Below are 54,215 nucleotides of genomic sequence, written 5' to 3'. Positions count from 1 at the left end.
TCTACGCGCACGTGCCGGCCGGGCGCTACCGCACGATCGGCAAGTGGGTGGCGTGCGCGCTGCTGGTGGTCACCGGGCTCTCCCGGGTCTACCTCGCCCAGGACCACCCCACCGACGTCGTCGCCGGCGTCATCCTCGGCGTCGCCGTCCCCCTGGCCGCCTTCCGGCTGCTCACGCCCAACGACGTGTACCCCGTGCGCTACCGGCGCGGCCGCGCCGCGCACCTGGACGTGACCGGCGTCCGCGGCCAGGCGATCGTGCGCGCCCTGCAGGACCAGCTCGGCCTGCTCGTCACCTCGGTCAAGCCGTTCGGGCTGTCCGGGTCGGGCGGGTCGACGCCCCTGAAGATCGGCGTGAAGTCCGGCGACGGGGACGGCGAGAGCTGGGTCTTCGGCAAGCTCTACGCGGCCACCCACGTGCGCTCCGACCGCTGGTACAAGCTCGGCCGCACCCTCCTCTACGGCCGGCTGGAGGACGAGCAGCCGTACCACAGCGTCCGCCGGCTGGTGCAGTACGAGGACTACGTCCTGCGCCTGCTCGACGACGCCGGGCTGCCGGTCGGCCGCCCGCTGGGCATCGTCGAGATCACCCCGGAACGCGAGTACCTGCTGGTCAACGAGTTCATCCCCGGGGCGGAGATCGGCGAGTCGGAGGTCGACGAGGCGGTCATCGACGAGGGGCTGGCGATCGTCCGCCGCATGTGGGAGGTCGGGGTCGCGCACCGCGACATCAAGCCGGCCAACCTGCTCGTGCGCGACGGGCACCTGGTGGTGATCGACACCGCTTTCGCCGAGGTCCGGCCGAGCCCGTGGCGGCAGGCGGTCGACCTGGCCAACATGATGCTGGTCCTGGCCCTGCGCACCGACGCCGAGACGGTGTACCGGCGGGCCACCCTGCAGTTCAGCACCGAGGAGATCGCCGAGGCGTTCGCCGCCACCCGCGGGCTGACCATGCCGACCCAGCTGCGGCGGATGATCCGTCAGCAGGGGAAGGACCTGCACGCGCAGTTCCTCGAGCTGCTGCCCTACCGGCTGCCGCCGGTGCGCATCCAGCGGTGGAGCTGGCGCCGCGTGGCCCTGACCGTCGCCACGCTGGCCACCCTGCTGCTCGCCTGCGCGATCGCCGCGCCCATCATCTTCGGGGCGCCGCTGTGAGCCGCCGCGTCGCCGGCCTGGTGCTCGCCGCGCTGACGACGACCGCCGCGGTCGCCTGCGCCAGCGAGACCACCGCCGTCACCGACCCGCCGCTGTGCTCCAGCGACGACGACGGCGCCGGCAACGGCGTGGTCCTGATGGCGCAGTCGGTGCCGACGGCGGAGTGGGTCCCCTGCGTGCGCGCCGCGCTCCCGCTCGGCTGGGGCTTCCACCACCTCCAGGCCCGCAACGGGGTGGCGCGGTTCTGGCTGAACTCCGACCGCGACGGGCAGAAGGCCGTGGAGGTCCGGCTGGAGCCGTCCTGCGACACGATCGGCGCCACCCCGGTGCCCAGCGACCGGGAGGGCATGCAGCGGCTGGAGCGGGTCGCCCAGATGGCGCCGACCTACGCCGGCGAGCGCTTCTACCTGTTCGACGGCGGCTGCCTCACGTTCGCCTTCTCGTTGGACGGGGGCAGCCCCGGTGAGGGGCTGGCGCTGGTCTCGCAGGTGGTCGGCGTGATCGCCCGCGAGGACCTGCAGGAGCAGGTGCGCGAGGAGAGCGGCGGGCGGCTCGATCTCGACCCGACGGGCGCGCCGTGACCGCCGTCGCCAGCCCGCCGCGCCCGGCCAAGCCGCTGTGGCGGCGGTTGATCGGGCCGGTGTTCTCGCTGGTCCTCGTGGTCGCCGTCTTCGTCTGGTTCCTGCCGCAGTTCACCAGCCTCTCCGACGTCTGGGCGTCGGTGGCCGCGATGAGCGGGTGGCAGCTGGTCGTGCTGGGGATCGCGGCGGTCTGGAACCTCGCGACCTACCAGTTCGTGATGGTCACGAGCATGCCCGGGCTGACCCTGCGGCAGGCCCTCGTCTCCACCCAGACGACGACGGCGGTGTCGAACGTCCTGGTCGGCGGCGCGGCCATCTCGCTCGGCCTGACCTACGCGATGAACTCCTCGTGGGGCTTCTCCCGCTCGCGGACGTCGGTCTCGCTGCTCACGTCGGGGCTGTGGAACAACTTCGCCAAGCTCGGCATGCCGGTGTTCGCGCTGGCCGCGCTCGCGTTCTCCGGGTCGCCCACCGCGGGCCGGCTGCTCGGGGGCGTCCTCGGCCTGGCCGGCCTGGCCGGCGCCGCCGTCGTCCTGTGGCTGGCGCTGCGCAGCCGGGAGAGCGCCGCCGGTCTGGGCCGGTGGCTGGCCCGGGTCGTCTCCGCCGTCCTCCGCCCCCTGCGCAAGGGGCCGGTCGGCGGGTGGGACGACGCGCTGACCAAGTTCCGCGACCGCACGGTGCTGCTGCTGCGGGCCCGCTGGCACTGGCTGACCCTGACCACGGTTGTGAGCCACCTGTCGCTGTTCCTGGTGCTGCTGCTCGCCCTGCGGTTCTGCGGGGTCTCCGCCGACCAGGTCGGCTGGGCCGAGGCGCTGGCGGTCTTCGCCTTCGCCCGGCTGCTCACCGCCGTCCCGTTCACGCCCGGCGGGCTCGGGGTGATCGAGCTGGCGCTGATCACCGGCCTGTCCGCCGCCGGCGGCGCGCGGTCGGCGGTGGCCGCCGCCGTGCTGGTCTTCCGCGCCCTGACCTACGTGCTGCCGATCCCGCTCGGCGTCGTCACGTACGTGTTCTGGCAGCGCAACCGGTCCTGGCGGCGGGCACCGAACACGGCGCCGCGCACCGCGCTCGTGCCGGAATCGGTCTGACCTGCCGGACCCGCAGCGCTGTGGTTCAGTGGCTGGGGTCACACGAGCAGCAGGGGGACCGCCATGACGCAGGTCGCGCCACGGGAGCGCGCCGGCCGGGGCGCCGGGGGTCGGGCCGACGGCCGGGCCCGCGCCGGCACCACCGACGCGACGACGACGGAGGGCCGCGAGGCCGCGGCGACCGCGCCGGAGAGGTCGGAGAAGTCCGCGCAGAAGCCCGTCGCGCCGCCCGACGCCCCCACCGAGGCCACCGAGGCCGTCACCGGCCTCGACATGGTGCTGGTCGACGGCGCCCGCGGGCCGCTGCGCCGCTTCGTCCCCCCGGCGCGGACGACGCTGTCCTTCGCCCGGGCGCTGGCCGGCAAGCCCGACGTCGTCGGCAAGCGGGCCCGCTACCTCGTCCGCGAGCTCGGCCGCATCGGCGTCGGGCGGTCGGAGGTCGCGCCGCACCCCAAGGACAAGCGCTTCGCCGACCCGGCGTGGAGCGGCAACCCGCTGCTGCAGCGGGTCATGCAGGCGCACATCGCCACCGCCCAGACCGCCGCCAAGCTGGTCGACGACGCCGACCTCGGCTGGCAGGACGAGGAGCGGATCCGCTTCACCCTGACCAACGTCGTCGACGCCCTGGCGCCCAGCAACACCCCCCTCAACCCGCTGCTGTGGAAGGCGGTCATCGACACCGGCGGCAAGAACGCCGTGCGCGGGGCCCGCCGCATGCTGCGCGACCTGGTCGCCCCGCCGAGGGTGCCCTCGATGGTGGAGCCGGACGCGTTCACCGTCGGCGAGGACCTCGCCGTCACCCCCGGCGCCGTGGTGTTCCGCAGCGACGTCTTCGAGCTGATCCAGTACCGGCCGGTCACCGAGCAGGTCCGCGAGGTGCCGCTGGTGATGGTGCCGCCGACGATCAACAAGTACTACATCGCCGACCTCGCCCCCGGCCGCAGCATCGTCGAGCACTACGTCGGCGCCGGCCAGCAGGTCTTCATGATCTCGTGGCGCAACCCCGACGAGCGGCACGCCGACTGGGGGCTGGACACCTACGGGCAGGCGATCCTCGACGCGATGGACGCCGTCGAGCGGGTCACGGGCAGCCGGCGGGTGGCCCTGCAGGCGTTCTGCTCCGGCGGCATCATCACCGCGATGCTGCTGGCCCACCTGGCCGCCACCGGCCGCCAGGACCGGATCGCGGCCGCCAGCTTCGCCGTCACCGTCCTCGACTGGGCGCGGGCGGGTACCGTCGGCGCGCTCATGGACCCCGAGGCCGTCCGCGAGGCCGTCGAGAAGTCGCGGAAGAAGGGCTACCTCGACGGCGCCGCGCTGGCCGAGGTGTTCGCCTGGCTGCGCCCGAACGACCTGGTGTGGAACTACTGGGTCAACAACTACCTGCAGGGCAAGCCGCCGGCCGCCTTCGACATCCTCTACTGGAACGCCGACACCACCCGGATGAGCGCGGCGCTGCACAAGGACTTCATCGAACTGGCCATCGCCAACGCGCTGACCGAGCCCGGCGCCACCACGATGCTCGGCACCCCGGTCGACCTCTCCGCCGTCGACGTCGACACCTACGTCACCGCGGGCGTCGCCGACCACCTCTGCCCCTGGCAGGCCTGCTACCGGACGACGCAGCTGCTCGGCGGCGAGAGCCGGTTCGTCCTCTCCACCAACGGCCACATCGCCTCGCTGGTCAACCCGCCCACCAACCCGAAGTCCACCTTCCAGGTCGCCGGTTCGACCCCGCCGGACCCCGACGAGTGGCTGCAGCGGGCCGAGACGGTCAAGGGCTCGTGGTGGCCGGACTTCGCGAGCTGGCTGGGCGAGCGCTCCGGGGAGCAGATCCCCGCACCGGACCGCCTCGGGGGCGACCTCGAGGTCCTCGCCGACGCCCCGGGGACCTATGTCTTCGACAAGTAGCCGGCCGGCCGGCCACCCACCCGAGCGGGTACGCACCCTCACCGCGGGCGGCCGCACGCTGCGGGTGGCCGTGCGCCCCGGCACCGCCGCCGACGTGCCGCCCCTGCTGCTCATGAACGGCATCGGCGCCAGCCTCGAGGTGCTGCAGCCCTTCGTCGACGCCGTCGACCGGCGGCGGACCGTGATCCGCTTCGACGTCCCCGGTGTCGGCGGATCGCCGCGGCCGGTCGTGCCGTACGTGCTGGCCACGTTCACGCCGGTGGTCGCCGCGATGCTGTCCGAGCTCGGCCACGACGACGAGGTCGACGTCCTCGGCCTGTCCTGGGGCGGCGGCCTGGCGCAGCACTTCGCCATCCAGCACCGCCGCCGGGTGCGCCGGCTGGTGCTGGCGGCGACCGGCACCGGCACGCTCATGGTGCCGGGCCACCCCCGGGTCCTGGCGCGGATGCTCACCCCGCGGCGGCACCGCGACCCGGACTACGCGCGGTCGATCGCCGGTGAGCTCTACGGCGGCAGCGTGCGCACCGACCCCGAGCGGGCCGCGCGGGCGCTGCACGCGGCGACCCGGCTGGGCCCCAAGCGGGGCTACTACTACCAGCTGGCCGCGGGCGCCGGCTGGAGCAGCCTGCCGTTCCTGGGGCTGATCAAGCAGCCCACGCTGGTGGTGGCCGGCGACGACGACCCGATCATCCCGTCGATCAACGCCCGCCTGATGGCCCGGCTCATCCCCGACGGCCGGCTGCACCTCTACCGCGGTGGCCACCTGGCGCTGATCACCGAGGCGCGCACCCTGGCGCCGGTGATCGACGACTTCCTCGACTCCTGACCTAGAGCCCGCAGGCGGCGCCGCCCTGGACGAAGCCCTGGCGGAAGTAGTCGACGAGCTCGAAGCCGGACAGCCCCGCGTCGGGCAGCACGCTGCGCATCGTGGCGTACTGCAGCAGGACGACGGCGGCCTCGTCGACGTCCCCCGGCGAGATGGTCACCGGTGCGCCGTCGACGGTGCCCAGCGACAGCTCGCGGGCGTACCAGCCGGCGGCGCAGACGACGCTGGTGACGGCGTCGGGGTCGTCGGTGGACAGCCCCCGCTGCGCGCGCACGGCCAGGCCGTAGGGCAGCGCCAGGAGGGTGTCGACGGCGAAGTCGCCCACCTCGTCGTGCGCCGGCTCGAGGAGGTCGGTCGTGTCGTAGCGCACCGAGCCGTCCTCGGCGCAGTACTGCAGGTCGAGCTCCTCCCCCTGGCCGCTGCAGACCATCCCGTCGCCGTCGGCGGCGCGCAGCTCGGGGGGCGCGAACTCCCCGCCGAGGGCGGGGGTGCTCTCGAAGCCCACGGCGAAGGCCTGCTGCCAGAAGAGGGTGAGGGTCTCGTCGACGGAGTCGAGGCTCTCGTCGAAGGGGAGGTTGCCCATGTTCGCCTCCTCCGTGCCCTCGTCGAACTCGTCCTGGGTGTAGAAGCGCGTCGAGTCGAACGCCGCGCAGGCGGCCGCCCCGTCGGCGTAGCCCTCCTGGAACGCCGAGAGCTGGTCGAACAGCGAGCCGTGCGCCCCGTCCTCCTCCTCCGAGGTGCCCGCGGGGTCACCGAAGTACAGGTAGCCGAGCAGGTAGGGGTCCAGCGCCGGGGCGCGCACCGTGAAGTGCCGCGAGTTGCCGTCGACGACCCAGCGCGTCCAGGCGCCGGCGAAGCACTCGGCCTGGGTCTCGATGACGATCGACTCCTCGTCGATGCCGGCGTGACCCTGCACCGCGTGCCCCATCTCGTGGGCCATGATCTCGGCGATCACGAACGGCCCGTACTCCTCGGCGAGGTCGGCCATCCAGGCCCGGTCGTAGAAGATCGCGTCGTCCGGCGGGCAGTAGAAGGCGTTGCCGGCGAGCTCCCCGACGTCCCGGTCGAAGCAGCCGCTGTCGGGCAGCTCGTCGTCGCCGGTCTCGGCGGGGTCGATCGACCAGAAACCACCCTCGACCGTGCCGAACTCCTCGCCGAACACCTGGGGGAAGACCTCGTCCCAGAAGGCGAGGACGTCGGCCAGGGAGTTGCGGGCGATCCGGTCGGTCTCGCCGTCGCCGGCCAGGCCGACGGTCAGCTCCGCGTCGCTGACGTCGGTCCGCAGTCCGTTCTCGGGTGCCGCGGCGCCGACCACGGTGGAGGTGCAGCCGGTGAGCAGGACGGCGCCGAGCAGGGCCGTGCAGAGCCGGGACAGCGGGGCGGGCATCGGTTCCCTCTGATCGGGCGGACCCGGAGGGCGGTCCGTCTCGACGCTGGAAGCTGCCTGCTCGCGCCGCCGTCGTCAATGACCTGGGCCCCGGTACGGTCCGCCGGGTGTCGGGAGCCCCGCTGGTCCGCCGGTCCGCCCTGCTCGTGGTCGCCGTCCTGGCCGTGCTGCTCGGCGGCGCGACGTCGGCACGGGCGCACACCGAGCTGGCCGCCTCGACCCCGGCCGACGGCAGCACGGTGACCGGGCCGCTGCCCGCCGTGGAGCTGACGTTCAGCGGGGCGGTGCTGACCCGGCAGGTCACCGTGCGCGGCCCGGACGGCGCCGACGTCACGACCGGCCCGGCGAGCGTGGCGGGCGCGGTGGTCACCCAGCCCGTGGCGCTGGGCGGAGCCGGCAGCTACACGGTCGACTACGGGGTGGCCTCCTCCGACGGGCACGACGTCGACGGGTCGCTGACCTTCACCTACGCGCCGCCCGCCACGTCCGTCGCACCGTCGCCGACGCCGGAACCGATGCCGGAACCCGCGGCGCCTTCGCCGGCCGCGCCGAGCGAGGCGGCCGCCGAGAGCGAGGCCGGCGGGCTGCCGGTCTGGCTGCTGGTCGGCGGCACGGCGGTCCTGGTCGGCGTCGTCTTCCTCATCCCGTGGCGGCGCCGGTCGCGGCGCCGAGCGGGCGGGTCCCGATGACGACGGTGGCCTCGTCGTCCTCGTCGGCGACGACCCGGGCGGTCAGCCCGCCGGCGGCGAGCACCGCCACCGCCGCGGGCGCCTGGTCCGCGCCGGTCTCGGTGAGCAGCGACCCGCCCGGCGCCAGCCAGCCCGCCGCGTCGGCAGCGACCCGCCGCAGGACGTCGAGCCCGTCGCCGCCGCCGTCGAGCGCGACCGGTGCCTCGTGCAGCCGCGCCTCGGCCGGCATCAGGGGCAGCGCGGCGGTGGGCACGTAGGGGACGTTGGCCAGCAGCACGTCGACCCGGCCGCGCAGCTCGGCGGGGAGCGGGGCGAACAGGTCCCCCTCGAACACCCGCCCCCCGGTGGGCTCGACGTTGCGGCGGGCGCAGGCGACCGCGGCCGGGTCGACGTCGGCGGCCACCAGCTCGACGCCGGGCCGGGCGGCGGATACGGCGAGCCCGAGCGCCCCGGAGCCGCAGCACAGGTCGAGGACGACGGCGGACGGCGGGGTGAGCGCCACCGCCCGGTCGACGAGGAACTCGGTGCGCCGGCGCGGGACGAAGACCCCGGGCGCCACCGCGATGCGCAGGCCGCGGAACTCCGCCCAGCCGAGCACGTGCTCCAGGGGCTCGCCCGCGACCCGGCGGGCGACGAGGGCCGCGAGCCGGGCGTCGGTGGCCGCCTCGGCCCGGAGCAGCGCGGCCTCCTCCTCGGCGAACACGCAGCCGGCCGCGCGCAGCTGCTCGACGACCGTCACGGGGCCAACCTAGGTCGCGGGACGCCACCGGGTGACGGACCGGAGCGGTGTCCGGCCGGCGCGACACCGCTCCGATCCGACACCGGGCGCCCTCCGCGGCGGCCTAGGAGGCGGCGCCCGCCGCCTGCCGCAGCAGCGCCCCGGCGTCCGACGCCGGCATCGGCCGGTGCAGCAGGTAGCCCTGGGCGTGGTCGCAGTCCTGCGCGCGCAGCGCCGCCAGCTGCGCCGGCTCCTCCACGCCCTCGGCGACGACGGTCAGCCCGAACGTGTGCGCCGCCCGGATGATCAGCGCGACGAGGTCGTGGTGCCCCGGCTCCGTCGAGGAGATGAAGCTGCGATCGATCTTCAGCGTGTCGACCGGCATGTGCCGCAGCTGGCCGATCGAGGTGTAGCCGGTGCCGAAGTCGTCGAGCGCGATCGCCACGCCCATCCCCCGCAGCGCGGCGAGGTGCGCGAGGGCCACGGGGTCGTCGACGAGCACCGTCTCGGTCACCTCAAGGACGAGCAGCTCGGCGGGCAGGCCCGAGGCGTCCAGCGCGTCGCGCACGTCGGCGACCACACGGCGGTCGGCGAGGTGCCGGCCGGAGACGTTCACGGCGATCGTGGGCTCGGGGCCGCCGTCCGCCGTCCCGGCCGCCCGCCACTCGGCGAGCTGGCGGGTGGCCTCGTGCAGCACCCAGCGGTCGAGTTCGCAGATCAGCTGCGAGCTCTCGGCCACGGGGATGAACTCGTCCGGTGGCACCATGCCGGTGCCGGGCCGCTCCCAGCGGATGAGCGCCTCGTAGCCCATGAGCCGGTCCGACGCCAGGTCGACGACGGGCTGGTAGTGCAGGCGCATCTGCCCGTTGGTGAGCGCCGCGGCGATGGCCGCCTCGAGCTCGGCGCGGTCCGACAGCTGCCGGCGCAGGGTCTCGTCGAAGATCTCGGCGCGCCCGCGGCCGTGGTCCTTGGCGCGGTAGGCGGCGGTGTCGGCCTCGGCGAAGAGCAGGTCGGCGTCCACCTCGCCGTCCCGGCTGACCGCCACGCCGACGCTGGCGCCGATGCGCACCGAGGTGGCCGCGACGGCGTAGGGCTCGCTGACGGCGGCGATCAGCCGGTCGGCGAGCTCGAGCAGGTCGCGCTCGGCCGGTACGTCCTCGACGAGGACGACGAACTCGTCGCCGCCGAGCCGGCAGACCACGTCGCCGGGGCGGACGGACCCGCGCAGCCGGACGGCGACCTCCTGCAGCACCTCGTCGCCGCAGGCGTGCCCGTGGCCGTCGTTGACCGCCTTGAACCCGTCGAGGTCGACGAAGAGCAGACCGGTCATCGCCCCGGACCGCCGTGCCCGGTGCAGCGCGGAGGTGACCAGGGTCAGCGCCTGGGCCCGGTTGGGCAGCTGGGTGAGCGGGTCGTGCGTGGCCTGGTGGGCCAGGGCGAACTGCAGCTCCTCGCGCTGGCGCACCGAGGCGACGATCTCCCGGACCGATGCGTGCACGACCTCACCGAGCGGCCCGGGGAGCGGCTCGTGCAGCAGGGCGTCGTCGAGATCGCCGCGAGCGACCGCCTGGGCCTGGTCCTGGATCCGCCGCAAGCCCGCGACGGCGGCGTCCAGGGCCGCGGAGACCGTGCGGACCTCGCGTGGGCCGGCCACCTCGACGTCGACGAGCGAGCCCTGGCTGATCTGCCTGGCCTGACCGGCCAGGAGGCCCAGCGAGCGCGCCACGCGGCGGCCGAGCAGCGCGGCGCCGAGAAGGGCCGCGAGCAGCAGCCCGGCACCGAGCTGAAGCGTGCTCCACAGCCTGTCGTTCGCCCGCTCACGATCAGCGGCGGCGAGCGACTGGGCGCTGCGGGTGGCCGTGGAGACGAGATCCGTGAACGAGGTGCTGCGCTCGTCGGCCTGGTAGAGCAGGCCGATCAGCTCCATGAACGACACCGCACCGCGCGAACCGTTGAGGACCTCGTCCACCTGGGTGACCGCCGCGGAGGACATGACCTCCTCCCACTCCCTGCGCAGCGCCGGCTGGGACAGGTCCTCCATCTGCCGCCGCGCGTCGCTGTAGGCAAGCCAGGCGGTCTGCCAGCCCATCCGTGAACCGATCACGCTGTCGGTGGGGGCGAACAGCGAGCCCAGGTAGAGGGGCAGGTGCCGGCTGGCGCTCTGCGCCAGCTGGGCACTGGCCTGCACGTCGCGGATGGCGTCGAGCGTGTGCTCGGGCACGCCCTCGGAGCCGGCAGCGGCGGCGGCCGCCCGCTCGGCGTTCATCAGGTCGTTGGACACGGCCAGGTAGCCGAGGTAGAGCTGCTCGAGACCGATCGTCCGGTCGGCCGCCGTCTCCCGCAGCGCGGCCACGTCGGCCCGGGCGCGGTCCGCGGCGGCCGCCCCGACGGAGTCGGTCGGCACCGCGTCGAGCGCCTCGTCGGTCGCTGCCTGGAACGTGACCAGCTCCGACTGGGCGGTGTGCCGCTGGGCCTCCAGGAGCAGCGGAGGCAGGCCCAGCGCGCTCGCGGCGGCCGGGTCGTCGATCACGGCCACCGACAGCACGGGGATGACCTCGCGTTCGACGTGGCTGCGCGCGACGTCGAGCCGGGCGAGGGTGCGCACGGCTTCCTCCGCACGTGCGGCGCCGTCCGCCTCCGCCAGGCGGGCATGGGCCACCACCGCGGTGAGCACGCCCACACCGGCGAGAGGGATGAGGACCAGAGCGGTCAGGTACACCCACAGCGGTGCGCCGCGTCGGCGGCCGCGCGTCGTCGAGCGTCCGGGAAGGTGCATGCGGTCCCATCGGCAGGAATAGGACGATCCTGAGCCGGATCGCTCGCGTGGGTGAGGCGGGCCGCCGGTCCCGGGTGCCCGGCGGCCCTCGTGGTCGCGCTGGGTCAGCAGCCGCAGTCGCAGCTGGCGTCGGTGCAGTCGGGGTCGCAGCAGTACGTCGGCACGGTCGTCACCTCCCTCCTCCGCTCGGGGGTCGCAGCAGGGCGTGCGCGGAGGCGGGGCAGGCGCCGCGCAGCTCCGCGGAGGCGCCCAGCGCAGGGGGCAGCTCCTCCCGGGGCACGGGGACGAAGCCGAACCGCGGGAACCAGTCCGCGGCCGACTCGGTCAGCAGCGCGACCGGCGCGCCGGCGGCATCGACCGGGGCCAGTGCGGCGGTGACGAGGGCTGCGCCGAGGCCGGTGCCGCGCCGCCGTCCGGCGACCGCGGCCGAGCGGAGGAGGAAGGCGGTGGCCGGCCCGTCGCCGTGCCGCTCGAGCGCGACCGTGCCGACGACGTCGCCGTCCTCCTCCGCGACGAGGACCTGGGTCGCGCCGTCCAGCCCCTCGAGCGGCAGGCCGCAGGCGGCGACCAGGGCGTGCACCGCGGGCAGGTCCGCCGGGACGGCGGGGCGGACGACGGCGTCGCGCGTCATGCCGGGGCGCAGCAGGGCGTGCCGGCGGACCGGGCCGTGCGCAGCCGGTCGACCGCGGCCGCGGCGCGGCGGGCTGCGCGCGCCCACGTGCTCGGGCGGCAGCAGCGGGCGAGCGCGGCCAGCCGGGCGGTGTCAGCGCGGCGCTGCAGCTCGGCGCCGCGCTCGTCGGCGATGAGCTGGGCGACGTAGAGGGTGCTCATGGTGGGTCTCCTTCAGCAGCAGGCGGGTTCGGCCGTGTCGGCGGAGAAGGTCGCGCTGTCGGCCAGGACGGTGTAGACCTCCCAGCGCTCCCCGCCGGGGGTGCCCTCCACCCAGAACTTGTCCTGCCTCGCGTAGCAGCAGGTGGTGCCGCGCTCGTCGGTGGAGGCCAGGCCGAGCGCGGCCAGGCGGGTCTGCTCGGCGTCGACGGCGTCGGGCGAGGCGACCTCGATGCCCAGGTGGTCGAGCGTGCCGCCCTGCCCCGGGTTCTCCAGCAGCACCAGCTTCAGCGGCGGGTCGGCGATCGCGAAGTTGGCGTAGCCGGGCCGGGTCTTGGCCGGCTCGGTGCCGAAGAGCTTGGCGTAGAAGGCGGTGGCCGCCTCGACGTCGTCGACGTTGAGCGCGAGCTGGACGCGGGACACGGGGACCTCCGGAGGGCTCGGGGCGGACACATCGACCGCCGTCGATACGAGAGGTTGCCCGGAACATCGACAGCTGTCAATATGTTCGTGGGGGCGAGTTCCGACGGTGAGGGAGAGCCATGACGGTGCGGGAGCTGCCGGTGCTGGAGCAGCCGGACGTCCAGGCGTGCTGCGCGCCGCTGGCGGCCGTCCTGCTCACGGAGCCGGACGCGCAGACGCTCGCCCGCCAGTTCGCCGCGCTGGCCGACCCGGTCCGGCTCCGGATCGTCTCGCTGCTCGCCACGGCAGAGGACGGCGCGGTGTGCGCGTGCGACCTGGTCGACCCGGTCGGGCGGAGCCAGCCGACGGTCTCCCACCACCTCAAGGTCCTGGTCGAGGCCGGGCTGCTCACCAGCGAGCGGCGGGGGCGCAACATCTGGTACGCCGTCGTGCCGGCCGCGCTCGAGGCGCTGCGGGGAGCGCTGGCGACCCGCTGACCGCCGTTCACCGGCTGTTCGCTCGACGGCCGGCGCGCGGCCTGGTTGCATCAGCGTGTGCTGACATCATCCGCGACTGATGAGTTGCTGCGGGCCCTGGCCGACCCGCTGCGGGCGCGGATCGTGGAGCTGCTCGCCGAGGAGCAGCTGTGCACCTGCCACCTCGTCGAGCTGACCGGCGCGCGCCAGACCAACGTGAGCAACCACCTGCGGGTGCTGCGCCGGGCGGGGGTCGTCCAGACCGAACCGGTGGGGCGCTACACCTACTACCGGCTGCGCCCCGAGGCCCTCGAGGGCGTTGCCGCGCACTACCGCGACCTCGCTACCCGCGCGGGCCGCGCCGACGTCGGCCGCCGGCCGTGCGGCTGAGCCTGCTCGGCCGGCAGGCGCTGGCAGAGTTCCTCGGCTCGGCCGGCCTGGTCACCGTCGTCATCGGGTCGGGCATCGCCGCCCAGCGGCTCTCCGCCGACCCCGGCCTGCAGCTGCTGGAGAACGCACTGGTGACCGGCGCCGGGCTGGTGGCGCTCATCCTGGCGTTCGGACCGGTCTCCGGCGGGCACTTCAACCCGGTCGTGACGCTCGCGGCCCGGGCCTTCGGCGGCGTCTCGACCCGCCAGGTGGCCGCCTACCTGCCGGCGCAGCTGGCCGGGGGTGTCGCCGGGGCGGTCACCGCCAACCTCATGTTCGACCTGCCGGCGATCAGCATCTCCACGCACGAGCGCGCCTCGGGCGGCCTCTGGTTCTCCGAGGTGCTGGCCACCTTCGGGCTGGTGGTGCTGATCTTCGGGTTGACCCGTACCGGCCGCGGCACCGTGGCGCCGTTCGCGGTGGGCGCCTACATCGCCGCGGCCTACTGGTGGTCGTCGTCGACCAGCTTCGCCAACCCGATGATCGACGTCGCCCGCACGCTGTCGGACACCTTCGCCGGCATCGCGCCGGCATCGGTCGCCGTCTTCGTCCTCATGCAGCTGCTCGGGGCCGCCGCCGGCGTCGGCGCCGTGGCGCTGCTGCACCCCACCGCCACCGAGGAGTCCCGATGAGCACCCCCGCCGTCCTGTTCGCCTGCATCCACAACTCCGGCCGGTCGGTCGCCGCGCAGGTGCTGACCCGCCACCACGCGGCCGGCCGCGTGGCCGTGCGCTCGGCCGGCTCCGAACCCGGCAGCGGGGTCAACCCCGTCGTCGCCCAGGTGCTCGTCGAGCGCGGCCTGCCGGTGGGCGAGCACCTCCCCACCCTGCTCGACGCCGATCTGGTGCAGGCCAGCGACGTGGTGATCACGATGGGCTGCGGCGAGACCTGCCCCGTCCTCCCCGGCCGGCGCTACGAGGACTGGCCGGTCGAGGACCCGGCCGGCCAGGACCTGGAGACCGTGCGCCGGATCGTCGACGACATCGACGCACGGGTCCGGCGCCTGGTGGGCGAGCTGACCGGTCAGGCCATCCCGGAGGCGGCCAGCGGGTCGTAGCCGGGGCTGCGCAGCAGCTCGTGCAGCTGGCGGCGCCGGACCCCGACGTTGCTGCCCTCGATGATCGGGTAGGCCAGCGCGTCGGCCAGGGCCGACATGATCGGGAAGCTGCGGTCGTACGCCTGGACGCCGACCACCTTGACCAGGTCGTTGACCACGTCGACGCCGGTCTCGGAGCCGAACACCTTGGCGTGCAGCGCCATCTCCAGCGCCGACGGGTGACCGGACAGGACGGCGTCGAGCGCCCGCCAGCCGAGCAGCCGGACGGCCTCGATCCGCCCCTTCGCGTCGGCGAGCACGTCGGCCACGGCCTGGTGGTCGAGGATCGGCACCGCACCGCCGCGCTTCTCCGTGCGCGCGAACCGGTAGGCGATGTCGAACGCCCGCCGCATGGCCGCGACGGCGAAGACGGCGATCGAGGCGCCGCTGCCGAGGAAGGCCGCCCGGGTCAGCGCGATCCCCTGCCCCTCCTCGCCGATCAGGTTCTCGCGCGGCACGCGGACGTCCACCAGCCGGATGCGGGAGGTCAGGCAGCCGCGCAGGCCGAGCAGGTCGTAGTGCTCCTCGACCTCGACGTGCCCGGCCAGGTGCTCGCGCTCGGCCACCAGCAGCGACACCCCGCCCGGCGTCCGGCAGACGATGGTCATCACGTCGGGGCCGTCGCCGTCCCACCCGGACAGGTGCGACGCCCACGCCTTGCGCCCGTTGACCACCCAGGAGCCGCCGTCGGGGACGGCGGTGGTGCGGGTGCCCTCCGCCGGCGGCGGGGCGTCGAAGTTGGCGCTGCCGCCCGGCTCGCTGTACGCCATGGCGGCCAGCGGCGCGCCCGTGTCGGCCAGGAACGGCGAGACGAACCGCTCGATCTGCGCGGGGGTGCCCGCCTGGTACACCGGCACCAGGGCGATGAGCGGGCCGGCCATCGAGATGACGAAGTCGGGGCTGTGCACGGCCCACTCCTCGATGAAGATGCCGGCGTCCACGCCGCTCGACGCCGTCCCGCCGAACGGGGCCGGGATGAAGCCCTTGAGGAATCCGGCGGCGACGGCCTCCTCGAAGACCGGGCGGGCGAGCAACGCACGCGCGAGCGGGTCGGGTTCGGCCCGGACGGCGGCGGCGAGACCGGCCAGGCGCTCCTCGGCGAACTGGCGGGCGACGGACTTCAGCTTCTCCTGTTCGGGGCTGAGCAGGAACGAGACGGTCATCGCGGGTGCCCTCCTCGGTGTCGGCGGACCGCCTCCCAGCGTCGGCCGGCGGCGGGTGCGCGTCTCGGCCGTGCGCGCAGGCTCCCCGTGCCGTTCGTGCACCTACCGGCCGCGCACCTCCCGCGGGCTGGCGCCGAACCGCCGGCGGAAGGCGCGGCTGAACGCCGTCGGGTCGTCGAAGCCGTGGGCCGCCGCGATCTCGGTGACCGTCGCGGGGACGCGGGCGTCGGCGAGCAGGGCGGCGCACGCGTCCAGCCGCATCGCGCGGACCGTGGCCGCGAAGGAGTCGCCGCCGTCGGCGAAGGCGTTGTGCAGCGTCCGCGGGGAGACGGCGAAGCGGCGGCAGACGCTCGTCACCGACAGCCCGCGGTCGGTCAGGTGGTCGCGCACGTGCTGCAGGACGGCGGCGCGCAGCACGGCCCGCCCGGGGACGGCCGGCTCCCACGGCGCGGTCGCTGCCGCGACCGCCGAGGCGAAGGACTGCTCCAGGTCGCGCAGCGCGGCCGGCGGCGTCGCCTCGTCGACCTCCCAGAGCGCGCGCATGAGGGCGGGCACGACCGCTCCCACGCCCGTCCCGTCGATGCCGGTGCCGGTACGGGGTGAGCGCCCGGCCAGGCGCGACCGCAGCTGCTCGTGCGGCACGCGGAAGGAGAGCATCCGCCACTCGCGGTCGAAGTCGAAGTGGTACGGCGCCGTGGTGTCGACAACGACGAACTGCCCGGGCCCCACCACCGACTCGGCACTCCCCTGGCGCGTGCGGCACCGCCCCGCGAGCTGCAGGTTCACGAAGTAGAACGCACCGTCGGTGGCCGCCACCTCGCTCGGACCGTGGTCGGTGGTCTGCGGCTGGGACCAGATGCGCGCCCGGTTCACCTCCCCGAGCGGGCGGGTCTCCACCGTCGCGGCGAAGCCGGGCCGCCGCTCCAGCCGGCGCGGGGTGAGAGGCACGAAGGCGCGGCAGATGACCTCGTGCCAGTAGTCGAACTGCTCCGTCTCGGGCAGCTGCGTCCCGTCCCAGATCGGCATCGCCACCTCCGCCGGCCGTCCCGCCGAGGATCGCGGACCCGGCGGGAACACGGAAGGCCGCCAGGCCCTTGCATATACCCCCTAGGGGTATTACCTTCCCCCACGTCGACGAAGGAGGAAGACATGAGTCGCACGACTGCGGTGCTCGAGGTCTCCGGGGTCCAGTGGGCCTCGTCGAAGGCCGTGGCCGAGCAGGTGCTGGGCCGGCGTCCCGGGGTGCTGGACGTCGAGGCGAACCCGGTCGCACAGACCGCCACCGTCACCTACGACGACGACCGCACGTCGGTGGCCGAGCTCTCGGGCTGGGTCCGCGACTGCGGTTTCCACTGCGCGGGGCAGTCGGTCCCGGCGCACGTCTGCGACCCCGCGGCCGAGCCGCACGCCTCCCGCGCTCCGGAGCACGAGGCGATGGGCCACGGCGGGCACCACGGCTCGATGTCGATGGACGACATGGTCCGCGACATGCGCAACCGGTTCCTCGTGGCCGCCGTCCTGTCGATCCCGATCCTGCTGTGGTCGCCGATCGGGCGGGAGGTGCTGGGCTGGGAGGTCCCGGCGCCGTTCGGGCTGCGGGACGACGTCTTCTCGCTGCTGCTGTCGCTGCCGGTGGTCTTCTACTCGGCCTGGATCTTCTTCGACGGCGCCTACCGGGCGCTGCGGGCCAGGACGCTGGACATGATGGTGCTGGTCGCCGTCGCCGTGGGCGCCGGCTGGCTCTACAGCGTCGCCGTCACGCTGAGCGGCGGCGGCGAGGTCTTCTACGAGGCCGCCTCGGTGCTCACCGCGTTCGTGCTCCTCGGCCACTGGTTCGAGATGCGGGCGCGCGGCGGGGCCAACGACGCCATCCGGGCACTGCTCGAACTGGCTCCCCCGCGGGCGGTCGTGCTGCGCGACGGCGTCCCGGTGGAGGTGCCGACCGCCGAGGTGGTCGCCGGCGACCTGCTGCTGGTCCGGCCGGGGGCGAAGGTCCCGGTCGACGGCACGGTGGAGGACGGCGACTCGGAGGTCGACGAGTCCATGGTCACCGGCGAGAGCCTGCCGGTGCCCAAGACCGCGGGCTCGGCGGTGATCGGCGCCTCGGTGAACACGACCGGCACGCTGCGGGTCCGCGCGACCCGGGTCGGCGCCGACACCGCCCTGGCGCAGATCGTGGCGCTGGTCCAGGAGGCGCAGAACTCCAAGGCACCGGGGCAGCGGCTGGCCGACCGGGCGGCGTTCTGGCTGGTGTTCGTGGCGCTGCTGGGCGGTGGGGCGACCCTGGTGGCCTGGCTGCTGTCGGGCGCCTCGTTCGCCACGGCGATCCTGTTCGCCATCACGGTCGTGGTCGTGACCTGCCCCGACGCGCTGGGGCTGGCCACGCCGACGGCGATCATGGTGGGCACCGGCCTCGGCGCGCGCCGCGGGGTGCTGGTCAAGAACGCCGCGGCGCTGGAGGCCTCCGCCCGCATCGACACCGTCGTCATGGACAAGACCGGCACCCTCACCCGGGGCGAGCCCGAGGTCACCGACGTCGTCGCCGACGGCCTGGACGAGGACGACCTGCTGGCGCTGACCGCGGCGGTGGAGCGGGAGTCGGAACACCCGCTGGCCACGGCCGTCGTCCGGTACGCCGAGACCCGCGGTGTCGCGGCGCCGGCCGCCCGGGAGTTCCGCAGCGTCCCCGGGCACGGCGCGAGCGCGGTGGTCGGCGGCCGGCGGGTGCTCGTGGGCAACGAGGCGCTGATGGCCGGCGAAGGGGTCGACGTCGGCGCCCTGGGGGCGCGGCGCGACGAGCTGGCGGGCGCCGGGCGGACCGCCGTGCTGGTGGCCGTCGACGGGCGCGCCGTCGGGGTCGTCGCCCTCGCCGACGCGGCCCGCGAGACCTCGGCCGCCGCGGTGCGGGAGCTGCGGGACCTCGGGGTGGAGGTCGTGATGCTCAGCGGCGACGACGAGGCCACCGCCCGCCGCATCGCCGACCAGCTCGGCATCGGCACCGTCGTCGCCGAGGTGCTCCCCGGAGACAAGGCGGAGCAGATCGCGCAGCTGCAGCGGGCCGGCAAACGGGTCGCCATGGTGGGCGACGGCGTGAACGACGCGCCGGCGCTCGCCCAGGCCGACCTCGGCATCGCGATCGGCGCCGGCACCGACGTCGCCATCGAGACCGCCGACGTCGTCCTCGTGCGGTCGGACCCGCTCGACGTCCCGATCGCGCTGCGGATCGGCCGGGCGACGGTGCGCAAGATGCGGCAGAACCTCGCGTGGGCCGTCGGCTACAACGCCGTCGCACTGCCCATCGCGGCCGGGGTCTTCGAGCCGGCGTTCGGCCTGGTGCTGCGGCCGGAGATCGCGGCGCTGACCATGTCGGGGTCGAGCTTCCTGGTCGCGGTGAACGCGCTGCTGCTCAAGCGGCTGCGACTCCCGGAGGCGCCGGCGACCGCGGCGGACACCAGCCCGCGCCCCACCCCCGTCGCCCGCTGACCGGTTCCCGGCCGGGGCCTCGCGCTCCGGCCGGGAGCTGGCGGGGCGCGCCCTGCGCGCCGGGAGTCAGGCCGACCGCACCACGTGACCGCTCGAGCCGTCCAGCGCCTCGACGGCGAACCCGCGCAGCGCGAGGAGATCGGCCAGAGCGCGGTTCAGCACCTGCTGGGCCAGGGCGTCGGCCGCGGCGCCGTGCACCTGGTCGACGCTCATCCGGTCGTGCTGGCGCCAGGCCACGACGATGCCGCCGAGCGCCGGCTCGGGCGTCAGGCAGGCCCCGCCGAGCGGAGCGGCCGCACCGGTGGCGTCGTGCAGCGGCAGGCCGGCCTCCGCGACCGCCGCGGCGACCTCGACCACCAGGGTCGTCAGCGGGTCCTCGTCGGCGATCTGCGCGTCCCGGTCCTCGGGCAGCCGGTCGAGCTGCTCGCCGAGGTGGGCCAGCCACGCCCAGTCCTCCGGCGAGGGCCGGCGGTTCAGCCCGCCGTCGGCCCGGCGGTAGCCGTAGGTCGGGACGGCGCCGTCCACGCCGGAGGTCGCCGCCGCCCACCGCGCCTCGGCCCGGTCCGGGAAGGGGCCGGCGACCAGCCGGCCGGGACCGTCCTCCTCGTCCACGACCAGCCACCAGCCCTGGCAGGCGACACCGCCGAGGACGACCTCACCGCTGGACAGACCACCCGCGTAGCTCACCGTTCACCGCTCCATCCCCACCGCCGCGTCCGTGCGGCAGTGGCAGAAACGTAGGGCCGCGCGCGTGTGCCGCACGCCACTCGCGGCCGGCCGCGGCGGCCGCGTTCCCGAATCGTTGCGGGACCGCCGATGGCGGACGACGACCCGTCCCCTGCGTCGGCCACTTGTCGACAGGAACGGCGTTCCCGCAGCGTGGAGCGCCGGTCGTGGCGGTCGACGACCTCCGACGACGCCGTTCCCCGGCGTGTCAGGGCGGTCCGCAGCCCAGCACCGCCGCCACGGCGGCCGACAGCTGCGCGCGGGTCAGCTCGCGCACGCGCCCGGCGCGGATGTCGGGGAACAGCAGGGCTCCGGGCAGCCGGACGACACAGGTGGTGACGACGTCGACGGCGCCCGGGTCGGCGCGGTCCCAGAGGCCGCGGGCCAGCTGCCGGAGCAGGTCGACCAGGCGCCCGTCGAGCGCGCGGAGGTCCTCGGCCAGATCGGCGGGCAGGGCGTCGGTGAGCAGGTCGTCGCGGCGGACCGAGACCAGCAGCCGGGCCGCGGCGAGCTCGCGCTCGGCGAAGCGAGCCGGGGCGTCGGCGGCGGCCTGGACGGCCCGGACGGCGTCGGGCTCGGGTGCGGCCGCTGCGGACTGCACGGCGAGGAACTCCACCGCCCGGCGGTGCCAGGCCCGGGCCACGACCACGTCGACCGACCCGAAGGCGTGGTAGATGCTGCCGTTCGACGCACCGGACCGGCCGGCCAGCGCCCGCACGGTCAGGCCGGTGCGGCCGGTCTCGAGGAGCAGCTCCTCGGCGGCGTCGAGGACGGCCTCAGGCGCGTGCAGCCTCCGCCGGGGCACCGACCGCCGCCTCCTCGCGCCGCTTCGGGGAGACCCACATGGTGATGTCGGCGTGCACGACCACCCGGCCACCGGTGTCGACGACGTCGACGGGGACGACCACCTCCCGCGACCCGCCCTCGCCCAGGTCGGCGAGGTCGGGCACGGTGGCGACGGCGCGCAGGTCGGTCTCGGCCTTGGCCAGGTAGGCGACCGTCATGCCCTTCGGGATCCAGCGGTGGCTCGCCGGGAGCGTGGCCTCCATGGTGGTGCCGGCCGCCAGCTCGGCGAGGGTGCAGCAGGCGATGGCGTGGAACGTGCCGATGTGGTTGCGCACCGCGCGGCGGTTGCGCGCCCGCACCTCCCCCCTGCCCGGCGCCAGGCTGACGAACCGGGGCCGGACGCTGCGGAAGTACGGCGCCCTCCACGCGATCGCCAGGGAGAACAGGTACCTCCCGAGCGGCTTCGGCTCCAGCCGCTCGTACAGGTCCAGCACGGGGGCGCGGTGCTCAGCCATGCACGTTATTAGAGCACGCGCTCCAGTTGCCCGCTGCGGGCCGGTGCCGGGGCCGTCGTCCGCACGGCGCGCAGCTGGAGGACGGCGACGGACGACAGGACCAGCAGACCCCCGAGCAGCTGGACCGGGGTGAGGAACTCCCCGAGCACGACCGCGGCCAGCGCCGCCGTGACCACCGGTTCGAACGTCGAGAGGATCGCCGCCGTGGCGGCACCGGTCCGCCGCAGGCCCGCGAAGAAGGCCAGCATCGCAACAACGGTGGACACGACCGCGATGCAGGCCAGCCAGAACCACCCCGCGGCCGCGAACCCGAGGTCGACGCCGCCGGTCAGCAGCGCCTTGCCGGCGAGCGCCAGCGAGGCGCCGGTCATCACCAGCGCGGACAGCACCACCGGCGGCATCCGGTGCACAACGGTGTCGGCGACGAGGATGTAGACGGTGTAGGTGACGGCGGTCCCGACGGCCATCGCCACCCCGACCGGGTCGAACCGCAGCCCGCCGGCCCCGAGGAGCACGAGCAGCGTCCCGCCCGTGGCGGCGGCGAGCGCGGCCGCCCGCCCGGGCGTCAGCCGGTCGCGGCCGAGGAGGACGGCGCCCAGCGTGACGAGCAGCGGATAGCTGTAGAAGAGCAGCGCCAGCAGCGAGGCGTCGATCCGCTCGAGGGCGGAGAAGTAGAGGCTCGCCTGGGTGGCGTACCCGATCGCCCCCAGGCCGAGGGCGATGAGCACCAGGCCCCGGGCGCCCGGGCCGGCACCTGCGGACGGGGCGGGACGGCCGGCGCGCAGGCCCGGCCGGAGCAGCAGCAGCGCCCCGAGCAGGACGGCCGCCAGGGTGAAGCGGACCAGGACCAGCGCGGTCGGCGAGACGCCGGCGTCGTAGGCGAGCTTGCCGAAGATCGCCATCGCGCCGAAGCACGCGGCGGACAGCAGGCAGAGGACCGGTCCCACGCCTCCAGGGTGCAGCGGGCGACCGATCACGTCCAGTGACGATTTCTCGACTTGATTCGTAAGATCTGCTGCATGATTGCCGGGGACCTGCGCCGGTTGCGGATACTGCGCGAGCTCGAGGAGCGCGGGACCCTCGGCGCCGTCGCCGCCGCGCTCGGCTACACGCCGTCCGCGATCTCGCAGCAGTTCGCCGTCCTCGAGAAGGAGGTCGGTGCGCGGCTGCTGGAGCGGGCCGGCCGCGGGGTGCGGCTGACCGACGCCGGTCGCCTGCTGGCGCAGCACGCCGGCGTGCTGCTGGCGGCGGCCGAGGCGGCACAGGCCGACCTGGCCGCGCTCACCGGCGAGGTCCGCGGCACGGTGCGCGCCGGGGGGCTGCAGTCGGCGACCCGCCACCTGCTCATCCCGGCCGTCGCGCGGCTGATGTCCGGGCACCCGCAGGTGCGCCTGGAGATCACCGAGCTCGAGCTCGAGCAGGCCCTGCCGGAGCTGCGGCTCGGCGCGCTGGACCTGGTGATCAGCGACGAGTACGACGGCCACCCCCGCCCCCGGCCCGCCGGGCTCCGCTTCGCGCTGCTGCACGAGGAACCGCTGCGGCTGGCGCTCCCGGCGGCGCACCCCTCGGCGGCGAGCGGCCGCCCTGTCCCGATCGGCGACCTGCGCGACGACGTGTGGACCTCGTCGGCGGTCGGGACCGGTCACCACGCGATGGTCGTGGGCACCTGCCGCTCCCTGGGCGGCTTCGAACCCGACCTGCGGCACCGCTCGAACGACGCCGACGTGCAGCTCGAGCTCGTGCGCCGGACCGGCGCGGTGGCGCTGATGCCGGCGCTCACGCTCCCGCCGGAGGACCCGGTGCTGGCGGTCCGGGACGTCGCCGACGCCGCCGTGGGTCGCCGGCTCGTCGTCGTCACGCGGGAGGGCCCGACGGCGCCGGCGCTGCGGACCGTGCTGGCCGCGGTGTCCGAGCAGGCGCGCGAGCTGCCCCGCCCGCCGGGTCAGGACCGGTCGTCGGCCCGCAGGTCGTGACGCCGGCCGGCCTCCGGCGCGGTCAGCTGCACGAGGCACTCGGTGAGCCGGGCGACCAGGCCCGCGATCTCGGCCGGGGCGAGCTGCACCGTGCCGGCGCAGGTGTCGTCCTTCCAGACGCTCAGGGTGAGGAAACCCTCGTCGGGGTGCGCGGTCGCCCGCACCGCCCGACCGTCCTCGCGGACGTCGCCGGCCCAGCGACTGGTGGTGGGCAGGGGGACGACGGTCACGCCGTCCACCCTGCCCCCGGGTGCGGAACCGGACCGCCACGCGGCACGGCGAGCCTGCGAGAACCGGCGCGCCGGAACTGGCAGATGTCGACAACCACCGCGTCCCGCACACTGGGGAGGCAGCGGCCGAGCGGCAGGAAGGCAGCAGTGGGGGTACGGGCCAGGATCGCGGGACTCGTGGGCGTGGCCGCCGTGGCCGGCGTGGTCGTCTTCGCGGCCAACTACGTGCCGCCGAACGAGCGCGGCAGCGCGGCCGCTGACGGCCCCCGGCTGACCGGCACCCTCGTCGGGGCCGGGTCCAGCGCGCAGCAGGCGGCGATGCAGGGCTGGACCGCGGGGTTCAGCGCCGTGCAGCCCGACGTCGACGTCAGCTACGACCCGGTCGGCTCGGGCGGGGGCCGTGAGCAGTTCCTGGCCGGCGGCCTCGACTTCGCGGGGTCGGACGCCGCCCTGGACGACGAGGAGCTGGCGCAGGCCGCGCAGCGCTGCGGTCCGGACGGTGTCTTCGAGCTGCCCAACTACATCTCCCCCATCGCGATCGTGCACAACCTCGAGGGCGTCGAGCAGCTCAACCTCTCGCCGGCGACGGTGGCCGGGATCTTCACCGGCCGGATCACCACGTGGCGCGACCCCGCCGTCGCCGCGGACAACCCCGAGGCGACCCTGCCGGACCTGCGCATCACCCCGGTGCACCGCAGCGACGAGTCCGGGACGACGCAGAACTTCACCGACTACCTCGCCGGTGCCGCGCCCGAGGCGTGGCCGTACGAGCCGGACGGGAGCTGGCCGCTGGAGCAGGGCGAGTCCGCCCAGGGCAACTCCGGTGTGGTGGCCGCCGTGGGCGGCGGGGAGGGCACGATCGGCTACGCCGACCTCAGCCAGGTCGGGGACCTCGGCGTCGTCGCCGTCGGGGTGGGCGGCGAGTTCGTGCGCCCGTCGGCCGAGGCCGCTGCCGCCGTCGTGGCGAACTCACCGCGGGCCGAGGGCCGCGGGGAGCACGACCACGTGATCGAGATCGAGCGGGACACCGAGGGATCCGGCGAGTACCCGATCGTGCTGGTCAGCTACCACATCGGGTGCCTGCGCTACGACGACCCGGCGCTGGTCGAGCGGCTGCAGGCGTTCCTCACCCACGTCGTCAGCGAGGAGGGCCAGGGCGCGGCGGCCGAGGTCGCGGGATCGGCGCCCATCCCCGAGGAGCTGCGCGACCAGGCGATGGCCGCCATCGAGGCCGTCTCGGCGACCTGACCGCGCCTCGTTCTCAACCCGAGGCGGGCGGGCGTGCGAACGGACCGTCCGGTCCCTGCACGGCGCGGACCTGCGCGGCGATCACCGCGACCAGGCCGCCACCGCCGTCGCGCACCGCCCGCCACTCCCGCTCGGCCCCCGGGTCGTTCGACCGCGACGGCGCCCAGCCCAGAAGCCGGGGGTGCTCGTCGACCGGGAGCGCGACGGACGATCCGTCGGCCGTCGCGATGCGGAGCTCCCACTCGACCCCGGCCTCGTGGTCGGCCTCGCGGTGCAGGACGACGGAGACGACGTCGGCCAGCTCGACGGTGCGCCAGCCGCGCAACCGGCCCGGGTGGACCAGCTGGGACGACGTGAGCACCGTCCGGTGGGTGAGCTCGCGGGCGTGGCGGACGGCGATCACCGCGAACAGGACGACCAGGGGGCCCACGATCACCAGCCCCCACGGCGACTCCGGGGCCAGCAGCGCGACGATCACGGCCATCCCCGCGGCGCACCCGGCGTAGACCCCGGCGAGCAGCCGGGCCCTGGCACGCGGGGCGATGGTGGTGATCAGCTCGTCACCTGCGCGGACCGGGGCCATCGGCACGGTGCGCCATGCTGCCGGAACGCAGGCCCTCGCGGGGGCCGGGCGGGCCGCAGCCCGGGCCGTGCGGGTGGACGAGGTCGTAGGCGCGGGAGACCTTCGCCGGGACGACCATCCGCCAGGCGTCGACGACGAGCTCGCGGGCCTCGCTCGGATCGAGTGCGGTGAGGGCGGCGTGCACCCAGTGGAACCGCAGGTCCGACGCCGCCGGCAGGGAGAACTTGTGCGGCTCACCCCCCACCAGCGCCTCCCGCTCCTCCTTGGGGAACGCGAAGCCCATGACGCTCTCGTCCGGGGAGAACGCCACGTAGACGAGCTGCCCGACGCGGAACTTCAGCCGGCCGCGCACGTACACCTCGTACGAGCGCTCCAACCCGGCACCCAGCGGCCGGACGTCCTCGATCACCGCCATGTCGCTCCTCCTGCGTCGCGCACACGAGGGTGACCGCGACGGCGGGCCGGAGTCATCGGTCACGCGCCGGCGGCGCTGACTTCTGCGGTCTCGGGGCTTGCCCGCTTCTGGGAAGCCCCGAGACCGCAGGAGTCGCCGGTCGGTGGGCCCCGTGGGGATCGAACCCACAACCCGCGGATTAAAAGTCCGCTGCTCTGCCAGTTGAGCTAGAGGCCCGTGCACGGCCGAGTCTCCCAGACCGGGGAAACCGCGCGGGCACCCTCGCGTGAACACGTCCCGTCACCTGCCCGGGATCTTCCACCCGTTCAGGGGATCCCGCAGCACCGCCCCGGTTACGTAGCGTCATCGACGTCGCGCTGACCCAGCCGACGCACAGACCCCGGCCCGGCCCCCGTTCCCCCCGGGAGGCCGGGCCGGCCTTGTTCCGCCCTACTGGTGCCGGGACGGCAGCCGCGCCAGCACGTGCCCGGCCTGCATGCGCACCTCGAGCTTCTCCTGCGGGTTGGCGGCCGGGCCCCGCCGCGGCTCGCCGTCGTCCAGGTCGAACGCCGAGCCGTGCCACGGGCAGACCAGGCAGCTCCTCCCCCGAACCTCCTCGACCGCCCCCTCGTACAGCGGGCCGGCCAGGTGCGAGCACGCGCCGATGAAGACGTCGACGCGCCCACCCCGGCGCACCACCGCCAGGGGCACCTCCGCGCTGCCGCCGGTCCCGAGGCGCAGCGCCGGACGCCCCTCGGGCAGGTCGTCCATCGGCCCCAGGTCGATCCAGTCCGACCCGAGCGCCCGCGCCGACGTCGCCGCGTGCGACGCCCCGGACGACTGCGCGTACGACATGTGCCCGCCGATCGACGCCGACGCCGTCGCGAGCCCCAGCCCGCTGTACGACAGCACCCGCCCCAGCCCCCCGCGGCCGCGCGCCCGGGCGACCAGCGAGCCGACGTAGAGCCCGAGCGCCACCGAGTTCAGCGCGGCGTGCAGCGCGCCGAGGCGGCGCACACCGGGGTCCTGCTCCGACCAGTCCGCCGCGCCGGCCAGGGCCGCCGGCACGGCGGCCACGACCCCCGTCCCGATCAGCGCGGTCGCGGCCGGGCGCAGCGCCGGGACGGCGTCCAGCAGCCCGGCGGAGGTCCAGCTGCCCACGGGGACCTGGACGAGCACCGGGTGCAGCGGGTGCCCCAGCCAGGTGCCGTGCAGGAAGTCCTTGAGCGCCGGCGGCCTCAGCGCGGAGCGGACCACCCGGCGCGCGGGCTCGATCGCCTTGTCGAAGGTCGGGACGTCGGCGATCCGGTCCAGGAAACCCATCAGGCTCATGGCCGCCCTCTACCCGCGCTGACGTGCGGCGAAGCCGACCGCTCAGTCCGGGGCCGCAGAACCGTCATAGGTGCGAGTGACGATTCGCACAGCGGCGCCGGGCATGTTCGGCCGGTGCCGGTGGCTACAGGGATTGCTGTTGCCGGCGACTGCCCGGAAGGACCCGAGATGACCTGCGCGCTGCTCCACCGCTCTGCGGGGGAGGCGCCGACGCGTCATCTGGCGACCTCGTGGCAGCGCCTGGTCGACCGCCTGTCCCGGGACGACGGCACCGCGCAGTTCGCCCGCTTCGTGACGGTCGGCGGCATCTCCAGCGCCCTGTACGGGGTGCTGTTCGTGCTGCTCCAGGGCCTGGGCCACCAGCCCGCCAACCTCGTCGGCGCGGTCGCCTCGTCGATGCTGGCCAACGAGCTGCACCGGCGTCTCACCTTCCACGCCGGCGAGCGGGTCAGCTGGTTCACCGCCCAGTGGGAGGGCGGCGGGCTCGCCGTCGCGGGCATGGTCGCCACCGCCCTCGCGCTCGCCTGGTTCGACGCCGTCACCGACGACGCCGGCACGCTCGCGCGGCTCGCCGTCGTCGCCGCGGTCACCGGCGCGATCGGTCTGCTGCGCTTCGTGGCCCTGCGCTGGGTGTTCGGCGCGCGCACGCCCGACCGCGCCTGACGCCGGGCGCGACGTCCCCGCTCGCCGGCGGCGTCCGCCCTAGGCTCGCCGCATGACTGGCAGCACGACGACGACCACCCGAACCGCGCGCCTGGCCGCCACGGCCCTGGCCGGCGGGCTGCTGCTCGCACCGCTGGCCGGCTGCACCTTCACCTCGAACAACGTGTCCTGCTCGACGAGCTCGTGCGCGGTGACCCTGAACGGCGACGGCGCGACGGCCGACATCCTCGGCACCGAGCTGCGCTTCGGCGGGGTGGAGAACGGCCGCGCCAGCCTCGGCGTCGGCGACGTCAGCGTCACCTGCGCCCAGGGCGAGAGCGTCGCCGCCGGCCCGCTGCAGCTCGAGTGCACCGAGGTGACGGAGGACTCCGTGGAGCTCACCGCCACCGTCAACTGATCACGCGTCGCGCAGGTCGACCACGATCCGGGTCGGGCCCGACAGCGCGAAGACGCGGAACGGCACCTGGCCATCGGTGCCGATGAAGGCCACCGACGTGCCCTCGAACGTGGCGTCCCAGGCGACCTCGGTCACCGTCCCGGTCCCGTCGCCCGGCAGCGGGTCGGGACCGGCGTACTCCTCCTCGCCGGTGGCGTAGGGGTAGCCGACGCCGGTGATCGTGACCTGCAGGACGGCGTCGCCGGCCACCTCGACCGGGTCGCCGCTGCCCTGCGAGGCGGCCTGGTCGACGTAGCGGACGTCCCAGCCGGGCGTGCCGGTCCCGGCCACCTCGAACACGACGCGGTCGAAGCCGTCCTGCCGGCCGGTGCGGATGCCGGTGACGGTCACCAGGGAATCGGCGGAGGCCTCGGCGGTGTCCGGCTCGGTGTCCGCCGGGAAGGACGGCTCGCTGCCGCCGGCGGTCCCGACCGGCTCGCTCGTGGCGGTGGCCTGCGTCTCGGAGGCCGACGGCGTCCCGCTGCCGGCCGCGGTGTCGGTCCCCGTGGTCTCCTTGCCCTGGCCGCCGCAGCCGGCCAGCAGGGCACCGGCGACGAGGAGGGCGACCGGTAGGGGAAGGGCACGTCGGTGGGTCACGGCGCCTAGCGTGACGGGGCGGACACGCCCGGTCGGGGACCGACGCGCCGGGGCGCCGCGACCCGCGGGACCCGTGTCCCCCGGGGTGGTGTCAGCACCCCGCCGGAGGCCATGTATCGTTCTCCCTGCCCCCGGCGAACGAGCCCCCATCGTCTAGCGGTCCAGGACGCCGCCCTTTCAAGGCGGTAGCACGGGTTCGAACCCCGTTGGGGGCACGCACCACAGCAGCACGAGCAAGGCCCTGTAGCGCAGTTGGTTAGCGCGCCGCCCTGTCACGGCGGAGGTCGCGGGTTCGAGTCCCGTCAGGGTCGCTCTCCGGTGTTCCGGCGCCGGTCGGGGCAGGTAGCTCAGTCGGTACGAGCGCTCGCCTGAAAAGCGAGAGGTCGGCGGTTCGACCCCGCCCCTGCCCACACCTCCGTCAGCAGAGCTCGAGGCGGGCCATGTGCCGCCAGAGCTCCTTGTCGCCCTCGGACAACCGGTCCCAGTCGTCGTAGCTGTTGGCCTCCTGCAGCTGCCGGGCCCGCCGGTCCACCCGCTCCTCGTCGAGCATCCGCGCCCTGGTCTTGTAGACCGACACGTGGTGGACGACGGGGTTGTGGCGATCGTCCCGCTGCTGTGGATCGGTCATGCGTCCTCCTCCGTCTTCCGGAACAGGATCGGCGGAGTTCCGCCCGCGGCGGAGCGGACCGGCGCCCGCCTCACCCCGGGGAGGGAACGCGGCGAACGCCCAGCCAACCTGCTGCCGGTTCTCAGACGATCCACAGGAACGGGGCCCACAGTGGTCGCCATGACGCAAACCGCTGCCTCGGGCGCCCCCCTGACCCGGCCGGACGGCACCCCGCTGCGGGTGCTCGCGGTCGACGACGAGGCCTCCATCACCGAGCTGCTGTCGATGGCGCTGCGGTACGAGGGCTGGGACGTCCGGACGGCGGCCAACGGCGCCGACGCCGTGCGGGCCGCGCGGGAGTTCCGCCCGGACGCGGTCATCCTCGACGTCATGCTGCCCGACATGGAGGGCCTGGAGGTCCTGCGCCGGCTGCGCGCCGACGCCCCGCTGCTGCCGGTCATCTTCCTGACCGCGCGCGACGGCGTCGCCGACCGGATCGCCGGGCTCACCGCCGGCGGCGACGACTACGTCACCAAGCCGTTCAGCCTCGAGGAGGTCGCCGCCCGGCTGCGCGGGCTGCTGCGCCGGACCAACCGGGCCGTGGCCGACGACGGCCTGCTGGTGGTCGGTGACCTCACCCTCGACGAGGCCAGCCACGAGGTGACCCGCGCCGGCGAGGAGATCCGGCTCACCGCCACCGAGTTCGAGCTGCTGCGGTACCTGATGCGCAACCCGCGCCGGGTGCTGTCGAAGGCGCAGATACTCGACCGCGTGTGGCAGTACGACTTCGGCGGCCAGGGCAACGTCGTCGAGCTGTACATCTCCTACCTGCGCCGCAAGATCGACCGCGGCCGCGAGCCGATGATTCACACGCTCCGCGGCGCCGGGTACATGATCAAGCCGGCCACCAGTTGACCCGTCGAGCAGCTCTCCGGCCGCGGCGCCCGCAACGTCTGTCGTTGCGGGCGCGGCTGCTGTGGACGTTCCTCGTCCCGCTCGGCGTCGTGCTGGTGCTCGTGGGTGTGGTCTCCACGATGGCGCTGCGGCAGGAGCTGATCCGGCAGACCGACGAGCAGCTCGCCGCCGCCGTCCAGCGCGGCGCCTCCGGCCCGGGCGGGGGCGACGCGGAGATGCCGTCCCCACTCCCCGGCGGGTACGACCACGACGGCTACGACGGCCAGCCCGACGGCCTCGACAAGCGCGGGCAGGCCGCGGGGACGGTGGCCGCGGTCATCGTCGACGGCATCACCGTGCAGGCCGCCGTCATCACCGACGCCGGCCCGGTGAAGGACCTCGACGGCAAGCAGTGCGACGTCCTGGCCGAGGTCCCGGCCGACGGCGAGCCGCACACGGTGCACCTCGGCGGCGAGCTCGGCGCCTACCGGGTCGTGGCCACCACCGACGACGACGGCCAGGTCGAGCTGACCGGGCTGCCGCTCGGCCGGACCTACCACGCGGTCGAGAACCTGGTCACCGTCGAGGTGGTCGCCGGGCTGGCCGGGCTCGCCGTCGCCGCGATCGCCGGCGTCCTCGTCGTCCGCCGCACCCTGCGCCCGCTCGAGCACGTCGCCGCCACCGCCACCCGCGTCACCGAGCTTCCGCTGGCCAGCGGCGAGGTGACGCTGCCCGAGCGGGTCCCGGCCGCCGACACCGACCCGCGCACCGAGGTCGGGCGCGTGGGCACCGCCCTCAACCGGCTGCTCGACCACGTCGAGGAGTCGCTGCACGCGCGGCAGGCCTCGGAGATGCAGGTGCGGCAGTTCGTCGCCGACGCCAGCCACGAGCTGCGCACCCCGCTGGCCTCGATCCGCGGCTACGCCGAGTTCTTCCGGCGGCAGCAGGCCGACGGCCGCCTGCCCTCCACCGACGACGTGGCGCACATGCTGCGCCGGGTCGAGGCCGAGTCCCTGCGCATGTCGGTGCTGGTCGACGAGCTGCTGCTGCTCGCCCGCCTCGACGCCGGCCGCGACCTCGAGCTCGGCGAGGTCGACCTCAGCGTCGTCGTCCTCGACGCGGTCAGCGACGCCCGGGTGTCCGGGCCCGGGCACTCCTGGGAGGTCGACGTCCCGCCGGTCGCCGTCCTGCTGCCCGGGGACGCCGCCCGGCTGCACCAGGTGCTGGCCAACCTGCTCACCAACGTCCGGGCGCACACCCCGGAGGGGACGACGGCGACCGTGCGGCTCGCGGTGGACGGCGGCACCGCCGTCCTGGAGGTGGCCGACGACGGCCCCGGCATCCCCGCCGAGCTGCAGCCGCAGGTGTTCGAGCGCTTCGCCCGCGGCGACGCGTCCCGCTCGCGGGCGGCCGGCAGCACGGGGCTGGGCCTGGCCATCGTCGCCGCCGTGGTCGGCGCGCACGACGGCTCGGTCGCGGTGGAGAGCCGGCCCGGCCGGACCGTGTTCACCGTCCGGCTGCCCGGCGCCGAGCTGGGACGCCCCGAGGACGAGGCGGGGTAGGTCAGACCCCCGCGCGGTCGGCGGCCACCTGGGCGTAGACCTGCTCGTGCACCCGGCGCACGGCGGCGAGCTGCTCGGCCCGCCAGGCGCGGTCGGCCGGCCGCGGCGCGGGGCGGGCCAGCGCGGCGGCGACCGCGACCGTGAGCGACACCGGGTCGAAGCCGTGCCGCTCGTCGTTGCCGTAGGTGACGACGTCGGACCACTGGCCGGCGAACCAGCCGCAGCTGGGCGCGACCACACGGGTGCCGACGTCGCGGCAGATCTCCAGGTCGCGGGAGTGCGTGCCGCACCGCTCGGCCAGGACGGCGACGTGCAGCTGCTGCAGCTCGGCGGCCCACGCCGCGTCGTCCGCACCGGGCACCACCAGCTCGAGCGCTCCCTCGGCGGCCAGGCCGGAGACGCCGGGCACGGACTCGTCCGGATCGCCGGGGACGCCGAGCAGCACGCGCAGCCGCCCGCCGCCGGAGACCGCACCCGACAGCGCGGCCCGCACCACGCCGGCCGGGTCGGGCACCGCCGGCGACGGGCAGCGCAGCACCAGCCCGACGGTCCCCCGCTCGGCGCCGAGCTCCGGCACCGGCTCGGTCACCGACGGGTGGGCGACGACGATCGCCGTCCGCCCGTACCGCTCGGCGATCTCGTCGGCCGCCCCGGGGGTCAGGGTGAGGACGACCTCGGCGGTCGCCAGCAGGGCCGCGAGGTGCGCGTCGTGCCGGGTGCGCGTGGGGTGCGCCGCCTCGCGGAGCTGGTGCACCGTCAGCACCAGCGGGATGCCCAGCCGGCGCACCGTCTCCGTCCAGTGCTCCAGCGCGGCCACCGGCACGTGGCCGTAGCCGCCGTGCACGTGCAGCACGTCGACCTCGCCGGCGTGCGCGACGAGGTACCCGGCGTCCAGCCAGGGGCTCGGCTCGCCGTCCGGACCCACGCGCACGGCGCCGGGCGGCAGCACCGCCTCGACGTAGGCGTCGGCGAACGGGACGGTGGCCACCCGGAGGGCTCCGGGACGGCCTGGCGCGGACACGGGGGTGGGTTCCTCCAGCGGTCGTGCACGGCTCCGCAGGAGGCGGTGCGCTGCGACTCGGACGGGTCGACGGCCCGCGGACCTGGACCGCCGTCCGGCCCGCCTACCCGGCCGACCCTCCGCCCAATCCGGTTGCGCCCCATCGAGTAAACGTGGTCACGCCGGCGCCCGCCGCACCGCCGCCAGGTGCGCGTGCACGAGCGTGACGACGAGGGCGCCCTCGCCCACCGCCGACGCCACCCGCTTCACCGAGCCACCGCGGACGTCCCCGGCCGCGAAGACGCCCGGGGTGCTCGTCTCCAGCACCGCCGGCGGGCGCTCCAGCGGCCAGCGCGGCGCCTCCGGCGCGTCGGGCCCGGCCAGCTCGGCACCGGTGAGCAGGAAGCCCCACCGGTCGCAGGCGAGCACGCCCCGCACCCAGTCGGTGCGCGGCTCGCTGCCGATGAGGACGAAGAGGACGCCCTCCTCCTTGGTCTCCTCGCCCGTGTCGAGGTCGCGGACGACGACGCTCTCCAGGAAGTCCGTGCCGAAGCCCCCGACCACCTGCGCCCGGCCGCGGACGTCGATGTTCGGGATCGCCTCCAGCTCGCGGATGAGGTAGTCCGACATCGTCGCGGTCAGGTCGGCCCGCCGGATCAGCACGGTCACCTGCCGGGCGTACCGGGAGAGGTGCACGGCCGCCTGCCCGGCCGAGTTCCCGCCGCCGACGACGAACACGTGCCGGCCGCGCATCGCCGGGGCCTCGGCGATCGCGGCGCCGTAGAAGACGCCCCGGCCGGTCAGCTCCTCCAGCTCCGGCACGCCCAGCCGCCGCCAGCTGGCCCCGGTCGCCACGACGACGGACCGCGCGCACACCGACGTGCCGTCGTTCAGCGCGACGGTGTGCAGGTCGCCGTCGGTGGACAGGCCGGTCGCCCCGCGCATGAAGTGGAACGTCGCGCCGAAGCCCCACGCCTGCTGGTAGGCGTTGAAGGCCAGCCGGTTGCCGCTGATGCCGTCGGGGAAGCCCGCGTAGTTGCGGATGAGCGAGCTGGTGCCCGCCTGCCCGCCGACCGCCTCGGGCTCGACGACCAGCGTCGAGAGCCCCTCGGAGGCCGCGTAGACCGCGGCGCCGAGACCGGCGGGTCCGGCGCCGACGACCACGACGTCGTACACGGCCTCCGGGTCGAGCGGGGTCAGCAGGCCGAACGCCATCGCGATGTCGAGGTCGCTCGGGTCCTGCAGCACCGTGCGCTCGGGGCGGAAGCGCAGGACGACGACCGGCAGCCGCGGCTCGTCGAGCCCGAGGTCGGCCAGCATCGCCTGCCCCGCGCGGGAGTCGGCGTCGTGGAAGCCGATCGGGATCTTGTTGCGGGTGAACGTGTCGCGCAGGTGCTGCGCGCGCTCCGACCAGCGGTCGCCGATGATCCGGACCGCCTCGAACCCGCCGCCGCGCCGGTCGGCCCACTCCTCGACGAACTCGGTGACCCGGCGGTGGAACTCCTCGTCGGCCACCTGCTCGGGCGCGCTCACCCAGCGGTCGAGCTGGCCCAGCGTCATCGCCTCGAAGATGGGCCGGGCGGTCTCCCAGGCCCCCCAGCGGACCATCGCCACGGTGAGCGCCCCGGGGTGCTCGGCGTGCAGCTCGCGCAGCCGGTCCAGCCCGTCGGGGTCGGCGTCGCCGTAGCCGCCGAACAGCAGCGCCACCGGCGGGTCGTCGGCCTCCGTGAGGCCGGCACGGATCGCGGCGGCGTCCGCGCCGGCGACCACCGCGAAGTCGCGGTCGTAGCGGCGGTGCAGCTCCCGGGTCATCCGCTCGCGGATGGCCTCGTCCCGGGTGAGGACGACGACGGCCGCCTGCTGGCGGTCGCTCACGAACGGACCCGGCGCGGCTTCGGGGCGAGCCACCAGCCGGTCGCGCCGGTGGCGACGACGGCGACCGTCGTGACCGCGAAGGTCAGCGTCGGCGGGTCGTCCCAGTCCATCGTGCCGGCGAAGCGGAGCACCGCGCCGAGCACCATCACGCCGAAGACCGTGTACGCGACGGCGGCGGTGCGCAGCCGGCGCAGGTCGCCGGCGAACGCCCCGAACGCCGTGGCGAGCCCGAACGCGAGCAGCCAGGCGGCCACCACCCGGGCGGTCAGCGGGGTCAGCGTCCACGGCCACAGCCGCTCCGACGTCGAGGGCGCGACGAACAGCGCCACCCCCACGACGGTCAGCAGCAGCGACTCCGCACCCAGCGCGATCCGCAGGAAGAGCGGGACCGGGTTGCGCGGCGGCGGGTCGATCCCGCGCGCGCGCTCCTGCGGCAGGATCAGCGCCAGCATGAGCACGGGCACGACGACGTAGACGCCGAGCCAGAACCACGCGGCCGCCCGCGCGATGAACCCGCTCTCGGCGAACTCGTCGGAGAAGTGGAAGCGGTCGATGTGGACGAGCGTCGCGATCAGCGTCAGGACGACGAACACCAGGATCGTCAGGACGGCGACGCGGCTGTGCGCCCACACCGGGTCCCGCAGGGAGAGGACGACGAGCACGAACCCCGCCGCGTAGCCGGCGCCGAGGAAGGCGGCGGTGAGCGGCGGCTGGATGGTCCAGGCGAAGAAGTCCTGGGTGTTCTCGGCCATGACGTAGAGCGCGCCCACGGCAAGCGCGGTGAGCACGCTGAAGGCCACCAGCAGGGCGCGCATGCTCGGCAGGACCCGGCGGATGCGACGCGACCGGACGGGTGCAGAGGTGACGGGTTCCACGACAGCTCCCGCTCGTCGGACCCCCGTGCGGCGTTTCGGGCGGCGCCATGCAACCACCGCCCGCCCGCGCTGTCACCGGGTTTTGGAGTGACCACAGCCATCATCTCGAGGCGACACCTCAGGCGAAGTCCTCCGGCTCGAAGGCGCGCGGCTCCACCAGCACCAGCCAGTTGCCGGAGTTGTCGCGCATCACGGCCTCGACGCCGTAGGGCCGCTCGGACGGCTCCTGGAGGAACTCCACGCCCTTGGCCGACAGCTCCTCGAAGGTCGTGCGGCAGTCGTCGACGGAGAGGCCCAGCGAGCTCATCGAGCCGCGCTCGAGCGACCGGCGGACGAAGGCGGCGGCCTCCTCGTCGAGCGGCGGGCCGGGCGTCATGAGGGTGATCTCCAGCTCCGGCTGGCTGGGGTGGCTCACGGTGACCCAGCGGAAGCCCTCGCCCATGGTGATGTCGGTGCGGGGCGTGAAGCCGAGGACGTCGACGTAGAAGTCGCGCGCCGCGTCCTTGTCGAGGCAGTAGACGGTGACGAGGGAGACGTTGGTGATCATGCGGAGAACGCTAGGACGGGGCGTCGCTCCAGGGCTTCTCCGAGATTGCGCGCATGGCCGGCGCGGTGCCGCTGACCCCGCCCGGGTCGAGCACGCCGGCCATGAACAGCCAGCAGCCGGGCACGTGCGGGCCGCCGCGCGCCGCCCACCGGTCGCGGTAGGCGGTCGGGCTCTCGCCCACCAGCTCCCGGAAGCGGGTGGAGAAGGACCCGAGGCTGGCGAACCCCACACCGGTGCACACCTCGGTCACGGTGAGGTTGGCGTGCCGCAGCAGGTCCTGCGCGCGCTCGATCCGCCGACGGGTCAGGTACCGCATCGGCGTCTCGCCGTAGGTCGCCTCGAAGCACCGCACGAAGTGGTACTTCGACACCCCGGCGACGCGGGCGACGACGTCGAGGTCGAGCGGCTCCGCGTAGCAGCGGTCGATGTGGTCGCGCGCCCGGCGCAGGTGGACCAGCAGGTGCGCCCCGGGCACCCCGCTCGCCGTCACGGGTCGAGGGCAGGGGGCGGGGCGTCGCGGCCGGCCCGCGCCGCGGCGTAGGCCGGGGCCCGGAACCGCGCCATCGGCCCGTCCGGCAGCAGACCGTGCGGCGGGTGCCGCACCGCGTCGAAGCGGACGTCGGGGTCCAGCGGCGCGCGTGGCGCCGCCAGCGCCAGCCGGCCGAACAACCGCCACGGTCCCTGCCCGCGCGCCGCGGCGAGGGTGAACCGGCGGCTGCCCCCGTCGGGAAACGCGGCCAGGCGCAGCGTCCCCGCGTCGGACCGGTAGCCCATGATCGAGGTGTAGGCGGCGGCGGGGTCCCGGCGCACCGTGGGCAGCAGGCGCAGCAGCGGCGCGGTGCCCGTGGTGCTCAGCAGGAGGTCCACCGGTCCGTCCGGGATCCGGACGGCGAGGCCGAGCAGGTCCGGCAGCGCCGGCGGCAGCCCCGCACCCCGCGACAGGCGGACGACGACGCGGTCGCGGGCCGGCTCGTCGAGCCAGGGGACGCCGAACGGCTCCGTCCCGGTCCCCCGCTCGAGCTCGCCGTCGAACACCACGCCGCGCGGGTGCATGGGTTTGCCCTGCCGCCACCGCGCCAGCGCGCCGAGGGGCGCGCCGACCAACCGGCCGGCCGCCTCCGGGAGACCTGCTCGTCGCCGTCCTCCACCTGCCACGGGCGCCGCCATACCCGGCGCGACCGCGCCCACCACGTCGACCGCGGTGTGCGGCGGAAGCTGCCGAGGGGAGAGACCCGGCGTGTCGTGTCAACCGGCGAACTGTGCGCAAGCCGGGGCCGATCTTCGGGGAGATCTGCCCACGCCGGCCCGGTGACACGGAACGGTTCATCCGCTTACGTTGGGTACATGCTCTCGACGCTGCTGGTCATCGGTGGAGTGCTCGTCGGGCTGCTCGTGCTCCTCGCCGTCATCGTGGGCCTGAGCGCCCGCCCCGCCCCGCAGCGGGGCCGCACGACGGCGGAGCGCACCCCTTCCTGGGTCGTCGACGCCGGCCGGCCGCACCCCGACGCGTGGTCGCCGCTGTCCACCACCAGCACCGAGGTCCGCGCGATCCGGTGACCCCCTGAGCCCGGCGTCCCGGCGGCTGCGACGAGCGCGCCGCCGGGACAGTCCGGACGGTCCGGTCACGACCGGATCGCGTCGCGCGCAACCGACTTTCGCCGAGGGCTGCGCTCCGCCATGATTCCTGCATAGCGCGGGTCCGGAACCGTCCGGATCCGCTGGGCTCGCGCCGGGCCCCCGCACGGGAGCGCCCGGGGGGAAGCGGAGTCGGTCGTGCTCAGACGGAGGCACCCCAAGCTCCGGGCGTTGGCCCTGCTGTTCGTCGCGCTGCCGCTGGCCGGTGCGCTGATCGCCGCCGTCCTCACCCCCTGGGTGGTCGGGCCGGGCCTGGTGGCCAGCAACTCGGCGACGCTCCTCAGCCCCGAGGACTCGGGGCTCGGCGACGCGACGCCGCCCGGCAACACCGTCGTCCTGGCCGCCGACGGCTCGGTGCTCACGTACTTCTACCGGCACAACCGCACCCCCGTGCCCTCGGAGGCGATCTCGCCGCTGGTCAAGCAGGCGCTCGTCGACATCGAGGACTCCCGCTTCTACGAGCACAACGGCCTCGACGTCGAGGGCACGCTGCGGGCGCTGGTGTCGAACCTGATCGCCGGAGCCGTCCTCGAGGGCGGCTCCACGATCACCCAGCAGCTGGTCAAGCAGTCCCTGGTCGAGCAGGCGGAGACGCCGGAGGAGCGGCAGGCCGCGACCGAGCAGAGCGTCGGCCGCAAGCTGCGCGAGGCCCGGCTGGCCCTGGCGCTGGAGGAGCGCTACTCCAAGGACGAGATCCTCACCCGCTACCTCAACCTCGTGTACTTCGGGCAGGGGGCGTACGGCATCCAGGCCGCCGCGCGGCGCTACTACAGCGTGGACGCGGCGAACCTCGACGTCCTGCAGGCGGCCACGCTGGCCGGCCTGGTGCAGACACCGACGGCCGACAACCCCATCGACGACCCCGCCCGGACGCTCACCCGCCGGAACCAGGTGCTCTCGCGCATGCACGCCCTGGGCCACCTGTCCGACGCCGACCACGCCACGCTCACCGCCGCGCCGGTCACCGTGACGCCGAGCCCGCCCCCGCCGAACGGGTGCGTCGGCGCGGTGCTGGGCGGGTTCTTCTGCGACTTCCTGCAGCGCCACCTCACCGGGACCCTGGGCATCCCGCAGTCGGTGCTGGAGAACGGCGGGCTCACGATCCAGAGCACGCTGCGCCCCGACGTCCAGCGGTCCGGCGACGCCGCGGTGCTGCGGACCCAGCCGATGGGCGCGCCGCTGGCCGCGATCTTCACCTCCGTGGAGCCGGGCACCGGCCTGGTCCAGGCGATGAGCGTCAACCGCGTCTTCGGCTACGACGTCAACGACCCGGCCCAGGAGTCGGTGAACCTCAACGTGGCGGCCAGCCAGGGCGCCGGTTCCACCTACAAGGTGTTCGTGGCGGCCGCGGCCCTCGAGCGCGGGTTCCCGCCGTGGCACACGATCACGACCCCCGACCCCTACACGTCGACGGTCTACAAGAACGGCCGCGACCCGTACACCGTGCAGAACGCCGGCAACTACCCCCCGACGCTGAGCATGGTCGAGGCGCTGATCCGCTCCTCCAACACCTACTTCGTCGCGCTCGAGGACCAGCTCGGCAGCGTCGAGGGGCCGGTCCGGGCGGCGCAGCGGATGGGGCTGTTCTCGCTCGACCCGGTCGCCGACCAGGTGGTCGCCGAGAACCGCGGCTCGTTCACCCTGGGCGCGGAGGCCACCAGCCCGCTCGCCCTGGCCAGCGCGTACTCCACGCTCGCGGCGAACGGCACGCAGTGCGACCCCATCCCGGTCACGCAGATCCTCGACCCGGCCGGGCAGCCGTTCCGGCTCACCGCGGACGGCCCGCCGGTCGACACCGGCATCCGCTGCGTCGTCGGGGCCATCCCGCCGGCGGTCGCGACCACCCTCAACGCGATCCTGGTGGGCGACACCGCGCTGCCGATCGGCACGGGCACCCGGGCGCGCATCCCGGGGCACGACGTCGCCGGCAAGACGGGCACCAGCCAGAACCGGTTCTCCATCGCCTTCATCGGCTACACCCCGCGCTACACCGCCAGCGTCATGGTGCTCAACCCGAAGCAGAACCAGGACGTCGGCACCTACGGCGGCGGGTACGCCGCGCAGATCTGGCGCGACGCGATGGGTCCGGTCATCACGGCCGGGCCGTACGTGCCCTTCCCGCCGCCGGGCATCCCGCTGGCGCCGCCGCAACCCCAGCCGCAGCCGCAGCCGCAGCAGGGCCCGCCGCAGGGTGGGTTCCGCCCCGGCGGGTGACCCTCAGCCGGTGACCAGCTCGGCCGCGCGCTCCCCCACCGCGACCGCCGTGGCCGCCGGCCCGCGGGCGGGCACCCAGGGCAGCACCGACGTGTCCACGACCCGGAGGCCCTCGACGCCGCGGACGCGCAGCCGCTGGTCGACCACCGCGCCGGGATCGCCCTCCGGGCCCATCCGCGCGGTGCCGCACAGGTGCACCGCCGAGCCGAGCGACGCACCGATCCACCGGTCCAGCGCGGCGTCGTCGGCGAGCGCCGCGTCGTCGGGCCCGCCGCGCGCGGCGACGAGGGTGGCGAGCGCCGCCGTCCGCAGCAGCTCGGCGGCCAGCCGCACGCCGTCCCGCAGCCTGCGGCGGTCGGCCTCGGCGGCGAGGTAGCGCTGCTCGACGACGGGGTCGGCCGCGGGGTCGCGCGGGTCGAGCCGGAGCCGGCCGCGGCTCTCCGGGCGCTGCAGTGCCACCCGGACGACGAGCTCGCCCGCCGAGGGGTCGAGGCCCGCCGCGGCGAACGACGCCAGCCACGGCTGCAGCTCCACGTCGCCGGTGTTCAGCGCGCCGTGCAGCGGCGCCGCGGCCGGGACGGGTCGGGACGGCGTCCAGGGCAGGTAGACGTCCGGGTGGTCGGAGCTGCCGGTGCCCACGCCGGGCAGGTCGGCGACGACGGGCAGGCCGGCCCGCCGCAGGTCGTCGGCCGGGCCGATGCCCGACAGGAGCAGCAGGTGCGGCGTGGCGACGGCGCCGGCGCTGAGCACCACCTCGGCGGCCCGCACCACGCCGTCGTCGGTGCGCACGCCGACCGCCCGCCCGCGCTCGACGACGACGCCGCGCACCGCCACCCCGGCGCGCACCGTGAGCCCTGGCAGGTCTCGCCGCGGCGCCAGGTACGCCAGCGCGGCGCTCACCCGGACGCCGTCGGCCACGTTCACCGGGATCGGCCCGTAGCCCGGCCCGCCGTCGGCGTTCTTGTCCGGCTCCGCGGGGAACCCCAGCTCGTCGGCCGCGGCGGCGAAGGCGTCGGCGAGCGGGGCGGGCGCCGGCCGGCGCACCGGCACCGGCCCGTCGGCGCCGTGGCCCGGTCGGTCGCCGAAGTCCGCGTCGGCCTCCAGCCGGCGGAACGCGGGCAGGACGGCGTCGGCCGACCACAGCTCGTTGCCGGCCGCGGCCCAGCCGTCGAGGTCGGCGCGCGGCGCCCGCACGAAGTAGCCGCCGTTGACCGCGCTGGACCCGCCGACGACCCGGCCGCGCGGCACGCGGACGGTCCGCTCCGGGGTGAGGACGGCGGTGACCTGCCGGTTGGCGGGGTGGCCCGGCGCCGCGGCGCGCAATGTCGACGCGTCCCGGACGTCGGGGGCGTCGGCGGGCCCCGCCTCGAGGAGCAGCACCCGGCGGCCCGCGTCGGCCAGCCGCGCGGCGAACGGGCAGCCCGCCGAGCCGGCGCCCACGACCACGACGTCCCAGTCGCCGGTCACAGCCCCAGCCGCTCCGGCAGGTCGAGCCGGCGCACCTTCCCGCTCGACGTGCGCGGCAGCTCGGCGACCGGGTGCAGCTCCTTGGGCCGCTTCGCCGGGGCCAGCCGCTCCCGCGCCCAGGCGCGCAGCTCGTCGGGATCGGCGTCCCCGACGTAGGCGGCGACCACCCGCTGCCCCCACTGCTCGTCGGGCACCCCGACGACCGCGCTCTCCACGACGCCGGGGTGCGCGTCGAGCACCGCCTCGACCTCGGCGGGGTAGACGTTGACGCCGCCGGAGATGACGAGGTCCTCGCGGCAGCCGTCGAGCCAGACCAGGCCGTCGTCATCGACCCGGCCGAGGTCGCCCACGGTGACCTCGTCGCCGCGCCAGGCGGCGGCGGTCTTCCCCGGGGCCCGCCAGTACTCGAAGCGTGCCCACCGGGGCACCCGGCACCACAGCTGGCCGCGCTCGTCGGCGCGCAGCGCCCGGCCGGGGCGGGCCCGGCCGACCGTGCCGGGCGCCGCGAGCCAGAGGTCGGCCGGGCAGACGGTGAACTGGGCCTCGGTGGAGCCGTAGAACTCGGTGACGCTGCCGCGCGGCGCCGCGGCCAGCAGCGCCCGCTTGACCGGCTCGGGGCAGGGCGCGCCGGCGTGCGCCACGAGCCGGAACGACGACCAGGAGACCTCCAGCGCGAGCAGCCGCTGCAGGTGGGTCGGCACGCAGAAGACGGTGGTCGGCCGGTGCTCCTCGACCGCCCGCGCGGCGCGGCCGGCGTCGAACGGCCCGGGCAGGACGACGTCGCCGCCGGCCAGCAGGGTGTGCGCGGCGAAGCGGAGCGGGGCGGAGTGGTGCAGCGGGCTGAGCACCAGGTGCCGGTCGGCGGCGTCGAAGCCCCACAGGTCGGTCTCCTCGGCGGCCAGCGCGCGGGCGTCGCCCTCGGCCAGCACCCCCGACCAGACGCCCTTGCGCCGGCCGGTGGTGCCGGAGGTGTAGTGCATCGGCCGGGCCAGGGGGACGTCGGCCAGCTCTGTCTCGTCGGCGCCGAGCAGCCGCTCCGGGGCGTCGCCGACGTCGAGCGCGGCGTCGGCGTCCTCGGCCAGCGCCGCGCGCTCGGCGGCCGGCAGCCCCGGGTCCAGCACGACCGGGACCACGCCGGTGCGCAGCGCGCCCAGCACCACGGCGAGCAGGGCGGGGGACGCGACCGCGCCGACCAGCAGCCGGTCGCCGGGCCGCAGCCCCGCGGCGGCCAGCGCGGCCGCGGCCCGGCGCTGGTCGCGCAGGCTCTCCGCCGCAGTCACGACGACGGTCATGCCAGGCGGACGGCCCCGCCGTCGGCGTCCTCGACCCGTCCCTCGGACCGGAGCTTGCCCAGCGCGGCCCGGGTCGACTGCGCGGCGGCCGGCCACACCTCGTGCGGGTAGGCGGCGTAGATGGTCTCGACGAGCTCGTCGACGGTGCGCGGCCCGCCGGCGAGGGCGGCGACGATCTGCTCCTCTCGGTAGCGCCGGTGGGCGAGGTAGAAGTCCAGCACCGCGCCGGGGTCCTCGGTCAGCTCCGGCCCGTGCCCGCAGTAGAGGGCGCTCGGCCCGAGGTCGTGGACCCGCCGCAGCGACTCGAGGTACGCGACGACGTCCCCCTCGGGGTGGGTGACCACCGACGTGCCGCGACCCAGCACGTGGTCGCCGACCAGCACGGCGCCCGACTCCAGGCGGAAGGCCAGGTGGTCGGCGGTGTGCCCGGGGGTCGGGACGACGCCGACGGTGGTGCCGGCCAGGGCCAGCCGCTCCCCCGCCGCCAGCACCCGCCCACCTGGCCCGGCGACGTCGGGGCTGCCCGCCGCCACCGGCGCGCCGAAGTGCCGGCCCCAGGGCAGGGCGGCCTCGGCGTGGTCGCCGTGGTGGTGGGTGACGAGGACGGCGACGCAGCGGGCGTCGCGCGCGGCGAGCGCCGCCTCGACGGCGGCCAGGTGCGCCGGGTCGTCGGGGCCGGGGTCGACCAGCACCGCCTGCCCGCTGCCGGGCGCCCCGACGACGTAGGTGTTGGTGCCGTCGAGGGTCATCCCCGACGGGTTGGGCGCCAGCACCCGCGTGACCAGCGGCTCCAGGTCGGCCGTGCGGGGCATGGCCCCCGGTGCGGGCAGGGCCCATGTGGCTCGTGGGTCGGACGGGGGTTCCACGCCGCGCACGCTAGCCGTGCGCGCTCTCGGGCGTCCGACCGGCGGTTAGCCTGCCCGCATGCGCCGAACCCTGACCCTGTGCCGCACCGCGCTCGTCGGAGCCGCCGCCGTCGCGCTCCTGACCGCGTGCGGCGGGGGCGACAGCGAGGACTCCGCCGCCTCGTCCAGCTCGTCCGAGACCACCAGCTCCAGCGCCGCGGAGAGCAGCAGCGGGGCCCCGGAGGCCGACAGCGAGTTCTGCCAGCAGGCGGGCTCGTTCCTCGAGCAGATCCAGGGCGCCGACCTCAACACCGAGGACCCGACCGCGATCGGTGACCTGCTCACCTCGGCCGCCCAGCAGATGCGCGCCATCGAGGCGCCCGGCGAGATCGCCGGCGACTGGACCGCGCTCGCCGACGCCATCGAGCAGCTGGGCACCGCCTACAACACGACCGACTTCAGCGACCCCGAGCAGGCAACCGCGTTCTCGCAGACCGCCGCCCAGCTCGAGAGCCAGCTGACCACCGCGTCGACCAACGTCGAGACCTACCTGTCCGACCAGTGCGGCATCTCGACCGGCGACACCGCCTCCCCGACCAGCTGACCTCCCGCTCGACGCCCGCGGCCCGTTCCCTCCCACGCGAGGGGCGGGCCGCGGTCGTCTCAGCAGCCGCTGATCGCGACGCCGCGGGCGCGCAGCCAGGGCGCCGGGTTGACCGCGCCGCTGTACATGGCGCCGTTCGGGTGCACCTCGAAGTGCAGGTGCGGCCCGGTGGACTGGCCGCGGTTGCCGACCTCGGCGATCTGCTCGCCGGCGGAGACGCGTTCGCCCGCGCGGACGAAGTAGCGGTTGACGTGGCCGTACACGGTGACGGCGCCGTCGTCGCCGAGGATGTAGACGGCCAGGCCGAAGCCGGTGGCCGAGCCGGCCCGCTGCACCACGCCGGAGGTGGCCGCGTAGATCGGGGTGCCGATCGGGGCGGCGATGTCCATGCCGTTGTGCTGCGTGCCCCAGCGGGCGCCGAAGCAGCTGGAGGTGCGCCCGGCGGCGGGCAGCACGTAGTCCGAGTCGCTCGGCGTCTGGTTCGCCGCCTGGTGGGCGGCCTGCTGCTGCGCGGCCCGGGCGGCGGCCTCCTCGGCCGCCTTCTGCGCGACCCACTGGTCGTAGGCGTTGCGCGCGCCCTGCAGCTCGAGCAGGTGGATCTGCGCCGCCTGCAGCTGCTGCTCCAGGGCCGCCTTCTGGGCGGCGATCTGGTCGTAGGCGGACTGCTGGGCGGCCAGCTGGGCGTCGGCGGTGGCCTTGGCGGCCTCCGCCTGCTGCTCGGCGGCGGCCACCTGGTCGCGCGTCGCGCGGGCGAGGGACTCGGCGTTGGCCTGCTGGATGCGGGCGGCCTGCAGCACCTCGAGGGCGTCGAGCTGGTTGTCGGCGACCCACTCGAGCATCGCCGCGCGCTGGACCAGCTCGGCCGGGCCGGCGGAGTCGAGCAGGACCGCCGCGCTGCTCAGCGTGTGCCCGTCGATGTAGCTGTTGCGGGAGAAGTCGGCGATCCGGCCCTCCGCGGCCGCGACCGCCTGCTCGGCGACCGCGAGCTCGGCGGCGGTGCGCTCGGCCTCCGCCTGCGCGATCTGCAGGGCCTCGACGGCGGCCTCGTAGGCGGCGCCGGCCGCCTCGGCCTGGACGGCGTAGCGCTCGAGCTCCCCCTCGGCCGCGGCCACCTCCGCGGCGATGCGGCCCACCTCCGCGGCGGCGGCCTGCTGCTGCACGGCCGCGTCGCTGATCTGGCTGTCGGAGGGGTTGGGCGGGGGCGCGGGCACGGCGACCGCCGTCCCCGCGGACGCGAGGACGACGGCACCGGTCAGCGCGCCGACCAGCGCGGTCCGGAGCGCACCGAGGCGCTGCACCATGGCAAGGCTCCCTGGGGAAGAGGGAAAGTTGAGCCCCGGAACCGTCCCCCGATCACCCCGTGTCGCATGTGCAACACGCGGCGCGTGGGACACGCTGGCGCACAACCGTTACGGGAGCCATCGGCAGATAACGAATCGTGCTTGAGCGACTTCTCGGCACGAGTCGGCCGACCGCCGGTGCTCCGTCGCGATCGAGCACGGGGAGGCGCTCTCAGCCGCGGGGCGGTCGCTCCAGCTCGTGCGCCAGCTCCTCCAGCTCGGCCCCGCCGGCCATGAGCCGGGTGACCTCCTCCTGGGTGATCTCGCCCTTCGCGAAGTCGCCCAGGCTGCGGCCGCGGCCGAGCAGCAGGAACCGGTCGCCCACCGGGAACGCGTGGTGCGGGTTGTGGGTGATGAAGACGACGCCGACGCCGCGGTCGCGGGCCTGGGCGATGTAGCGCAGCACCACACCGGCCTGCCGGACGCCGAGGGCCGACGTCGGCTCGTCGAGGATCAGCACCCGCGCGCCGAAGTGCACCGCCCGGGCGATCGCCACCGACTGCCGCTCGCCGCCGGACAGCGTGCCCACGGGCTGGTCGGGGTCGCGGATGTCGATGCCCATCTCGCCCAGCGCCTGCCGGGTGACACGGCGGGCCTCGGCCGAGTCGAACCGCCGGAACGGTCCCCACCCGCGGGTGGGCTCGTGGCCGAGGAAGAAGTTCCGCCAGACCGCCATCAGCGGGATCATCGCCAGGTCCTGGTAGACGGTGGCGATGCCGGCGTCGAGGGCCTCCCGCGGCGCCGCCCACTCCACCGGCGTCCCGTCGAGCAGCAGCTCCCCCGAGTCGGGCCGGTGCACGCCCGACAGGATCTTGATCAGCGTCGACTTCCCCGCGCCGTTGTCGCCGAGCACGCAGGTCACCTCGCCGGCCCGCACGCTCGTGCTGATGCCGTCGAGGGCGATCACGGTGCCGAACCGCTTGCCGACGTCGCGCAGCTCGACCAGCGGGTGTCCGCCGGTCACCGCCGGGCCGCCTCGGCGTAGCGGCGCACCAGCCGGTTGGCCAGGACGGCGAGCAGCAGCATCGCGCCGAGGAAGAAGTAGAACCAGTCGGCGTCCCAGCGCAGGTAGACGATCCCCAGCTGGGTCATGCCGAAGATCAGCGCACCCAGCGAGGCGCCGACCGCCGACCCGAAGCCACCGGTGAGCAGGCAGCCGCCGATGACCGCCGCCACGATGTAGATGAGCTCGTTGCCGATGCCGGTGTTGGCCTGCACCGAGGTCAGCCGGACGGCCAGCGTCGTCCCGACGAACCAGGCGGCGAACGCCGTCGTCATGAACAGCGTGATCGTCGTCCGCCGGGCGGGGACGCCGACGTTGCGGGCGGCGACCTCGTCGCCGCCGGTGGCGAACACCCAGTTGCCGAACCGCGTGCGCAGCAGCACCCAGGTGGCCACCGCGGTGAAGACCAGCCACCACAGGATCGCGATGCGGAACTCCGAGCCGACGAACGTCACCCGCGAGGCGAAGACGGCCTCCGCCGAGCCGTGGCCGGCGGCGCTGCCGAGGCCCGCGGCGGTGACCGTGCCGGTGAAGAACTTGGTCAGGCCGAGGTTCAGGCCCTGCAGCATCAGGAAGCTGCCCAGCGTGATGATGAAGCTGGGCAGGCCGGTGCGGGTGACCAGCCAACCGTTGAGGAAGCCGATCGCCAGGGCCACGACCAGCGCGACCGCGATGGCCACCCAGATGTTCTGCTCGAACTCGACCGCGACGATGCCGACCGTCAGCGCCGTCGTGCCGGTGAGGACGCCGGCCGAGAGGTCGAAGTGGCCGCCGATCATCAGCAGCGCGACCGCGACGGCCATGATGCCGAGCGTCGACGCCGGGTCCAGCCAGTTGGCCACCCCCGCCACCGAGCGGAACACCGACGACTGCGCGGCGAAGAAGGTGAAGACCAGCACGGCGCCGATCAGCGCGCCGAGCTCGGGCTTGACCAGCAGCTTGCGCAGCGGGCCGACGGCGGCCAGCCGCTCGTCGGCCCGCTGCGCCGCAGGGGCCTCCGCCGAGGTGCTCAGCGGGTGCCCTCCGAGGCCAGGTCGGCGATCGCGTCGACGTTGTCGGCGTCCACGATGCCCGGGCCGGTGAGCACCGGCTGCCCGCCGCCGACGGTGTTCAGGTTCTCCGCGTAGAGCTTGAGCATCACGACCGGCAGGTACCCCTGCTCGTACTGCTGCTGGTCCACGGCGAAGGAGATCGTGCCGTCCTGGATGCCGGTGATGACGTCCTGGTTGAGGTCGAAGGTGGCGACCGACGCCTGCGACCCGGCGTCGCCGATGGCGGCCACGGCCACGGCGGCCACGGCGGAGTTCAGCGTGAGGACGGCGTCGACGTCGGGGTTGCTCTGCAGCTCCGAGGTGATCGTGGACTGCGCGCCCTGCAGGTCGTTGATGTCCACCTGCAGCGGGGTGACCTCCGAGCCGAGGCCCTGCGAGGCGCCGTCGCAGCGCTGCTCCAGGCCGATGTTGCCGGCCTCGTGCAGGACGCAGAGGACCGTGGTCGCGCCGTCCTCGGCCAGCCGCTGACCGGCGCCCTGGCCGGCGATCGTCTCGTCCTGGCCGACGTGGCCGATCGCGCCGAACTCGGCGGAGCGGTCGCCGCCGGAGTTGATCGTGACGACCGGGATGCCGGCGTCGACGGCGGCCTCGATCGAGTCCTGCAGCGCATCGGGGTTGGCCATCGAGACGACGATGCCGTCGACGTCCTGGTTGACCGCCGCGTCGATGAGCTGGGACTGGCGCTGCGGGTCGCCGTCGCTCTGGTAGTCGACGCCGACGCCGAGGTCCTCCCCCGCCTGCTCGGCGCCGTTCTGGACGACGTCCCAGAAGGCGTCGCCGGCCGAGCCGTGGGTGATGACGGCGAAGCTGAGGTCGCTCGAGCCGCCCTCGTCCCCGCCCCCGTCGCCACCACCGCCGTCGGCCGAGCAGGCGGCGAGCACCAGCGGTGCGGCCAGGGTGAGCGCGAGCAGACGCCTGCGTCGGTCCATCGTGCGTACCTCCGATCCACGGGCCGACGCCACCTCCGCCGTCGTCCCGGCCTGGAGATCATGCCCTTTCCGCGACGGAGCGGCCCCCTGCAGGGTCCCATCGCGAGCCTGCGAGTGATCGGGGGCAGGGGCTCCTTCTACGCTCGGTGCGTGGACGTTCTCGGCTCCGGCCACGAGCAGGTCGTGTTCTGCTCCGACCCCGCCTCGGGCCTGCGGGCGATCATCGCGGTCTACTCGACGGCGCTCGGTCCGGCGCTCGGCGGCACGCGGTTCTACCCCTACCCGAGCGAGGAGGCGGCGCTGGCCGACGTCCTCGCGCTGTCGACGGCGATGGCCTACAAGAACAGCCTCGCCGGCCTCGACCTCGGCGGCGGCAAGGCCGTCATCATCGGCGATCCGCGCACCGACAAGACCGAGGCGCTGCTGCGGGCGTACGGCCGGTTCGTCGAGGCGCTCGGCGGGCGCTACCTGACCGCCTGCGACGTCGGCACCTACAACGCCGACCTCGACGTGGTGGCCCGCGAGACCCGGTTCGCGCACGGCCGCTCCGAGGCCTACGGCGGCTGCGGCGACTCGTCGGTGCTCACCGCGTACGGCGTCTACCTCGGCATGCGCGCCGCCGCGCAGCACCGCTGGGGCGACCCCTCGCTGGCCGGGCGCACCGTCGCCGTGGCCGGTGCCGGCAAGGTCGGCTCGCACCTCGTCGGCCACCTGGTCGAGGACGGCGCCGACGTCCTCGTCACCGACGTCGACCCGGCCGCGGTGGAGCGGGTGCAGGCGCGGTTCCCGCAGGTGAAGTCGGTCCCCGACACGGCGACGCTGGTGCGCACCGCCCACGACGTCTACTCGCCCAACGCACTCGGCGGCGCCCTCGACGACGCGACCGTCGACGTGCTGCCCGCGCAGATCGTCTGCGGCGGCGCCAACAACCAGCTGGCCACGCCGGGGATCGCCGACCGGCTGGTCGAGCGCGGGATCCTCTACGCCCCCGACTACCTGGTGAACGCCGGCGGCGTCATCCAGGTGGAGGACGAGCGCCACGGCTTCTCGTTCGCCCGGGCCCAGGCCAAGGCCAGCGGCATCTTCGACGTCGCCCTCCGGGTCTTCCGGACCGCCGACGAGCAGGGCGTGTCCCCCGCCGTCGCCGCCGACCGGCTGGCCGAGGAGCGGATGCGCTCGGTGGGCCGCCTGACGACGATCCGGCTGCCCTAGGCGCGAGGGGCGACGGCCGGCGCCGCCGCCGCGTAGAGCGCCGCCAGCCCGGCGCTGAGCGCGGCAGCCCGGCCGTAGCGCGGGGAGCGCACGAAGGCCAGCATGCTCGCCGCGTGCACGGCCTCGACGACGGCGGCGGCCCGGACCGTGCCGCGGGTGGGCGCCGCCAGCACCGCGGCGTGCTGCAGCACCAGCCGCGCGCCCAGGGCGCGCACCACCCACCGCCGCGCGGCCGGGAACTCCGGCGCCACGGCGTCGACCACCGTTCCCGGCCGGACCAGCAGCGACGCGCCCCAGGCCCCACCGACCGCGGCGAGGGCGCGGGTGGTGGAGCGCCGCCGGACCGCGGTTCGAACGTCCTCCGTCGTCACGCCGTCCATCCGACCACACCGGGCCGCGGACGCCCGCTGAGTGAGGTCCATCGCCTCTTCCTCCGTCCGAGGGGGAGGACCCGTGCTCCCGACGCATCCGTGTCGTAAGCTCGGTCCAGACACAGTCACTCAGTCGGGGTCGCCAAGCGGGCCGTTCCAGCCGCTGGCTGGGCTCCCGTACTCCGTAACGAGGGGGTCGAGCCGATGGGGCGCGGCCGAGCGAAGGCCAAGCAGACACGCGTGGCCCGTGAGCTCAAGTACAGCTCACCGAACACCGACCTCTCCGCTCTCCAGCGAGAGCTCGCAGGTCAGCCGTCGACGTACCCGGCGCACCGGGCCACGACCGACGACGAGGACGACGACGAGTACGCCGACCGTTGGGCCACCGAGGACGACGAGGACGACGACTGGGCGGCCAGTCGCTGATCGTCGGCGTCTGCGCCGCGTGACCACCACGACACCGCCACCCTCCGGGTGCGCGGTGTCGTCGTGTGGGGTCGTTAGCGGTAGCTGCCGACCAGGTGGGTGGCCTCGTCGCGGCGCTCGACGGCGCCGGCGACCCAGGCCGGCACGCCGCGACCGGTGAGCGAGCTCACGGCGCGGTCGGCGTCGGCGGCGCGGACGACGGCGACCATGCCGACGCCGCAGTTGAACGCGCGCTCCGACTCCGCCCGCGGCACGCCGTGCTCCTCCAGCAGGCGCACCGCCGCCGGCAGCGCCCACGTGCCGCGGTCGAGCACGGCCGCCAGCCCCGCGGGGACGACGCGGGCGGTGTTGCCGGCCAGCCCGCCGCCGGTGATGTGCGCGAAGGCGTGCACGCCCTCGACGCCGAGCTCCTCGACCAGCGCCAGGCAGTCGCGGGCGTAGATCCGGGTCGGCTCGAGCAGCACGTCGCCGAGCGGGCGGTCCAGGCCGTGCGGCGCGGCGAGGTCCAGGCCGGCGGTGGCGACGACCTTGCGCACCAGCGAGTAGCCGTTGGAGTGGAAGCCGCTCGACGCCATCGCGACGACGGCGTCACCCTCGCGCACCCGCTCGGGGCCGAGCACCCCGTCGGCCTCGACCACGCCCACCGCGGTCGCCGCGAGGTCGTAGTCGTCGGCGGCCATGAGGTCGCCGTGCTCGGCGGTCTCGCCGCCCACCAGCGCCGCCCCGGCCTGCGTGCAGCCCGCGGCGATGCCGGTGACGATCGCCGCGATCCGCTCCGGGACCACGCGGCCGCAGGCGACGTAGTCCTGCAGGAACAGCGGCTCGGCGCCGCAGGCGACGAGGTCGTCGACGACCATCGCGACCAGGTCGATGCCGACGGTGTCGTGCCGGTCCAGCTGCCGGGCGAGCGCGATCTTGGTGCCCACGCCGTCGGTGGACGACGCCAGCAGCGGCGCGCGGTACTTCTGCGTGTCCAGCGCGAACAGGCCGGCGAAGCCGCCGAGCCCGCCCACGACCTCGGGCCGGTTGGTCTTCTCCACCGCCGCGCGCATCAGCGTCACGGCCCGCTCGCCGGCGTCGATGTCGACGCCGGACGCCGCGTAGGTGAACTCGCTCATGGACGGCTGAGGGCGTCCTCGGCGCCGCCCGGCACCGTGGCGCTGCCGGCCTGCAGGCCGGTCCAGCCGGTGACCGACCGGCGCTCGTCGAGGGGCAGCGGCAGCTGGCCGCGGCCCTCGAGCACGTGCTTGCCCAGGACCCCGCTGTCACCCAGCGAGATCGGGTAGCGGCCGGAGAAGCAGGCGGTGCAGAGGCGGCTGGCCGGCTGCTCGGTGGCGGCGATGAGGCCCTGCTCGGAGACGTAGCCCAGCGAGTCGGCGTTGATCGACGCCCGGACGCCGTCGACGTCGAGCCCGTTGGCGATCAGCTCGGCCCGGCTGGCGAAGTCGATGCCGTAGAAGCAGGGCCACTTGACCGGCGGCGAGGAGATGCGGACGTGCACCTCGACGGCGCCCGCCTCGCGCAGCATGCGGATCAGCGCCCGCTGGGTGTTGCCGCGCACGATCGAGTCGTCGACGACGACCAGCCGCTTCCCGCGGATGACGTCGCGCAGCGGGTTGAGCTTGAGCCGGATGCCCAGCTGCCGGATGGTCTGCGACGGCTGGATGAACGTGCGGCCGACGTAGGAGTTCTTGACCAGGCCGAGCCCGTACGGGATGCCGCTGGCCTCGGCGTAGCCGACCGCGGCCGGGGTGCCCGACTCGGGCACCGGGATGACGAGGTCGGCGTCGGCCGGGTGCTCCTTGGCCAGCCGCCGGCCGATCTCCACCCGGGCGGCGTGCACGCCGCGGCCGCCGATGGTGGTGTCCGGCCGGGCCAGGTACACGTACTCGAAGACGCAGCCCTTGGGCTCGGCCGCGGCGAAGTGCTGGCTGCGCAGGCCGTTCTCGTCGATGGCGATGAGCTCGCCGGGCTCCACCTCGCGGACCACCGAGGCACCCACGATGTCGAGCGCGGCCGTCTCGCTGGCCACCACCCAGCCCCGCTCCAGCCGGCCGAGCACCAGCGGACGCACGCCCTGCGGGTCCCGGGCGGCGTACAGGGTGTCCTCGTCCATGAAGGTGAGGCTGAACGCACCGCGCAGCTGCGGCAGCACGCGCATGGCCGCCTCCTCGACCGACAGGTCGGGGTGCGCGGCGATCAGCGAGGTGACCAGGTCGGAGTCGGTGGTGGCGCTGAACACGCCGGCCACGCCGGCGTCCGCGGCCTGCACGGCCAGCTCCGCGGTGTTCACCAGGTTGCCGTTGTGGCACAGCGCCAGACCGGTGCCGGCCTCCGTCGTCCGGAAGGTCGGCTGCGCGTTCTCCCAGGTGGAGGCGCCGGTGGTCGAGTACCGGGTGTGTCCGACGGCGATGTGGCCCTTCAGGCTGCCCAGGGTCGGCTCGTCGAAGACCTGGCTGACCAGCCCGAGGTCCTTGTAGACGACGACCGAGGAGCCGTCGGACACCGCGATGCCCGCCGCCTCCTGACCGCGGTGCTGGAGGGCGTACAGACCGAAGTAGGTCAGCTTGGCGACCTCCTCCCCCGGCGCCCAGACCCCGAAGACGCCGCAGGCGTCCTGAGGACCGGGGGACTGGGGATCGAGGTCGTGCGTCAGCCGTCCATCACCGCGAGGCACACCCCTACGGTACCGGCGCCCCCGACGGTGCCCGCGCCCCGTGAGGTGACCGTGACCACTGTGCTGGCGTGTCCGGGCGGATCGGTGCACGTGTCGGGGAGCACCCGACCGGTCGGGCGCGGGAACCGCGGCACGGGCGGGCGCGTTGTTCCCCGTCATCTGGTGGGAGGAGGAGCCGATGGCGACCGACCGGCCCGATCCGAACGACTTCCTCGAACTGGCGCACCGCATGCTGCGCGAGTTGTTCGGCGAGTTGCGGGGCGCCGATCCGCGCAGCGGTGAGGAGCCGTGGGCGGAGGTGACCCGCCGCCCGCTCGAGTCCTCCGCGCGAGAGCGTCACCGGGAGCCCACCGCCCAGGAGCAGCGCGAGAACCTCACGTTCGCGCTCGCGACGCGCGCCGTCGAGGCGCTCGAGGACGTCGCGCTCAACCTCGCGGCGATCCGCCAGCGGCTCGAACGCATGGGCGGTGAGGCGCCGGGAGTGCAGGAGACCGAGGAACGGGCCCCGGACGCGGAAGGGCGGTGACCCGCCTCGGCGGGCGCAGGCCGGTGCTGCCCGGCGGGTGACGGATGCACGTCAGCGGCCCCCTCGCGGCTCGGGAGAGGGCCACTGACGTGCATGTCGCTCGACGGGACGTCAGCCGACGGTGCGCAGCTCCGCGGTGATCGTCGTGTCGTCGCCGTGCCCGGTGTGGACGACGGTGTCGCCGTGCAGCGTCAGCAGCTTGGCCCGGATCGAGTTGAGGATCGTGGGGTGGTCGCTGAAGCTGCGCCCGGTCGCGCCGGGGCCGCCGTGGAACAGCGTGTCGCCGGTGAAGACCGCGGTGAGGTCGGGCGCGTGCAGGCAGGTGCTGCCGGGCGAGTGGCCGGGGGTGTGCAGCGCGGTCAGCGTGGTGCCGGCCACCCGGAACGCCGTCCCCTCGCCGAGCGCCTGGTCGGGCTCGACGCCGGCGTGGACCATGTCCCACAGCATCCGGTCGGCGGGATGGAACCAGATCGGGGCGCCGGTGGCCTCGCGCAGCGCCGGGGCGGCGGTGATGTGGTCGTTGTGCCCGTGGGTGAGCACGATCGCCGTCACCCTCCGCCCGCCGACGGCCTCGACGATCGGTGCGGCGTCGTGCGGGGCGTCGATGACGAGCACCTCGTCGTCGTCCCCGACCAGCCAGACGTTGTTGTCGACGTCGAAGTCCTGCCCGTCGAGGCTGAACACCCCGCTGACGACGGCCTTCTCGATGCGCGCGGTGCTCATCGCGCGACTCCGGACTCGTTCCGCTCCACGCTCGTTCCTCGCTGCGATGCTC

Annotated in this window: 58 protein-coding genes and 4 tRNA genes (1 of these 62 running past the window's edge); 26 read left to right on the top strand and 36 right to left on the bottom strand. The window is 75.0% G+C overall.

Annotated features, from left to right (window positions below):
• The 5 genes from ACI8AF_RS04730 to phaZ all read left to right on the top strand — a co-directional run.
• Window positions 1–1,154 carry the 3' portion of a phosphatase PAP2 family protein gene (locus ACI8AF_RS04730; RefSeq protein ID WP_456538515.1) on the top strand. Its footprint begins 547 nt before the window's first position, so 1,154 of the gene's 1,701 nt are visible here — the last part of the coding sequence; its start codon lies off the left edge, out of view; its stop codon occupies window positions 1,152–1,154.
• Window positions 1,151–1,735, top strand: coding sequence for a hypothetical protein (locus tag ACI8AF_RS04725; protein WP_456538514.1), 585 nt, complete (start codon window positions 1,151–1,153; stop codon window positions 1,733–1,735). Before ACI8AF_RS04730 ends, ACI8AF_RS04725 begins: the two co-directional genes overlap by 4 nt.
• Window positions 1,732–2,820: a lysylphosphatidylglycerol synthase transmembrane domain-containing protein gene (locus tag ACI8AF_RS04720; protein ID WP_456538513.1), complete on the top strand. Its 1,089-nt coding sequence runs from the start codon at window positions 1,732–1,734 to the stop codon at window positions 2,818–2,820. The genes ACI8AF_RS04725 and ACI8AF_RS04720 overlap by 4 nt, the downstream gene beginning before the upstream one ends.
• Before the next feature lie 63 nt (window positions 2,821–2,883).
• The gene (locus tag ACI8AF_RS04715; protein ID WP_456538512.1) at window positions 2,884–4,731 is read left to right on the top strand and encodes a PHA/PHB synthase family protein; all 1,848 of its coding nucleotides are present in this window, start codon (window positions 2,884–2,886) and stop codon (window positions 4,729–4,731) included.
• Window positions 4,715–5,557, top strand: coding sequence for a poly(3-hydroxyalkanoate) depolymerase (phaZ, locus tag ACI8AF_RS04710; RefSeq protein ID WP_456538511.1), 843 nt, complete (start codon window positions 4,715–4,717; stop codon window positions 5,555–5,557). Before ACI8AF_RS04715 ends, phaZ begins: the two co-directional genes overlap by 17 nt.
• Window position 5,558: 1 nt before the next feature.
• Here the strand turns inward: phaZ and ACI8AF_RS04705 are convergent, their stop codons facing one another.
• Window positions 5,559–6,944 (bottom strand): neutral zinc metallopeptidase, encoded by a 1,386-nt coding sequence (locus ACI8AF_RS04705; protein ID WP_456538510.1) that lies wholly within the window; start codon window positions 6,942–6,944, stop codon window positions 5,559–5,561.
• A 107-nt stretch (window positions 6,945–7,051) separates the two neighbouring features.
• Between ACI8AF_RS04705 and ACI8AF_RS04700 the strand changes: the two genes are divergently transcribed.
• Window positions 7,052–7,633 carry a copper resistance CopC family protein gene (locus ACI8AF_RS04700; RefSeq protein WP_456538509.1) on the top strand — a complete coding sequence of 194 codons (582 nt, stop codon included), beginning with the start codon at window positions 7,052–7,054 and terminating at the stop codon, window positions 7,631–7,633.
• Here ACI8AF_RS04700 and ACI8AF_RS04695 read toward each other — a convergent pair.
• The 5 genes from ACI8AF_RS04695 to ACI8AF_RS04675 all read right to left on the bottom strand — a co-directional run bounded on the left by ACI8AF_RS04695 (window position 7,584) and on the right by ACI8AF_RS04675 (window position 12,378).
• Window positions 7,584–8,372 (bottom strand): putative protein N(5)-glutamine methyltransferase, encoded by a 789-nt coding sequence (locus ACI8AF_RS04695; protein WP_456538508.1) that lies wholly within the window; start codon window positions 8,370–8,372, stop codon window positions 7,584–7,586. The genes ACI8AF_RS04700 and ACI8AF_RS04695 overlap by 50 nt on opposite strands.
• A gap of 103 nt (window positions 8,373–8,475) precedes the next feature.
• Window positions 8,476–11,127, bottom strand: a complete 2,652-nt coding sequence (locus ACI8AF_RS04690) for a putative bifunctional diguanylate cyclase/phosphodiesterase (RefSeq protein WP_456538507.1) — start codon at window positions 11,125–11,127, stop codon at window positions 8,476–8,478.
• A 169-nt stretch (window positions 11,128–11,296) separates the two neighbouring features.
• Window positions 11,297–11,758 (bottom strand): GNAT family N-acetyltransferase, encoded by a 462-nt coding sequence (locus tag ACI8AF_RS04685; RefSeq protein ID WP_456538506.1) that lies wholly within the window; start codon window positions 11,756–11,758, stop codon window positions 11,297–11,299.
• Window positions 11,755–11,958, bottom strand: a complete 204-nt coding sequence (locus tag ACI8AF_RS04680) for a hypothetical protein (protein ID WP_456538505.1) — start codon at window positions 11,956–11,958, stop codon at window positions 11,755–11,757. The genes ACI8AF_RS04685 and ACI8AF_RS04680 overlap by 4 nt, the downstream gene beginning before the upstream one ends.
• 12 nt (window positions 11,959–11,970) lie before the next feature.
• The gene (locus ACI8AF_RS04675; protein ID WP_456538504.1) at window positions 11,971–12,378 is read right to left on the bottom strand and encodes an ArsI/CadI family heavy metal resistance metalloenzyme; all 408 of its coding nucleotides are present in this window, start codon (window positions 12,376–12,378) and stop codon (window positions 11,971–11,973) included.
• A 119-nt stretch (window positions 12,379–12,497) separates the two neighbouring features.
• Between ACI8AF_RS04675 and ACI8AF_RS04670 the strand changes: the two genes are divergently transcribed.
• The 4 genes from ACI8AF_RS04670 (at window position 12,498) to ACI8AF_RS04655 (ending at window position 14,319) form a co-directional block, all read left to right on the top strand.
• A complete protein-coding gene (locus ACI8AF_RS04670) occupies window positions 12,498–12,854 on the top strand; it encodes a metalloregulator ArsR/SmtB family transcription factor (RefSeq protein ID WP_456538503.1) in 357 nt (118 codons plus the stop codon).
• Between the two features lie 84 nt (window positions 12,855–12,938).
• Window positions 12,939–13,223, top strand: coding sequence for an ArsR/SmtB family transcription factor (locus tag ACI8AF_RS04665; RefSeq protein ID WP_456538502.1), 285 nt, complete (start codon window positions 12,939–12,941; stop codon window positions 13,221–13,223).
• Window positions 13,214–13,894 carry an aquaporin gene (locus tag ACI8AF_RS04660; RefSeq protein ID WP_456538501.1) on the top strand — a complete coding sequence of 227 codons (681 nt, stop codon included), beginning with the start codon at window positions 13,214–13,216 and terminating at the stop codon, window positions 13,892–13,894. The genes ACI8AF_RS04665 and ACI8AF_RS04660 overlap by 10 nt, the downstream gene beginning before the upstream one ends.
• Window positions 13,891–14,319, top strand: coding sequence for an arsenate reductase ArsC (locus ACI8AF_RS04655; protein WP_456538500.1), 429 nt, complete (start codon window positions 13,891–13,893; stop codon window positions 14,317–14,319). Before ACI8AF_RS04660 ends, ACI8AF_RS04655 begins: the two co-directional genes overlap by 4 nt.
• On the opposite strand, the gene ACI8AF_RS04650 is transcribed toward ACI8AF_RS04655, so the two are convergent.
• Window positions 14,286–15,521 (bottom strand): acyl-CoA dehydrogenase family protein, encoded by a 1,236-nt coding sequence (locus ACI8AF_RS04650; RefSeq protein WP_456538499.1) that lies wholly within the window; start codon window positions 15,519–15,521, stop codon window positions 14,286–14,288. The two genes, ACI8AF_RS04655 and ACI8AF_RS04650, sit on opposite strands and share 34 nt — an antisense overlap.
• Window positions 15,522–15,623: 102 nt before the next feature.
• On the bottom strand, window positions 15,624–16,547 hold the full coding sequence (locus ACI8AF_RS04645) for an AraC-like ligand-binding domain-containing protein (protein WP_456538498.1): 924 nt from the start codon (window positions 16,545–16,547) through the stop codon (window positions 15,624–15,626).
• Between the two features lie 123 nt (window positions 16,548–16,670).
• Between ACI8AF_RS04645 and ACI8AF_RS04640 the strand changes: the two genes are divergently transcribed.
• Entirely contained in the window at window positions 16,671–19,004 is a 2,334-nt protein-coding gene (locus ACI8AF_RS04640) for a heavy metal translocating P-type ATPase (protein ID WP_456538497.1), read from the top strand.
• Window positions 19,005–19,070: 66 nt separating this feature from the next.
• On the opposite strand, the gene ACI8AF_RS04635 is transcribed toward ACI8AF_RS04640, so the two are convergent.
• The 4 genes from ACI8AF_RS04635 to ACI8AF_RS04620 all read right to left on the bottom strand — a co-directional run bounded on the left by ACI8AF_RS04635 (window position 19,071) and on the right by ACI8AF_RS04620 (window position 21,978).
• Window positions 19,071–19,691 (bottom strand): hypothetical protein, encoded by a 621-nt coding sequence (locus tag ACI8AF_RS04635; protein WP_456538496.1) that lies wholly within the window; start codon window positions 19,689–19,691, stop codon window positions 19,071–19,073.
• A 247-nt stretch (window positions 19,692–19,938) separates the two neighbouring features.
• Window positions 19,939–20,535 carry a TetR/AcrR family transcriptional regulator gene (locus ACI8AF_RS04630; RefSeq protein WP_456538495.1) on the bottom strand — a complete coding sequence of 199 codons (597 nt, stop codon included), beginning with the start codon at window positions 20,533–20,535 and terminating at the stop codon, window positions 19,939–19,941.
• Window positions 20,507–21,031 carry a hotdog fold domain-containing protein gene (locus ACI8AF_RS04625; protein WP_456538494.1) on the bottom strand — a complete coding sequence of 175 codons (525 nt, stop codon included), beginning with the start codon at window positions 21,029–21,031 and terminating at the stop codon, window positions 20,507–20,509. The genes ACI8AF_RS04630 and ACI8AF_RS04625 overlap by 29 nt, the downstream gene beginning before the upstream one ends.
• Before the next feature lie 8 nt (window positions 21,032–21,039).
• Window positions 21,040–21,978 carry a DMT family transporter gene (locus ACI8AF_RS04620; protein WP_456538493.1) on the bottom strand — a complete coding sequence of 313 codons (939 nt, stop codon included), beginning with the start codon at window positions 21,976–21,978 and terminating at the stop codon, window positions 21,040–21,042.
• Window positions 21,979–22,050: 72 nt separating this feature from the next.
• Here ACI8AF_RS04620 and ACI8AF_RS04615 point away from each other — a divergent pair, with 72 nt between their 5' ends.
• On the top strand, window positions 22,051–23,004 hold the full coding sequence (locus ACI8AF_RS04615; protein WP_456538492.1) for a LysR family transcriptional regulator: 954 nt from the start codon (window positions 22,051–22,053) through the stop codon (window positions 23,002–23,004).
• On the opposite strand, the gene ACI8AF_RS04610 is transcribed toward ACI8AF_RS04615, so the two are convergent.
• Window positions 22,974–23,234 carry a hypothetical protein gene (locus ACI8AF_RS04610; protein WP_456538491.1) on the bottom strand — a complete coding sequence of 87 codons (261 nt, stop codon included), beginning with the start codon at window positions 23,232–23,234 and terminating at the stop codon, window positions 22,974–22,976. The genes ACI8AF_RS04615 and ACI8AF_RS04610 overlap by 31 nt on opposite strands.
• 183 nt (window positions 23,235–23,417) lie before the next feature.
• Between ACI8AF_RS04610 and pstS the strand changes: the two genes are divergently transcribed.
• Window positions 23,418–24,482, top strand: coding sequence for a phosphate ABC transporter substrate-binding protein PstS (gene pstS, locus ACI8AF_RS04605; RefSeq protein ID WP_456538490.1), 1,065 nt, complete (start codon window positions 23,418–23,420; stop codon window positions 24,480–24,482).
• A gap of 13 nt (window positions 24,483–24,495) precedes the next feature.
• Here the strand turns inward: pstS and ACI8AF_RS04600 are convergent, their stop codons facing one another.
• The 4 genes from ACI8AF_RS04600 to ACI8AF_RS04585 form a co-directional block, all read right to left on the bottom strand.
• A complete protein-coding gene (locus ACI8AF_RS04600; RefSeq protein WP_456538489.1) occupies window positions 24,496–25,071 on the bottom strand; it encodes a hypothetical protein in 576 nt (191 codons plus the stop codon).
• Window positions 25,043–25,480 carry an MmcQ/YjbR family DNA-binding protein gene (locus ACI8AF_RS04595; protein ID WP_456538488.1) on the bottom strand — a complete coding sequence of 146 codons (438 nt, stop codon included), beginning with the start codon at window positions 25,478–25,480 and terminating at the stop codon, window positions 25,043–25,045. The genes ACI8AF_RS04600 and ACI8AF_RS04595 overlap by 29 nt, the downstream gene beginning before the upstream one ends.
• Before the next feature lie 143 nt (window positions 25,481–25,623).
• Window positions 25,624–25,696: transfer RNA gene (locus ACI8AF_RS04590), tRNA-Lys, on the bottom strand.
• Window positions 25,697–25,909: 213 nt separating this feature from the next.
• Entirely contained in the window at window positions 25,910–26,791 is an 882-nt protein-coding gene (locus tag ACI8AF_RS04585) for a Rieske 2Fe-2S domain-containing protein (RefSeq protein ID WP_456538487.1), read from the bottom strand.
• 168 nt (window positions 26,792–26,959) lie between these two features.
• Here ACI8AF_RS04585 and ACI8AF_RS04580 point away from each other — a divergent pair, with 168 nt between their 5' ends.
• Window positions 26,960–27,454, top strand: coding sequence for a GtrA family protein (locus ACI8AF_RS04580; RefSeq protein ID WP_456538486.1), 495 nt, complete (start codon window positions 26,960–26,962; stop codon window positions 27,452–27,454).
• 52 nt (window positions 27,455–27,506) lie between these two features.
• Window positions 27,507–27,851: a hypothetical protein gene (locus tag ACI8AF_RS04575; RefSeq protein WP_456538485.1), complete on the top strand. Its 345-nt coding sequence runs from the start codon at window positions 27,507–27,509 to the stop codon at window positions 27,849–27,851.
• Here the strand turns inward: ACI8AF_RS04575 and ACI8AF_RS04570 are convergent, their stop codons facing one another.
• Window positions 27,852–28,487, bottom strand: coding sequence for an AMIN-like domain-containing (lipo)protein (locus ACI8AF_RS04570; protein WP_456538484.1), 636 nt, complete (start codon window positions 28,485–28,487; stop codon window positions 27,852–27,854).
• A 142-nt stretch (window positions 28,488–28,629) separates the two neighbouring features.
• Between ACI8AF_RS04570 and ACI8AF_RS04565 the strand changes: the two genes are divergently transcribed.
• From ACI8AF_RS04565 to ACI8AF_RS04555, 3 genes are all read left to right on the top strand, one after another.
• Window positions 28,630–28,702 (top strand) — tRNA-Glu (locus ACI8AF_RS04565).
• A gap of 22 nt (window positions 28,703–28,724) precedes the next feature.
• Window positions 28,725–28,798: transfer RNA gene (locus ACI8AF_RS04560), tRNA-Asp, on the top strand.
• A 25-nt stretch (window positions 28,799–28,823) separates the two neighbouring features.
• Window positions 28,824–28,897, top strand: a tRNA-Phe gene (locus ACI8AF_RS04555).
• A gap of 8 nt (window positions 28,898–28,905) precedes the next feature.
• Here ACI8AF_RS04555 and ACI8AF_RS04550 read toward each other — a convergent pair.
• Window positions 28,906–29,115: a hypothetical protein gene (locus tag ACI8AF_RS04550; protein ID WP_456538483.1), complete on the bottom strand. Its 210-nt coding sequence runs from the start codon at window positions 29,113–29,115 to the stop codon at window positions 28,906–28,908.
• A gap of 159 nt (window positions 29,116–29,274) precedes the next feature.
• Between ACI8AF_RS04550 and ACI8AF_RS04545 the strand changes: the two genes are divergently transcribed.
• Together ACI8AF_RS04545 and ACI8AF_RS04540 are read left to right on the top strand one after the other, a co-directional pair.
• Window positions 29,275–30,009, top strand: a complete 735-nt coding sequence (locus ACI8AF_RS04545; RefSeq protein WP_456538482.1) for a response regulator transcription factor — start codon at window positions 29,275–29,277, stop codon at window positions 30,007–30,009.
• A gap of 44 nt (window positions 30,010–30,053) precedes the next feature.
• Window positions 30,054–31,550, top strand: a complete 1,497-nt coding sequence (locus ACI8AF_RS04540) for a sensor histidine kinase (protein WP_456538481.1) — start codon at window positions 30,054–30,056, stop codon at window positions 31,548–31,550.
• A gap of 1 nt (window position 31,551) precedes the next feature.
• Here the strand turns inward: ACI8AF_RS04540 and ACI8AF_RS04535 are convergent, their stop codons facing one another.
• The 6 genes from ACI8AF_RS04535 to ACI8AF_RS04510 form a co-directional block, all read right to left on the bottom strand.
• On the bottom strand, window positions 31,552–32,538 hold the full coding sequence (locus ACI8AF_RS04535; RefSeq protein WP_456538480.1) for a glycosyltransferase: 987 nt from the start codon (window positions 32,536–32,538) through the stop codon (window positions 31,552–31,554).
• A 189-nt stretch (window positions 32,539–32,727) separates the two neighbouring features.
• The gene (locus ACI8AF_RS04530; protein WP_456538479.1) at window positions 32,728–34,425 is read right to left on the bottom strand and encodes an NAD(P)/FAD-dependent oxidoreductase; all 1,698 of its coding nucleotides are present in this window, start codon (window positions 34,423–34,425) and stop codon (window positions 32,728–32,730) included.
• Entirely contained in the window at window positions 34,422–35,240 is an 819-nt protein-coding gene (locus ACI8AF_RS04525; RefSeq protein WP_456538478.1) for a hypothetical protein, read from the bottom strand. The genes ACI8AF_RS04530 and ACI8AF_RS04525 overlap by 4 nt, the downstream gene beginning before the upstream one ends.
• 178 nt (window positions 35,241–35,418) lie before the next feature.
• Complete coding sequence (locus tag ACI8AF_RS04520) at window positions 35,419–35,847, bottom strand: VOC family protein (protein WP_456538477.1); 429 nt, start codon at window positions 35,845–35,847, stop codon at window positions 35,419–35,421.
• 10 nt (window positions 35,848–35,857) lie between these two features.
• Window positions 35,858–36,337, bottom strand: a complete 480-nt coding sequence (locus tag ACI8AF_RS04515) for a helix-turn-helix transcriptional regulator (RefSeq protein WP_456538476.1) — start codon at window positions 36,335–36,337, stop codon at window positions 35,858–35,860.
• The gene (locus tag ACI8AF_RS04510) at window positions 36,334–37,002 is read right to left on the bottom strand and encodes a phosphodiesterase (RefSeq protein WP_456538475.1); all 669 of its coding nucleotides are present in this window, start codon (window positions 37,000–37,002) and stop codon (window positions 36,334–36,336) included. The genes ACI8AF_RS04515 and ACI8AF_RS04510 overlap by 4 nt, the downstream gene beginning before the upstream one ends.
• 189 nt (window positions 37,003–37,191) lie before the next feature.
• On the opposite strand from ACI8AF_RS04510, the gene ACI8AF_RS04505 reads away from it, so the two are divergent.
• Together ACI8AF_RS04505 and ACI8AF_RS04500 are read left to right on the top strand one after the other, a co-directional pair.
• Window positions 37,192–37,404, top strand: a complete 213-nt coding sequence (locus tag ACI8AF_RS04505) for a hypothetical protein (protein WP_456538474.1) — start codon at window positions 37,192–37,194, stop codon at window positions 37,402–37,404.
• 216 nt (window positions 37,405–37,620) lie between these two features.
• Window positions 37,621–39,696, top strand: a complete 2,076-nt coding sequence (locus ACI8AF_RS04500; RefSeq protein WP_456538473.1) for a transglycosylase domain-containing protein — start codon at window positions 37,621–37,623, stop codon at window positions 39,694–39,696.
• A gap of 3 nt (window positions 39,697–39,699) precedes the next feature.
• Here ACI8AF_RS04500 and mftG read toward each other — a convergent pair whose 3' ends face one another.
• From mftG to ACI8AF_RS04485, 3 genes are read right to left on the bottom strand one after another with little or no spacing between them, the layout of a single operon-like run.
• Window positions 39,700–41,163 (bottom strand): mycofactocin dehydrogenase MftG, encoded by a 1,464-nt coding sequence (mftG, locus tag ACI8AF_RS04495; protein WP_456538472.1) that lies wholly within the window; start codon window positions 41,161–41,163, stop codon window positions 39,700–39,702.
• Complete coding sequence (locus ACI8AF_RS04490) at window positions 41,160–42,455, bottom strand: class I adenylate-forming enzyme family protein (protein WP_456538471.1); 1,296 nt, start codon at window positions 42,453–42,455, stop codon at window positions 41,160–41,162. Before ACI8AF_RS04490 ends, mftG begins: the two co-directional genes overlap by 4 nt.
• The gene (locus tag ACI8AF_RS04485; RefSeq protein ID WP_456538470.1) at window positions 42,452–43,267 is read right to left on the bottom strand and encodes an MBL fold metallo-hydrolase; all 816 of its coding nucleotides are present in this window, start codon (window positions 43,265–43,267) and stop codon (window positions 42,452–42,454) included. Before ACI8AF_RS04485 ends, ACI8AF_RS04490 begins: the two co-directional genes overlap by 4 nt.
• A 112-nt stretch (window positions 43,268–43,379) precedes the next feature.
• On the opposite strand from ACI8AF_RS04485, the gene ACI8AF_RS04480 reads away from it, so the two are divergent.
• Complete coding sequence (locus ACI8AF_RS04480) at window positions 43,380–43,904, top strand: hypothetical protein (protein WP_456538469.1); 525 nt, start codon at window positions 43,380–43,382, stop codon at window positions 43,902–43,904.
• Between the two features lie 59 nt (window positions 43,905–43,963).
• Here the strand turns inward: ACI8AF_RS04480 and ACI8AF_RS04475 are convergent, their stop codons facing one another.
• The 4 genes from ACI8AF_RS04475 to ACI8AF_RS04460 all read right to left on the bottom strand — a co-directional run bounded on the left by ACI8AF_RS04475 (window position 43,964) and on the right by ACI8AF_RS04460 (window position 48,228).
• The gene (locus tag ACI8AF_RS04475; RefSeq protein WP_456538468.1) at window positions 43,964–45,205 is read right to left on the bottom strand and encodes a M23 family metallopeptidase; all 1,242 of its coding nucleotides are present in this window, start codon (window positions 45,203–45,205) and stop codon (window positions 43,964–43,966) included.
• Between the two features lie 211 nt (window positions 45,206–45,416).
• On the bottom strand, window positions 45,417–46,208 hold the full coding sequence (locus ACI8AF_RS04470; protein ID WP_456538467.1) for an ATP-binding cassette domain-containing protein: 792 nt from the start codon (window positions 46,206–46,208) through the stop codon (window positions 45,417–45,419).
• Complete coding sequence (locus ACI8AF_RS04465) at window positions 46,205–47,146, bottom strand: ABC transporter permease (RefSeq protein WP_456538466.1); 942 nt, start codon at window positions 47,144–47,146, stop codon at window positions 46,205–46,207. Before ACI8AF_RS04465 ends, ACI8AF_RS04470 begins: the two co-directional genes overlap by 4 nt.
• A 110-nt stretch (window positions 47,147–47,256) precedes the next feature.
• Window positions 47,257–48,228, bottom strand: a complete 972-nt coding sequence (locus ACI8AF_RS04460) for a sugar ABC transporter substrate-binding protein (RefSeq protein WP_456538465.1) — start codon at window positions 48,226–48,228, stop codon at window positions 47,257–47,259.
• A 150-nt stretch (window positions 48,229–48,378) separates the two neighbouring features.
• On the opposite strand from ACI8AF_RS04460, the gene ACI8AF_RS04455 reads away from it, so the two are divergent.
• Window positions 48,379–49,440, top strand: coding sequence for a Glu/Leu/Phe/Val family dehydrogenase (locus ACI8AF_RS04455; RefSeq protein WP_456538464.1), 1,062 nt, complete (start codon window positions 48,379–48,381; stop codon window positions 49,438–49,440).
• On the opposite strand, the gene ACI8AF_RS04450 is transcribed toward ACI8AF_RS04455, so the two are convergent.
• On the bottom strand, window positions 49,437–49,811 hold the full coding sequence (locus ACI8AF_RS04450; RefSeq protein WP_456538463.1) for a hypothetical protein: 375 nt from the start codon (window positions 49,809–49,811) through the stop codon (window positions 49,437–49,439). The two genes, ACI8AF_RS04455 and ACI8AF_RS04450, sit on opposite strands and share 4 nt — an antisense overlap.
• Window positions 49,812–50,015: 204 nt before the next feature.
• On the opposite strand from ACI8AF_RS04450, the gene ACI8AF_RS04445 reads away from it, so the two are divergent.
• Window positions 50,016–50,237 (top strand): DUF3073 domain-containing protein, encoded by a 222-nt coding sequence (locus ACI8AF_RS04445; protein WP_456538462.1) that lies wholly within the window; start codon window positions 50,016–50,018, stop codon window positions 50,235–50,237.
• Window positions 50,238–50,311: 74 nt separating this feature from the next.
• On the opposite strand, the gene purM is transcribed toward ACI8AF_RS04445, so the two are convergent.
• Together purM and purF are read right to left on the bottom strand one after the other, a co-directional pair.
• Window positions 50,312–51,355, bottom strand: coding sequence for a phosphoribosylformylglycinamidine cyclo-ligase (purM, locus tag ACI8AF_RS04440; RefSeq protein ID WP_456538461.1), 1,044 nt, complete (start codon window positions 51,353–51,355; stop codon window positions 50,312–50,314).
• A complete protein-coding gene (purF, locus tag ACI8AF_RS04435; protein WP_456538460.1) occupies window positions 51,352–52,914 on the bottom strand; it encodes an amidophosphoribosyltransferase in 1,563 nt (520 codons plus the stop codon). Before purF ends, purM begins: the two co-directional genes overlap by 4 nt.
• 178 nt (window positions 52,915–53,092) lie before the next feature.
• Between purF and ACI8AF_RS04430 the strand changes: the two genes are divergently transcribed.
• Entirely contained in the window at window positions 53,093–53,440 is a 348-nt protein-coding gene (locus tag ACI8AF_RS04430; RefSeq protein ID WP_456538459.1) for a hypothetical protein, read from the top strand.
• 111 nt (window positions 53,441–53,551) lie between these two features.
• Here the strand turns inward: ACI8AF_RS04430 and ACI8AF_RS04425 are convergent, their stop codons facing one another.
• Entirely contained in the window at window positions 53,552–54,163 is a 612-nt protein-coding gene (locus ACI8AF_RS04425; RefSeq protein ID WP_456538458.1) for an MBL fold metallo-hydrolase, read from the bottom strand.
• Between the last annotated feature and the right edge of the window lie 52 nt (window positions 54,164–54,215).

The sequence above is a fragment of the Blastococcus sp. SYSU D00669 genome, from assembly GCF_054050715.1.
The sequence above is the reverse complement of the archived record's forward strand: the minus strand, read 5'-3'. Positions and strand labels throughout refer to the sequence as shown.

Bases quoted from the DNA above. Each gene is read 5' to 3' on its own strand.
- ACI8AF_RS04715 (WP_456538512.1), top strand. From the start codon at position 2,884: ATGACGCAGGTCGCGCCACGGGAGCGCGCCGGCCGGGGCGCCGGGGGT.
- phaZ (WP_456538511.1), top strand. From the start codon at position 4,715: ATGTCTTCGACAAGTAGCCGGCCGGCCGGCCACCCACCCGAGCGGGTA.
- ACI8AF_RS04705 (WP_456538510.1), bottom strand. From the start codon at position 6,944: ATGCCCGCCCCGCTGTCCCGGCTCTGCACGGCCCTGCTCGGCGCCGTC.
- ACI8AF_RS04690 (WP_456538507.1), bottom strand. From the start codon at position 11,127: ATGCACCTTCCCGGACGCTCGACGACGCGCGGCCGCCGACGCGGCGCA.
- ACI8AF_RS04685 (WP_456538506.1), bottom strand. From the start codon at position 11,758: ATGACGCGCGACGCCGTCGTCCGCCCCGCCGTCCCGGCGGACCTGCCC.
- ACI8AF_RS04680 (WP_456538505.1), bottom strand. From the start codon at position 11,958: ATGAGCACCCTCTACGTCGCCCAGCTCATCGCCGACGAGCGCGGCGCC.
- ACI8AF_RS04670 (WP_456538503.1), top strand. From the start codon at position 12,498: ATGACGGTGCGGGAGCTGCCGGTGCTGGAGCAGCCGGACGTCCAGGCG.
- ACI8AF_RS04655 (WP_456538500.1), top strand. From the start codon at position 13,891: ATGAGCACCCCCGCCGTCCTGTTCGCCTGCATCCACAACTCCGGCCGG.
- ACI8AF_RS04650 (WP_456538499.1), bottom strand. From the start codon at position 15,521: ATGACCGTCTCGTTCCTGCTCAGCCCCGAACAGGAGAAGCTGAAGTCC.
- ACI8AF_RS04645 (WP_456538498.1), bottom strand. From the start codon at position 16,547: ATGCCGATCTGGGACGGGACGCAGCTGCCCGAGACGGAGCAGTTCGAC.
- ACI8AF_RS04640 (WP_456538497.1), top strand. From the start codon at position 16,671: ATGAGTCGCACGACTGCGGTGCTCGAGGTCTCCGGGGTCCAGTGGGCC.
- ACI8AF_RS04625 (WP_456538494.1), bottom strand. From the start codon at position 21,031: ATGGCTGAGCACCGCGCCCCCGTGCTGGACCTGTACGAGCGGCTGGAG.
- ACI8AF_RS04615 (WP_456538492.1), top strand. From the start codon at position 22,051: ATGATTGCCGGGGACCTGCGCCGGTTGCGGATACTGCGCGAGCTCGAG.
- ACI8AF_RS04595 (WP_456538488.1), bottom strand. From the start codon at position 25,480: ATGGCGGTGATCGAGGACGTCCGGCCGCTGGGTGCCGGGTTGGAGCGC.
- ACI8AF_RS04585 (WP_456538487.1), bottom strand. From the start codon at position 26,791: ATGAGCCTGATGGGTTTCCTGGACCGGATCGCCGACGTCCCGACCTTC.
- ACI8AF_RS04580 (WP_456538486.1), top strand. From the start codon at position 26,960: ATGACCTGCGCGCTGCTCCACCGCTCTGCGGGGGAGGCGCCGACGCGT.
- ACI8AF_RS04575 (WP_456538485.1), top strand. From the start codon at position 27,507: ATGACTGGCAGCACGACGACGACCACCCGAACCGCGCGCCTGGCCGCC.
- ACI8AF_RS04550 (WP_456538483.1), bottom strand. From the start codon at position 29,115: ATGACCGATCCACAGCAGCGGGACGATCGCCACAACCCCGTCGTCCAC.
- ACI8AF_RS04545 (WP_456538482.1), top strand. From the start codon at position 29,275: ATGACGCAAACCGCTGCCTCGGGCGCCCCCCTGACCCGGCCGGACGGC.
- ACI8AF_RS04525 (WP_456538478.1), bottom strand. From the start codon at position 35,240: ATGCGCGCCCTGCTGGTGGCCTTCAGCGTGCTCACCGCGCTTGCCGTG.
- ACI8AF_RS04520 (WP_456538477.1), bottom strand. From the start codon at position 35,847: ATGATCACCAACGTCTCCCTCGTCACCGTCTACTGCCTCGACAAGGAC.
- ACI8AF_RS04505 (WP_456538474.1), top strand. From the start codon at position 37,192: ATGCTCTCGACGCTGCTGGTCATCGGTGGAGTGCTCGTCGGGCTGCTC.
- ACI8AF_RS04490 (WP_456538471.1), bottom strand. From the start codon at position 42,455: ATGACCGTCGTCGTGACTGCGGCGGAGAGCCTGCGCGACCAGCGCCGG.
- ACI8AF_RS04485 (WP_456538470.1), bottom strand. From the start codon at position 43,267: ATGCCCCGCACGGCCGACCTGGAGCCGCTGGTCACGCGGGTGCTGGCG.
- ACI8AF_RS04480 (WP_456538469.1), top strand. From the start codon at position 43,380: ATGCGCCGAACCCTGACCCTGTGCCGCACCGCGCTCGTCGGAGCCGCC.
- ACI8AF_RS04475 (WP_456538468.1), bottom strand. From the start codon at position 45,205: ATGGTGCAGCGCCTCGGTGCGCTCCGGACCGCGCTGGTCGGCGCGCTG.
- ACI8AF_RS04460 (WP_456538465.1), bottom strand. From the start codon at position 48,228: ATGGACCGACGCAGGCGTCTGCTCGCGCTCACCCTGGCCGCACCGCTG.
- ACI8AF_RS04445 (WP_456538462.1), top strand. From the start codon at position 50,016: ATGGGGCGCGGCCGAGCGAAGGCCAAGCAGACACGCGTGGCCCGTGAG.
- purM (WP_456538461.1), bottom strand. From the start codon at position 51,355: ATGAGCGAGTTCACCTACGCGGCGTCCGGCGTCGACATCGACGCCGGC.
- ACI8AF_RS04430 (WP_456538459.1), top strand. From the start codon at position 53,093: ATGGCGACCGACCGGCCCGATCCGAACGACTTCCTCGAACTGGCGCAC.
- ACI8AF_RS04425 (WP_456538458.1), bottom strand. From the start codon at position 54,163: ATGAGCACCGCGCGCATCGAGAAGGCCGTCGTCAGCGGGGTGTTCAGC.